Annotated in this window: 55 protein-coding genes and 6 tRNA genes (1 of these 61 only partly in view); 26 read left to right on the top strand and 35 right to left on the bottom strand. The window is 68.9% G+C overall.

What is annotated here, in order from left to right; all coding sequences use genetic code 11:
* The 3 genes in view from ACN8HC_RS04845 to ACN8HC_RS04835 are tightly spaced (each overlapping or abutting the next) and all read left to right on the top strand, a layout consistent with a single transcriptional unit that may run on beyond the window.
* Positions 1-484: the end of an AAA family ATPase gene (locus ACN8HC_RS04845; RefSeq protein ID WP_490073748.1), read on the top strand. 497 nt of this gene lie to the left of the window's left edge; the window shows 484 of its 981 coding nt (coding positions 498-981); its start codon lies off the left edge, out of view; it ends in the stop codon at positions 482-484.
* Positions 403-1800, top strand: coding sequence for a DUF58 domain-containing protein (locus ACN8HC_RS04840; protein WP_490073747.1), 1398 nt, complete (start codon positions 403-405; stop codon positions 1798-1800). Before ACN8HC_RS04845 ends, ACN8HC_RS04840 begins: the two co-directional genes overlap by 82 nt.
* Positions 1797-2405: a hypothetical protein gene (locus ACN8HC_RS04835; RefSeq protein ID WP_490073746.1), complete on the top strand. Its 609-nt coding sequence runs from the start codon at positions 1797-1799 to the stop codon at positions 2403-2405. Before ACN8HC_RS04840 ends, ACN8HC_RS04835 begins: the two co-directional genes overlap by 4 nt.
* Before the next feature lie 10 nt (positions 2406-2415).
* On the opposite strand, the gene clpX is transcribed toward ACN8HC_RS04835, so the two are convergent.
* The 5 genes from clpX to ACN8HC_RS04810 form a co-directional block, all read right to left on the bottom strand.
* Positions 2416-3702: an ATP-dependent Clp protease ATP-binding subunit ClpX gene (gene clpX / locus ACN8HC_RS04830; protein ID WP_490073745.1), complete on the bottom strand. Its 1287-nt coding sequence runs from the start codon at positions 3700-3702 to the stop codon at positions 2416-2418.
* 352 nt (positions 3703-4054) lie between these two features.
* A complete protein-coding gene (locus ACN8HC_RS04825) occupies positions 4055-4723 on the bottom strand; it encodes an ATP-dependent Clp protease proteolytic subunit (protein ID WP_490073744.1) in 669 nt (222 codons plus the stop codon).
* A complete protein-coding gene (locus tag ACN8HC_RS04820; RefSeq protein ID WP_490073986.1) occupies positions 4720-5310 on the bottom strand; it encodes an ATP-dependent Clp protease proteolytic subunit in 591 nt (196 codons plus the stop codon). Before ACN8HC_RS04820 ends, ACN8HC_RS04825 begins: the two co-directional genes overlap by 4 nt.
* 223 nt (positions 5311-5533) lie before the next feature.
* The gene (tig, locus tag ACN8HC_RS04815) at positions 5534-6910 is read right to left on the bottom strand and encodes a trigger factor (RefSeq protein WP_490073743.1); all 1377 of its coding nucleotides are present in this window, start codon (positions 6908-6910) and stop codon (positions 5534-5536) included.
* 95 nt (positions 6911-7005) lie between these two features.
* Positions 7006-7079: transfer RNA gene (locus ACN8HC_RS04810), tRNA-Pro, on the bottom strand.
* Between the two features lie 149 nt (positions 7080-7228).
* Here ACN8HC_RS04810 and ACN8HC_RS04805 point away from each other — a divergent pair.
* Positions 7229-7299 (top strand) — tRNA-Gly (locus ACN8HC_RS04805).
* Between the two features lie 206 nt (positions 7300-7505).
* On the opposite strand, the gene ACN8HC_RS04800 is transcribed toward ACN8HC_RS04805, so the two are convergent.
* From ACN8HC_RS04800 to ACN8HC_RS04790, 3 genes are all read right to left on the bottom strand, one after another.
* Positions 7506-8591 carry a PP2C family protein-serine/threonine phosphatase gene (locus tag ACN8HC_RS04800; RefSeq protein ID WP_490073742.1) on the bottom strand — a complete coding sequence of 362 codons (1086 nt, stop codon included), beginning with the start codon at positions 8589-8591 and terminating at the stop codon, positions 7506-7508.
* A 92-nt stretch (positions 8592-8683) separates the two neighbouring features.
* Entirely contained in the window at positions 8684-9151 is a 468-nt protein-coding gene (locus tag ACN8HC_RS04795) for a ribose-5-phosphate isomerase (protein WP_490073741.1), read from the bottom strand.
* Between the two features lie 12 nt (positions 9152-9163).
* The gene (locus tag ACN8HC_RS04790) at positions 9164-9802 is read right to left on the bottom strand and encodes a mycothiol-dependent nitroreductase Rv2466c family protein (RefSeq protein WP_490073740.1); all 639 of its coding nucleotides are present in this window, start codon (positions 9800-9802) and stop codon (positions 9164-9166) included.
* A 74-nt stretch (positions 9803-9876) separates the two neighbouring features.
* Between ACN8HC_RS04790 and pepN the strand changes: the two genes are divergently transcribed.
* Positions 9877-12483, top strand: a complete 2607-nt coding sequence (gene pepN, locus ACN8HC_RS04785) for an aminopeptidase N (protein ID WP_490073739.1) — start codon at positions 9877-9879, stop codon at positions 12481-12483.
* A 6-nt stretch (positions 12484-12489) separates the two neighbouring features.
* Here pepN and ACN8HC_RS04780 read toward each other — a convergent pair whose 3' ends face one another.
* On the bottom strand, positions 12490-13143 hold the full coding sequence (locus ACN8HC_RS04780) for a nitroreductase/quinone reductase family protein (RefSeq protein ID WP_490073738.1): 654 nt from the start codon (positions 13141-13143) through the stop codon (positions 12490-12492).
* Between the two features lie 20 nt (positions 13144-13163).
* On the opposite strand from ACN8HC_RS04780, the gene ACN8HC_RS04775 reads away from it, so the two are divergent.
* Positions 13164-13760: a TetR/AcrR family transcriptional regulator gene (locus ACN8HC_RS04775; protein ID WP_490073737.1), complete on the top strand. Its 597-nt coding sequence runs from the start codon at positions 13164-13166 to the stop codon at positions 13758-13760.
* A 33-nt stretch (positions 13761-13793) separates the two neighbouring features.
* On the opposite strand, the gene malQ is transcribed toward ACN8HC_RS04775, so the two are convergent.
* Positions 13794-15923: a 4-alpha-glucanotransferase gene (gene malQ / locus ACN8HC_RS04770; protein ID WP_490073736.1), complete on the bottom strand. Its 2130-nt coding sequence runs from the start codon at positions 15921-15923 to the stop codon at positions 13794-13796.
* Between the two features lie 60 nt (positions 15924-15983).
* Between malQ and ACN8HC_RS04765 the strand changes: the two genes are divergently transcribed.
* The 3 genes from ACN8HC_RS04765 to ACN8HC_RS04755 all read left to right on the top strand — a co-directional run bounded on the left by ACN8HC_RS04765 (position 15984) and on the right by ACN8HC_RS04755 (position 19111).
* Complete coding sequence (locus tag ACN8HC_RS04765; protein WP_490073735.1) at positions 15984-16889, top strand: mechanosensitive ion channel family protein; 906 nt, start codon at positions 15984-15986, stop codon at positions 16887-16889.
* A 12-nt stretch (positions 16890-16901) separates the two neighbouring features.
* Positions 16902-17297, top strand: a complete 396-nt coding sequence (locus tag ACN8HC_RS04760) for a globin (protein ID WP_490073734.1) — start codon at positions 16902-16904, stop codon at positions 17295-17297.
* A gap of 68 nt (positions 17298-17365) precedes the next feature.
* Positions 17366-19111: a glycoside hydrolase family 13 protein gene (locus ACN8HC_RS04755; RefSeq protein ID WP_490073733.1), complete on the top strand. Its 1746-nt coding sequence runs from the start codon at positions 17366-17368 to the stop codon at positions 19109-19111.
* On the opposite strand, the gene ACN8HC_RS04750 is transcribed toward ACN8HC_RS04755, so the two are convergent.
* Positions 19108-19740 carry a DUF8185 domain-containing protein gene (locus ACN8HC_RS04750; protein ID WP_490073732.1) on the bottom strand — a complete coding sequence of 211 codons (633 nt, stop codon included), beginning with the start codon at positions 19738-19740 and terminating at the stop codon, positions 19108-19110. The two genes, ACN8HC_RS04755 and ACN8HC_RS04750, sit on opposite strands and share 4 nt — an antisense overlap.
* Positions 19737-20201 (bottom strand): acyl-CoA thioesterase, encoded by a 465-nt coding sequence (locus ACN8HC_RS04745; protein ID WP_490073731.1) that lies wholly within the window; start codon positions 20199-20201, stop codon positions 19737-19739. The genes ACN8HC_RS04750 and ACN8HC_RS04745 overlap by 4 nt, the downstream gene beginning before the upstream one ends.
* A 38-nt stretch (positions 20202-20239) precedes the next feature.
* On the opposite strand from ACN8HC_RS04745, the gene ACN8HC_RS04740 reads away from it, so the two are divergent.
* Together ACN8HC_RS04740 and ACN8HC_RS04735 are read left to right on the top strand one after the other, a co-directional pair.
* Positions 20240-21193 carry an acyl-CoA thioesterase gene (locus ACN8HC_RS04740; RefSeq protein ID WP_490073730.1) on the top strand — a complete coding sequence of 318 codons (954 nt, stop codon included), beginning with the start codon at positions 20240-20242 and terminating at the stop codon, positions 21191-21193.
* Positions 21190-21978 carry a class I SAM-dependent methyltransferase gene (locus ACN8HC_RS04735; protein ID WP_490073729.1) on the top strand — a complete coding sequence of 263 codons (789 nt, stop codon included), beginning with the start codon at positions 21190-21192 and terminating at the stop codon, positions 21976-21978. The genes ACN8HC_RS04740 and ACN8HC_RS04735 overlap by 4 nt, the downstream gene beginning before the upstream one ends.
* Before the next feature lie 6 nt (positions 21979-21984).
* On the opposite strand, the gene ACN8HC_RS04730 is transcribed toward ACN8HC_RS04735, so the two are convergent.
* A complete protein-coding gene (locus tag ACN8HC_RS04730) occupies positions 21985-22914 on the bottom strand; it encodes an NADP-dependent oxidoreductase (RefSeq protein WP_490073728.1) in 930 nt (309 codons plus the stop codon).
* A gap of 158 nt (positions 22915-23072) precedes the next feature.
* On the opposite strand from ACN8HC_RS04730, the gene ACN8HC_RS04725 reads away from it, so the two are divergent.
* Genes ACN8HC_RS04725 through ACN8HC_RS04715 form a run of 3 tightly spaced genes read left to right on the top strand, consistent with a single transcriptional unit; the run spans position 23073 to position 25467 of the window.
* On the top strand, positions 23073-24380 hold the full coding sequence (locus ACN8HC_RS04725; RefSeq protein ID WP_490073727.1) for a YncE family protein: 1308 nt from the start codon (positions 23073-23075) through the stop codon (positions 24378-24380).
* A 33-nt stretch (positions 24381-24413) separates the two neighbouring features.
* Positions 24414-25028 carry a GNAT family N-acetyltransferase gene (locus ACN8HC_RS04720; RefSeq protein WP_490073726.1) on the top strand — a complete coding sequence of 205 codons (615 nt, stop codon included), beginning with the start codon at positions 24414-24416 and terminating at the stop codon, positions 25026-25028.
* Between the two features lie 40 nt (positions 25029-25068).
* Positions 25069-25467: a VOC family protein gene (locus tag ACN8HC_RS04715; RefSeq protein WP_490073725.1), complete on the top strand. Its 399-nt coding sequence runs from the start codon at positions 25069-25071 to the stop codon at positions 25465-25467.
* Between the two features lie 99 nt (positions 25468-25566).
* Here the strand turns inward: ACN8HC_RS04715 and ettA are convergent, their stop codons facing one another.
* The 7 genes from ettA to ACN8HC_RS04680 form a co-directional block, all read right to left on the bottom strand.
* Entirely contained in the window at positions 25567-27249 is a 1683-nt protein-coding gene (gene ettA, locus ACN8HC_RS04710) for an energy-dependent translational throttle protein EttA (RefSeq protein ID WP_490073724.1), read from the bottom strand.
* Positions 27250-27339: 90 nt separating this feature from the next.
* The gene (locus ACN8HC_RS04705) at positions 27340-27882 is read right to left on the bottom strand and encodes a single-stranded DNA-binding protein (RefSeq protein ID WP_490073723.1); all 543 of its coding nucleotides are present in this window, start codon (positions 27880-27882) and stop codon (positions 27340-27342) included.
* A 162-nt stretch (positions 27883-28044) separates the two neighbouring features.
* Positions 28045-29679, bottom strand: a complete 1635-nt coding sequence (locus tag ACN8HC_RS04700) for a YfjP family GTPase (protein ID WP_490073722.1) — start codon at positions 29677-29679, stop codon at positions 28045-28047.
* Positions 29676-31394, bottom strand: coding sequence for an ABC transporter (locus tag ACN8HC_RS04695; protein WP_490073985.1), 1719 nt, complete (start codon positions 31392-31394; stop codon positions 29676-29678). Before ACN8HC_RS04695 ends, ACN8HC_RS04700 begins: the two co-directional genes overlap by 4 nt.
* Before the next feature lie 190 nt (positions 31395-31584).
* A tRNA-Arg gene (locus ACN8HC_RS04690) sits at positions 31585-31658 on the bottom strand.
* A gap of 42 nt (positions 31659-31700) precedes the next feature.
* Positions 31701-32348 (bottom strand): phosphoribosyltransferase, encoded by a 648-nt coding sequence (locus ACN8HC_RS04685; protein WP_490073721.1) that lies wholly within the window; start codon positions 32346-32348, stop codon positions 31701-31703.
* Complete coding sequence (locus ACN8HC_RS04680) at positions 32345-32470, bottom strand: hypothetical protein (RefSeq protein ID WP_490073720.1); 126 nt, start codon at positions 32468-32470, stop codon at positions 32345-32347. The genes ACN8HC_RS04685 and ACN8HC_RS04680 overlap by 4 nt, the downstream gene beginning before the upstream one ends.
* A 73-nt stretch (positions 32471-32543) precedes the next feature.
* On the opposite strand from ACN8HC_RS04680, the gene orn reads away from it, so the two are divergent.
* On the top strand, positions 32544-33161 hold the full coding sequence (gene orn, locus ACN8HC_RS04675; protein ID WP_490073719.1) for an oligoribonuclease: 618 nt from the start codon (positions 32544-32546) through the stop codon (positions 33159-33161).
* 79 nt (positions 33162-33240) lie between these two features.
* Positions 33241-33316: transfer RNA gene (locus ACN8HC_RS04670), tRNA-His, on the top strand.
* A 57-nt stretch (positions 33317-33373) separates the two neighbouring features.
* Here the strand turns inward: ACN8HC_RS04670 and ACN8HC_RS04665 are convergent.
* The 3 genes from ACN8HC_RS04665 to ACN8HC_RS04655 form a co-directional block, all read right to left on the bottom strand.
* The gene (locus ACN8HC_RS04665; protein WP_490073718.1) at positions 33374-34579 is read right to left on the bottom strand and encodes a cupin domain-containing protein; all 1206 of its coding nucleotides are present in this window, start codon (positions 34577-34579) and stop codon (positions 33374-33376) included.
* A complete protein-coding gene (locus ACN8HC_RS04660; RefSeq protein ID WP_490073717.1) occupies positions 34576-34884 on the bottom strand; it encodes a BatC protein in 309 nt (102 codons plus the stop codon). Before ACN8HC_RS04660 ends, ACN8HC_RS04665 begins: the two co-directional genes overlap by 4 nt.
* 136 nt (positions 34885-35020) lie before the next feature.
* Complete coding sequence (locus tag ACN8HC_RS04655; protein WP_490073716.1) at positions 35021-36727, bottom strand: YihY/virulence factor BrkB family protein; 1707 nt, start codon at positions 36725-36727, stop codon at positions 35021-35023.
* A 114-nt stretch (positions 36728-36841) separates the two neighbouring features.
* Between ACN8HC_RS04655 and ACN8HC_RS04650 the strand changes: the two genes are divergently transcribed.
* From ACN8HC_RS04650 to ACN8HC_RS04640, 3 genes are all read left to right on the top strand, one after another.
* Positions 36842-36917, top strand: a tRNA-Lys gene (locus ACN8HC_RS04650).
* 117 nt (positions 36918-37034) lie between these two features.
* Positions 37035-38072, top strand: coding sequence for an L-threonine 3-dehydrogenase (gene tdh / locus ACN8HC_RS04645; protein ID WP_490073715.1), 1038 nt, complete (start codon positions 37035-37037; stop codon positions 38070-38072).
* Positions 38073-38077: 5 nt separating this feature from the next.
* Positions 38078-39271 (top strand): glycine C-acetyltransferase, encoded by a 1194-nt coding sequence (locus ACN8HC_RS04640; protein WP_490073714.1) that lies wholly within the window; start codon positions 38078-38080, stop codon positions 39269-39271.
* Here ACN8HC_RS04640 and ACN8HC_RS04635 read toward each other — a convergent pair whose 3' ends face one another.
* Complete coding sequence (locus ACN8HC_RS04635) at positions 39272-39568, bottom strand: GroES family chaperonin (RefSeq protein WP_490073984.1); 297 nt, start codon at positions 39566-39568, stop codon at positions 39272-39274.
* A 28-nt stretch (positions 39569-39596) separates the two neighbouring features.
* Positions 39597-39881 (bottom strand): DUF3618 domain-containing protein, encoded by a 285-nt coding sequence (locus tag ACN8HC_RS04630; RefSeq protein ID WP_490073713.1) that lies wholly within the window; start codon positions 39879-39881, stop codon positions 39597-39599.
* 127 nt (positions 39882-40008) lie between these two features.
* On the opposite strand from ACN8HC_RS04630, the gene bcp reads away from it, so the two are divergent.
* From bcp to ACN8HC_RS04615, 3 genes are all read left to right on the top strand, one after another.
* Positions 40009-40476, top strand: a complete 468-nt coding sequence (gene bcp / locus ACN8HC_RS04625; RefSeq protein WP_490073712.1) for a thioredoxin-dependent thiol peroxidase — start codon at positions 40009-40011, stop codon at positions 40474-40476.
* On the top strand, positions 40473-41084 hold the full coding sequence (locus ACN8HC_RS04620) for a class I SAM-dependent methyltransferase (RefSeq protein WP_490073711.1): 612 nt from the start codon (positions 40473-40475) through the stop codon (positions 41082-41084). The genes bcp and ACN8HC_RS04620 overlap by 4 nt, the downstream gene beginning before the upstream one ends.
* Before the next feature lie 149 nt (positions 41085-41233).
* Positions 41234-41316 (top strand) — tRNA-Leu (locus ACN8HC_RS04615).
* Between the two features lie 130 nt (positions 41317-41446).
* On the opposite strand, the gene ACN8HC_RS04610 is transcribed toward ACN8HC_RS04615, so the two are convergent.
* From ACN8HC_RS04610 to ACN8HC_RS04590, 5 genes are all read right to left on the bottom strand, one after another.
* Positions 41447-42316 (bottom strand): alpha/beta fold hydrolase, encoded by an 870-nt coding sequence (locus ACN8HC_RS04610; RefSeq protein ID WP_490073710.1) that lies wholly within the window; start codon positions 42314-42316, stop codon positions 41447-41449.
* Positions 42317-42362: 46 nt separating this feature from the next.
* Positions 42363-43955: a molybdopterin-dependent oxidoreductase gene (locus tag ACN8HC_RS04605; RefSeq protein ID WP_490073709.1), complete on the bottom strand. Its 1593-nt coding sequence runs from the start codon at positions 43953-43955 to the stop codon at positions 42363-42365.
* A gap of 31 nt (positions 43956-43986) precedes the next feature.
* Positions 43987-44601, bottom strand: a complete 615-nt coding sequence (rdgB, locus tag ACN8HC_RS04600; protein ID WP_490073708.1) for an RdgB/HAM1 family non-canonical purine NTP pyrophosphatase — start codon at positions 44599-44601, stop codon at positions 43987-43989.
* Positions 44601-45353, bottom strand: coding sequence for a ribonuclease PH (gene rph / locus ACN8HC_RS04595; protein ID WP_490073707.1), 753 nt, complete (start codon positions 45351-45353; stop codon positions 44601-44603). Before rph ends, rdgB begins: the two co-directional genes overlap by 1 nt.
* A 134-nt stretch (positions 45354-45487) precedes the next feature.
* The gene (locus ACN8HC_RS04590; RefSeq protein ID WP_490073706.1) at positions 45488-45994 is read right to left on the bottom strand and encodes a MarR family winged helix-turn-helix transcriptional regulator; all 507 of its coding nucleotides are present in this window, start codon (positions 45992-45994) and stop codon (positions 45488-45490) included.
* A gap of 68 nt (positions 45995-46062) precedes the next feature.
* Here ACN8HC_RS04590 and ACN8HC_RS04585 point away from each other — a divergent pair, with 68 nt between their 5' ends.
* From ACN8HC_RS04585 to ACN8HC_RS04575, 3 genes are all read left to right on the top strand, one after another.
* Positions 46063-47316, top strand: a complete 1254-nt coding sequence (locus ACN8HC_RS04585; protein WP_490073705.1) for an MFS transporter — start codon at positions 46063-46065, stop codon at positions 47314-47316.
* Positions 47276-48487, top strand: a complete 1212-nt coding sequence (locus ACN8HC_RS04580; RefSeq protein ID WP_490073704.1) for an SPFH domain-containing protein — start codon at positions 47276-47278, stop codon at positions 48485-48487. The genes ACN8HC_RS04585 and ACN8HC_RS04580 overlap by 41 nt, the downstream gene beginning before the upstream one ends.
* Positions 48488-48563: 76 nt before the next feature.
* Complete coding sequence (locus ACN8HC_RS04575; RefSeq protein WP_490073703.1) at positions 48564-49787, top strand: TFIIB-type zinc ribbon-containing protein; 1224 nt, start codon at positions 48564-48566, stop codon at positions 49785-49787.
* Between the two features lie 5 nt (positions 49788-49792).
* Here ACN8HC_RS04575 and ACN8HC_RS04570 read toward each other — a convergent pair whose 3' ends face one another.
* From ACN8HC_RS04570 to ACN8HC_RS04555, 4 genes are read right to left on the bottom strand one after another with little or no spacing between them, the layout of a single operon-like run.
* Positions 49793-50578: an MBL fold metallo-hydrolase gene (locus ACN8HC_RS04570; protein ID WP_490073702.1), complete on the bottom strand. Its 786-nt coding sequence runs from the start codon at positions 50576-50578 to the stop codon at positions 49793-49795.
* On the bottom strand, positions 50575-51405 hold the full coding sequence (murI, locus tag ACN8HC_RS04565; RefSeq protein ID WP_490073701.1) for a glutamate racemase: 831 nt from the start codon (positions 51403-51405) through the stop codon (positions 50575-50577). Before murI ends, ACN8HC_RS04570 begins: the two co-directional genes overlap by 4 nt.
* A gap of 46 nt (positions 51406-51451) precedes the next feature.
* The gene (locus tag ACN8HC_RS04560) at positions 51452-52225 is read right to left on the bottom strand and encodes a fumarylacetoacetate hydrolase family protein (RefSeq protein ID WP_490073700.1); all 774 of its coding nucleotides are present in this window, start codon (positions 52223-52225) and stop codon (positions 51452-51454) included.
* Positions 52226-52255: 30 nt separating this feature from the next.
* Positions 52256-53137 (bottom strand): SGNH/GDSL hydrolase family protein, encoded by an 882-nt coding sequence (locus ACN8HC_RS04555; protein ID WP_490073699.1) that lies wholly within the window; start codon positions 53135-53137, stop codon positions 52256-52258.
* Between the two features lie 97 nt (positions 53138-53234).
* Between ACN8HC_RS04555 and ACN8HC_RS04550 the strand changes: the two genes are divergently transcribed.
* Positions 53235-54128, top strand: a complete 894-nt coding sequence (locus tag ACN8HC_RS04550; protein ID WP_490073698.1) for a 3-methyladenine DNA glycosylase — start codon at positions 53235-53237, stop codon at positions 54126-54128.
* A gap of 92 nt (positions 54129-54220) precedes the next feature.
* On the opposite strand, the gene cimA is transcribed toward ACN8HC_RS04550, so the two are convergent.
* The gene (cimA, locus tag ACN8HC_RS04545) at positions 54221-55807 is read right to left on the bottom strand and encodes a citramalate synthase (RefSeq protein ID WP_490073697.1); all 1587 of its coding nucleotides are present in this window, start codon (positions 55805-55807) and stop codon (positions 54221-54223) included.
* Between the last annotated feature and the right edge of the window lie 140 nt (positions 55808-55947).

The following is a 55947-nucleotide window of genomic DNA, read 5'->3' as shown; positions in this document are numbered from 1 at the left end:
CCCACTGCCAGAGGCGCAGCTGGACCGCTTCCTCACCCGGGTCAGCTTCGGCTACCCGACCGTCGAGGAGGAGTCCGACGTGCTGCTGCGCCGGATCCGCCGCCAGCAGGAGGAGATCACCCTCGACCCGGTCACCGACGCCCAGGGACTGCTCGCCATGCAGGCCGCCGTCGAGCAAATCACCGTCGAGGACTCGGTCGTCGACTACTGCGTCCGGCTCGCCGCGGCGACGCGCAGCCACGCACAGGTGCTCATCGGTGCCTCGCCGCGTGGCTCGCTGGCGTTGTTGCTGGTCGGCCGGGCGCTCGCGGTGGTCCGCGGCCGCGACTTCGTCACCCCCGAGGACGTGAAGGCAGTCGCGCAGGCGGTGCTCACCCACCGGATCACCATCAAACCGGAGTTGTGGATGAGCGGCGTCACCGCGACGTCGGTGGTGCACGGGCTGCTGGGCAGCGTCCCGGCACCAGCGACAGCGAAGGGCTGACCGCCGGCATGGCGACCCGCACGGTTCGTCCGCTGCAGGACCCGGGATGGCGGATCACCCCGGCATTCCTCCGCGCCGCCATGCTGGCGGTGGTGCTCGTCGGCGCGGCAGTCGGTTTCGGACGGGCCGACCTGCTCGTGCTCGGCACCCCGCTGCTCATCGTGACCGTGTGGACGCTCGCGACGCGGCCGAGCGCGACGCCCGAGATCACCGGCACGATCTCGAGTGCGTCGCCGGTGGAGGGCACGACCCAGGCGTGGACGATCCGGGTCGCCGGCACCGACACTGCCGAGCAGTTCGCTGCGTATGTCGCAGACCGACGCATGCTGACGTTCACTCCCGATTCGGGTGCCGTGGCCGGCACCCTGGACGACGGCGGCGTCACGTGCACGATGCGCTGGCGACCCCAACGGTGGGGCACCCGCCAGATCCTGGCCACCCGGCTCGCGCTGTTCGGGCCGTGGGGTGGCTTCCGCTACGGCACGGTGCGGCTGCCGGCGCTCACCGTCACCACGCTCCCGGAGATCGCCGCCTTCGACTCCAAGCGCGCGCTGCCGCACCCGCAGGGTCTGATCGGTCTCAACCGCAGCAACACCAAGGCCGAGGGCACCGAATTCGCGGACATTCGCCAGTTCCAGGTCGGCGATCGGCTCCGGCACATCCACTGGCCGGTGTCGGCCCGCACCGGTGTGCTCCACGTGCGGACGTCGTTCGCCGAGCAGGACACCGAGATCCTGATCCTGCTCGACGCCTCGACCGACTACAGCAGCGGCGATCCGGACAGGGACGAAGCCAGCTCGCTGGACCTCGGGGTCCGGGCGTCCGCCGGCCTCGCAACCTACTTCCTCGGCCGCGGCGACCGGGTCGGGCTGGAGGTCGCCGGCGGCTTGCGCACCGTACGGGTGCCGGTCGCGATGGGGGCGTTGCACCAGCGGCGCATCATGGACTGCCTCAGCGGCATCGAACGCGGCCTCGGCACCGGCTTCCGGACCGCGGCGGTCCGCACCCGGCTGCGCCCGGGCGGCGTGTTGCTGCTCGTCAGCCCGCTGCTCAGCCCGATGCCGCTGACCCTGGCGGCGACCCTGGCCCAACGCGGCATGACGGTCCTGGTCATCGACTGCTTCCCCGGGGACGTCCCGGACGACGATCCGGCACTCGCGGTCGCCATCCGGCTGCGGCTGCTGGAGCGCGAACGCGAGATCCACGCGATCGAGCGGTTCGGAGTGCCGGTGACCCGGTGGCGCGGCCCGGGCAGCCTCGACCCCGTGCTGGCCCGCCTCTCCGCCCGGCCGCAACCGCGGGTGGTGCGTCGATGACGTTGTTGCCACGAATGGAGCGCATCGTCGAACTGCATCGCGACCGCGCGATCGCGCTGGCGGTCGCGATCGGCGCGGCGCTGCTGTTGCTCGTCATGACCGACATCGCCGGATCGATGACCTGGATCGGTCTGGTGCTCACGCTGGCCGCCGGCTCCATCGTGCTGGGCAACAGCGACAGTCTCGCGGGACTGATCCTGCTCGGCGCCATGGTCGTGCAGTGGCTGATGAGCGGCATGGCCGCGGGGTCGTGGTGGGTCCTGCCGGCCGCCTGGCTGCTTCTCCTGGCGCACGTCGCGGTCGCGCTCGTGGCGAGCGGCCCGGACCAGGCACCGATCCCCCGCGCCGTACTCGCCCGGTGGGTGCCGCGTACGGTGCTCGTCGGTCTGGCCACCACGGCCGCGGGAGTGCTGGCCTTGCTGATCGAGCCGACGAACGACGAATTGCTGCCGTATGGCGTGACGGCCGTCCTGCTCGCCCTCGTTGCAGCTGTGCTGGTGCTGATCCGACTCACCCGCGAACCGACCGAGGAGCGAGCCTCCGCGGCATACCACTCGATGAACGACCGGACGCGATCCACCAAAGATCCCTCTGGCGAGGGGTAAGGCCACGGGGTCAGGCGGATTCCTTGCGCGGCCGCTTGCGGCCCGACGCCGGCATCCGGCGCACGATCGTCGGGTTGACGTTGTCGAGCACCACCTCGCGGGTGACCACGACTCGGGCGATGTCGTCGTCGCTCGGCACGTCGAACATCACGGGCAACAGCACCTCTTCGAGGATCGCGCGCAGCCCTCGGGCGCCGGTGCCCCGGAGCATGGCCTGCTCGGCGACCGCCTCGACGGCATCCGCGGTGAACTCCAGCTCGACGTTGTCGATCTCGAACATCCGCTCGTACTGCTTGACCAGCGCGTTGCGGGGCTCGGTGAGGATCGACACGAGGCCTTCGCGGTCGAGCGGCTCCACCGTGGTGATGACCGGGAGCCGACCGATGAACTCGGGGATCAGCCCGAACTTCATGAGGTCCTCCGGCAGCACGTCGGAGAAGCTGGTCATCGGGTCCTTGGCGGTGCGCAGCTCCGAGCCGAAACCCAGGCCCTGACGCCCGGTCCGCGCCTCGATGATCTTCTCCAGGCCCGCGAAGGCCCCGCCCACGATGAACAGCACGTTGGTGGTGTCGATCTGGATGAACTCCTGGTGCGGGTGTTTGCGGCCACCCTGCGGCGGCACGCTCGCGGTGGTGCCCTCCAGGATCTTCAGCAGCGCCTGCTGCACACCCTCGCCCGACACGTCACGGGTGATCGACGGGTTCTCGCTCTTGCGGGCGACCTTGTCGATCTCGTCGATGTAGATGATCCCGGTCTCCGCCTTCTTCACGTCGAAGTCGGCGGCCTGGATCAGCTTGAGCAGGATGTTCTCGACATCCTCCCCGACATAGCCGGCCTCGGTCAGCGCGGTCGCATCGGCGATGGCGAACGGCACGTTGAGCATCCGCGCGAGGGTCTGGGCCAGGTAGGTCTTGCCGCAGCCGGTCGGACCGATCAGCAGGATGTTGGACTTGGCGATCTCGACCGCCGGCCCGTCCTTCTTGCTGGCCGCCGGCTGCTCGGCGGCCTGGATCCGCTTGTAGTGGTTGTAGACGGCCACCGACAGGGCCCGCTTGGCGGTCTCCTGGCCGATGACGTATTGCTCCAGGAAGTCGAAGATCTCCCGCGGCTTCGGCAGCTGGTCGAGCCCCAGCTCGGAGGTCTCGGCGAGCTCCTCCTCGATGATCTCGTTGCACAGATCGATGCACTCGTCACAGATGTAGACGCCCGGGCCCGCGATGAGCTTCTTGACCTGCTTCTGGCTCTTGCCGCAGAAAGAGCACTTCAGCAGGTCGCCGCCTTCTCCGATGCGTGCCACGTGCCCTCCAGTCGTATGCCGTGCCGCGTCACCCGAGTCCCGGGTGTCGATCCGTGTGCCCGGCCGACGCTACCGCGCGCCGAGCCGTCCAGGTTCCATTGAAACCCGGTGTCGCGCATCAAGTCACGCCTGTCCGCTGAGAGCGCAATCGGGGTCACCACCCGGAATGGGCGGTCACCCCGATTGCCCTGATCGAGTCAGGCGGTGCAGAAGTCGCGACGGTCGCGAGTTGCGCGCGCCCGGACGCGATTTCTCGTGCATAAGTCGCGACGGTCGCGAGTTGCGCGCGCCCGGACGCGATTTCTGGTGCAGAAGTCGCGACGGTCGCGAGTTGCGCGCGCCGCAGCGTCGACTACTGCGCGGACGCCTTGCGGCTGGACAGGACCTGGTCGATCAGGCCGTACTCCTTGGCCTCGTCGGCGGTCAAGATCTTGTCCCGCTCGATGTCCTGCTTGACCTGCTCCGGCGTGCGGCCGGTGTGCTTGGCCCAGGTGTGCTCCAGCCACTCGCGCATCCGGAACACCTCGTTGGCGGTGATCTCCAGGTCGGACGCGGTGCCGCCGGCACCCTCCATCGCGGGCTGGTGGATCAGGATCCGGGCGTTGGGCAGCGCGAACCGTTTGCCCGGCGCGCCGGCGCCCAGCAACACCGCGGCGGCGGACGCCGCCTGGCCGATGACGAACGTCTGCACGTCCGGCTGGATGTACTGCATGGTGTCGTAGATCGCGGTCAGCGCCGTGAACGAACCACCCGGAGAGTTGATGTACATCAGGATGTCCCGGTCGGGATCCTGGCTCTCCAGCACGATCAACTGGGCGATGATGTCGTCCGCGGACGCGTCGTCGACCTGCACGCCGAGGAAGATGATGCGGTCCTCGAAGAGCTTGTTGTAGGGGTCCGAGCGCTTCAGGCCGTAGGAGGTGCGCTCCTCGAACTGCGGCAGGATGTAGCGACTGCTCGGCTGCGGGGCACTCACCCCGGCATACGGCGAATTCATCTGTGCTCCAAAGCTGTTGGTCATGAGTTGTCCTGGCTCGGCGCGTCCGTGGAGCGCTCGAAGACGTGGTCGACGAAGCCGTATTCGAGCGCTTCCTGCGCGGAGAACCAGCGGTCGCGATCGGAGTCCTTCTCGATCTGCTCCACCGTCTGACCGGTGTGCTCGGCGATCAGCTCGGCCATCTGCCGCTTGATGAAGACCAGCTGCTCGGCCTGGATCTTGATGTCCGAGGCCGTGCCGCCGATGCCGCCGGACGGCTGGTGCATCATCACCCGGGCGTGCGGCGTGGCGTAGCGCTTGCCGTGCGTGCCGGCGGACAAAAGGAACTGGCCCATGCTGGCCGCCATACCCATCGCCACGGTGGCGACGTCGTTGGGGATCCAGTTCATGGTGTCGAAGATCGCCATCCCCGCGGAGATCGAACCGCCGGGGCTGTTGATGTAGAGCCAGATGTCCTTCTCGGGGTCCTCGGCCGCGAGGAGCAACAGCTGCGCGCAGATTGCGTTGGCGTTCTCGTCACGGACGTCGGAGCCGAGGAAGATGATTCGTTCCTTGAGCAGCCGGTTGTAGATCTGATCGTCCAGGCCCATCTGCTGTGCTTCGGTGGCCATGGACACCTCCTGTGCGTTGCTCACCGCGTCTCCGTCATCTCTCGTGGTGCTATCTCACTGGACCCTAACGCCCGCACCACCGAACTTCGTCCCCGGTGCGGTCGATGTTCGCCCACGGCGCAATTGTGGGCGAGCAGTGACGCGCGAAACCCCTCCCGTCGCTCGCGCGCGGAAGGGGTTTCGCGGTGTCGCCATCCAGCTGCGGTATGACGAGAGGCGTCTTTTAGACCGTGGCGTCCTCGGAGTCCTCACCCTGCGCCGACTCGTCCGACGCAACGTCCTGCTCCTCGGCCGGATCGGCGGTCCCCTCGACCGAGTTGTCGTCGTCGTCCTCGTCCTCGTCCAGGGCGGACAGGTCGACCTCGTGACCGTCGGTGTCGACGACCTTGATCTCGTCCAGGATCGAGGCGAGCGCCTTGCGGCGGGCGACCTCGCCCATGATCGCCGGCACCTGACCCTGCTGGTCCAGGGCCTGCGCGAACTGGTTGGGGTCCATGCCGTACTGCGAGGCCGACATGACGATGTATTCGATCAGCTCTTCCTGCGAGACCTGCACCTCGTCGCGCTCGACGAGCTTGTCGAGGATGAGCTGGGTCTTGAGCGCCTTGCGGGTCGACTCGTCGACCTCCGCGCGGTGCTCGTCGTCCTCCAGCCGGTCTTCGTTCTCCAGGTGCTGGTGCACCTCGTCCTCGATGACCTTGTCCGGAAGCGGCAGATCGAGGGTCTTCAGCAGGTGGTCGAGAGCCTTGTCACGCGCCTGCACGCCCTGCTCGAATCGCTTGCCGCGCTCCACCTGCTCGGTGACCTCGGCACGCATCTCCTCGAGGGTGTCGTGCTGCGACGCCATCTGGGCGAACTCGTCGTCCAGCTCCGGCAGCTGCCGCTCCTTCACCGCCTGCACGGTCACGGTGACCTCGGCGTCCTCGCCCTCGTGCTCACCGCCGGCCAGCGCCGTGGTGAAGGTCGCGCTCTCACCCGCCGACAAGCCGGTGACCGCCTCGTCCAGACCCTGCAGCATGTTGCCGGAACCGATGAGGTAGTTGACACCGGACACGTCGTCGATGTCCTCGTCGCCGATGGTGGCCTTGAGGTCGATCGTCACCGAGTCGCCGTCAGCGGCGGCGCGGTCGACGCTCGCCAGAGTGCCGAACCGCTCGCGCAGCGCCTCGAGCTCCTTCTCCACGTCCTCGTCGGACACCTGCAGCGGCTCCACCTCGACGGTGATCTGGGAGAAGTCGGGCAGCTCGAACTCCGGCGCAGTGTCCAGCTCGGCGTCGAACTTCAGCGGCTGCGCCTCATCGACGGGCACCTCGGTGACCTCGACCTCCGGCTGGCCCATCGGACGCAGGCTGTTCTCGGCCAGCGCCTGACCGTAGAACGTCGGCAGCGCGTCGTTGATCGCCTCCTGCAGCACCGCCGGACGGCCGATGCGCTGGTCGATGATGCGCGCCGGCACCTTGCCCTTGCGGAAACCCGGCACCTGGATCTGTGCACCGATCGCCTTGTACGCCTCGTCGACGCTCGGCTTCAGCTCCTCGTAGGGAACCTCCACGGACAGCTTGACCCGGGTGGGACCCAACTTCTCGACGGCACTCTTCACTGCAAGGACTCCAAAATGGTGGTGGTTCGGCTCCGCCACACGGAGCCCGTCATGATCGCGGCGTGATAGACCGCGCTAACTCAACATGCTAGCTGTCGGGGTAGCCGGATTCGAACCGGCGGCCTTCCGCTCCCAAAGCGGACGCGCTACCAAGCTGCGCCATACCCCGTCACACCGAAGCGCGCTCTCCGCGCCTTCGGTGCCCGTGCTCATCAACTTCACCGGCCGAAGCCGACGCCGGTTTGGTGCGTCCCCGGGCGGGCAGTAGGCTAGCGCCTCGGTTCGGCAGATCGCACATCGCGGTCGAGAGCCGACCACGCGGGCGTAGCTCAATGGTAGAGCCTCAGTCTTCCAAACTGATTACGCGAGTTCGATTCTCGTCGCCCGCTCGCTTCGTTCGGGAAGGGTGTCTGCGTTTCGCGCAGGCACCCTTCCGTTCGCTCGCTCGCCTGTGCTCTTTTGGCTGCGCGGTTGTCCTTCTTCCCGATATGCCGGGCGCGCGCCCCGCCGCGCGATCTGTCAAACGGGGATATGTCTCACCGGAAGGCGCGACAGGGTGCAGCCTCGGCCAACAGCCGCGACCCGTGCCGGGGCCTCAGTCGCGCCAGATGACGACGACCGCCCGGTCGTCGGACAGTCCGCCGTTGCCGGTGCTGCAGATCCGCATGGCGGCGCCTTTGGCACCGGCGGCGAACGCGCGGTCCGCGTGCCCGAGCATCCGGTCGACGCCCTGGGTCAGGTCCATACCGGGCTGCTCCACGACGCCGTCGGTGAAGAGCAACAAGGCGTCACCTCGCTCGAGGCGTCCGTGGGCACGCGGGAAATCGTCGGCGTCCTGCCGGCCGAGGATGCCCAGCGCCATACCGGATGCGCCGTCGATCGGCGCGAACCGGCCCGACCCCGCGTGGAAGTGCATCGCCGGCGGATGCCCGGCCGAGCCGACGCTGTAGTCGCCGGTCGCCAGGTCGACCGACGCGTGCACCGCGGTGGCGAACCCTTCGGACCAGCCCTGTCGCATCAAGTAGTCGTTGGCCGCCGGAAGGAAGCGCGCCGGCTCCATGGCCCCGAGCAGACCGGCGAAGGCGCCGCCCAGCAGCAGCGAACGGGTGCCCGCGGTCGTGCCCTTGCCCGACACATCGACCATGGCGAGCTCGAAGCGGTCCCCGGTGGGACAGTTGCCGACCACGAAGTCCCCGGAGAACGAGTCGCCGTATGCCGGCTGCACACTCGACTCGACATTCCAACCGGTGGGCAGGATCGGCAACCGGCCCTGCGCACGGAGCCGCTCGCGCAGATCCATCAGCATCGAGCCGCCGACCGCCGTGGTGACACCGGCGCGCGTGTGCGTGCGGTCGACCACCGTGACCAGCGCCATCGTCGCGGCGAGCACCAACCCCAGAGCACACGCCGTCGCGTGCCGCGTGTCGAGCACGCTCACGACATAGGCCACCGCGATGGCGCCGAAGACGAACAGTGTGCGCCGGGCCGGCAACACCATCCGGGCGGCGACGGCCAACGGAATGAACAATGCATACGCGACGTCGCTGGGCCAGGCGATCGTGACGATCCCGACAGCCAGGACGAGAACGACCAGCTCGGCCGTCGTGGTGTCCACTCCCTGCCCGGGCGCAGCCGACGGACGAGACAACCGCCGGGGCGCAAGCGACAGATCGATGGCCATGCACGCATCCTGACGCCCGGTCAGTCGCCGGTCGTCGCAATTTACTGACTTCTTACCGGCGCCTTGCCAAATCCATGCGCTATGGTTCGCGCTCACTCCTCGGCGGGGAGATCTCCGGACTGCTCGTAGTCGGAAACCATGTCCACCCGGCGCTGATGACGCTCCACGCCCGAGAACGGTGTCGCCAGGAAGACCTTGACCATCTCCTTGGCCTCGTCGATCGTGTTGAACCGCCCGCCGATGGAAATGATCTGCGCATCGTTGTGCTGGCGTGCCAGCTGGGCCAGCTCGGTGTTGTAGCAGAGGGCCGCACGAATGCCCTTCACTTTGTTGGCCGCGATCTGCTCGCCGTTGCCCGAGCCGCCGAGGACGACGCCGAGCGAGCCTTCGTCCGCCGCAACGCCCTCCGCCGCGCGCAGCACGAAGACCGGGTAGTCGTCGAGGTCGTCGTAGGTGGTCGCGCCGTGGTCGACGACGTCGTGGCCCTCCTCGGCGAGCCAGTCGACCAGGGCCCGCTGCATCTCGTAGGCCGCGTGGTCGCCACCGATGTGCACTCGCATCCGGCTGTCTCCTCAGCTGAAGTCGGGACCCTTGGTGCGGGTCCGCTTGATCTCGTAGAAACCGGGCGTGCCCGCGACCAGCAGACAACCGTCCCAGAGCTTGCCGGCCGCCTCACCCTTGGGGGCGGGCGTCACCACCGGACCGAAGAATGCGACATCGCCGAACGACACGACCGGCGTACCGACGTCCTCGCCGACCAGGCTGATACCGCGCTCGTGGGACGCACGCAGGAGCTCGTCGATCTCGTCCCCCGGCACGTTGTCGTAGTAGTCGATCAGCTCCGCCGGCAATCCGACCTCCGCGAGCGCCTCGGTCACCGCCTGCCGCTGGCCCTCCTCGGTGCCGCCCATCTCCCCCGGGTGCAGCCGGGTGCCGATGGCGTCATACAGCTTCTTCTTGTAGTCGTCGCCGTGGTCGCGCGCCGCGGCGATCACCACGCGCACCGGCCCCCACCCACGGTCGAGCAGCTCGCGATAGCTCTCGGACAGATCCTCGCGACCCTCGTTGAGCACCGATAGGCTCATGACACTCCAGGTCACGTCGATCGGCCGGACCTTCTCGACCTCCATGAGCCAGCGGGACGTCATCCAGGCCCACGGGCACAGCGGATCGAAGAACATTTCTGCGGACTGGCGCTTGTCTGTCGTCACGCGCCAATCCTGCCACTGGCGCTCGTGCGAGGATGACGCACATCCAATCCATGTCTTCGTGATGGAGCTACATAGTGCCTGGCACCAATCTCACGCGCGAGGAAGCGCAGCGTCGCGCTTCCTCGCTCACCGTCGAGTCGTATGACGTGACTCTGGACCTCACCACCGGTCCTGACACCTTCCGCACCACATCCACGGTGCGGTTCGACGCGACGGACACCGCAGGGACCTTCATCGACTTCATCGGCCCCTCCGTCGAGTCGATCACCCTCAACGGTGAATCAATAGACCCAGCAACCGCTTTCGACGGTGCGCGGATTGCGCTGCCTACGCTGTCGGCGACGAACGAGCTCACGGTCGAGGCGACCGGGGCCTACATGAACACCGGCGAGGGCCTGCACCGGTTCGTCGACCCGGCCGACGACGAGGTCTACCTCTACACGCAGTTCGAGGTCGCCGACAGTCGCCGCGTGTTCGCGGTCTTCGAGCAGCCGAGTCTCAAGGCGACGTTCGCCTTCACCGTCACGGCGCCGGCCCGCTGGCAGCTGATCTCCAACCAGCCCACCCCGGAGCCGATACCGGCGGAACAGACCTACACCGGTCCGAGCGGCGCCGCCGAGCCCGCCGCGACGTGGGCGTTCGAGCCGACGCCGCGCGTCTCGTCATACATCACGGCGCTCGTCGCCGGCCCGTATGACGTGGTCCGTGACGAGGTCGAGGCGGCGAACGGCCCGGTTCCGCTCGCTGTCTACTGCCGCAGGTCGCTGCGCGAATACCTCGACCCTGACAACATTTTCGCGGTCACCAAGAAGGGCTTCGCGTTCTTCGAGGAGCAGTTCGGGGAGCCGTACCCGTTTGCGAAGTACGACCAGATCTTCACCCCCGAATACAACGCCGGCGCGATGGAGAACGCCGGCTGCGTGACGATCACCGAGACCTACATCTTCCGGACCAAGGTGTCCGACGCTCTGGTCGAGCGGCGCGCCCTCACCATCCTGCACGAGCTGGCACACATGTGGTTCGGGGACCTGGTCACCATGCAGTGGTGGGACGACCTGTGGCTCAACGAGTCGTTCGCCGAGTGGGCATCGACCTGGTGCCAGGCCGAGGTCACCGAGTGGGACACGGCATGGACGACGTTCAGCAGCTCGGAGAAGACCTGGGCCTACAAGCAGGACCAGATGTCGTCGACGCATCCGGTCTACGCCAACATGCGTCATCTGGAGGACGTCGAGGCCAACTTCGACGGCATCACCTACGCCAAGGGCGCCTCGGTCCTCAAGCAGCTCGTCGCGTATGTCGGGATCGAACCCTTCGTCGCGGGATTGCGTTCCTACTTCAGCAAATTCAAGTGGGGCAACACCACCTTCGACGATCTGCTCGGGGAGCTGGAGCAGACGTCCGGACGCGACCTGACCACGTGGCGCGAGCTGTGGCTCAAGACCGCAGGCGTCAATGTGCTGCGTCCGCTGGTCGAGGTCGACGACGACGGCATCATCACCCGGCTGCAGATCGAGCAGACCGCACCGTCCGACCAGCCCACATTGCGGCCGCACCGGGTCGCGATCGGCAGCTACACGCTCGCCGACGGCGCCCTGACGGCGGATTCGTCGGTCGAGATCGACGTGGACGGCGCCCTCACCGAGGTGCCCAAGCTGGTCGGGCACCGTGTGCCGGACCTGCTGCTCGTCAACGACCACGACCTCGCCTACGCCAAGGTGCGTCTGGACCCGCGCTCGCTGGAAACCGTGCTCGCCAACCCGACGGCGATCTCGGACCCACTGGCGCGTGCGGTCGTCTTCGGCGCGTTGTGGGACATGGCTCGTGACGGCGAACTGCCGCCGCGTGCCTACATCAGGCACGCGCTCGACGCATTGCCCGCCGAGACGGACGCCAATCTGCGCCAGGGGCTGGTGATGCAGGTCACCGGCGCTGCGACGGCGTTCCTGACCTCGGGCGCAGTCGGCAACACCACGTCGTTCGTGCGCGCCGAGAACCGCGGTGCGATCGCGGACGAGGTGGCCACCGCGTTCCGCGCGATGATGGCCGGCGCCGAACCGGGCAGTGACGCCCAGTTGCAGTTCACCCAGGCCTTCGCGCGGTTCGCGCGCCGCGACGACGACGTTGCATATGTCCGCGGATTGCTCGACGGCACAACGGTTCTCGCCGGTCTGCCGCTCGACACCGACATGAAGTGGACGCTGTTGACCTCGCTCGCGGCGGCCGGCGCCGCCACCGATACGGAGATCGACGAGCAGCTCGCAGCGGACAACACCGCGACCGGGATCGCGCGGGCGGCGGGAGCACGCGCGGCATACCCGACGGCGGAGGCGAAGGCGAAGGCCTGGCACGAGCTGGTCGAGACCGACGTGCTGCCGAACGAGACCGGTCGCGCGGTCGCGCTCGGCTTCGGCCGGGTGCACGACACCGCGCTCCTGGAGCCGTATGTCGAGCGCTACCACGCGGCACTGCGCGACGTGTGGGAGTCACGCACCTACGCGGTGGCGGCGGGCATCGTCAGGCTGATGTATCCCATCGCGCTCGCCAGCCAGGAGCTGTTGGACGCGACCGAGGCGTGGCTCGCTGCCAACCAGGACGCACCCGCCGGCCTCGTGCGCCTGGTCGCGGAGAACCGCGATCTGGTGCGAGTGGCGCTCACCGCGCAGGCTCAGGACCAGTAGACCGGCTCAGGAGACCGACACCCGGCGGTGCATCGCTTCGTGCGGTGCACCGCCGTTCTGCTGCTCCAGGTCCACGCGTACCACCAGCAGGTCACTGCCCAACACCTGCACCTGCACGGCGTTGAACGCGCGCAACGGATGCCACGCCGAGAGGCGCCGTTGCAGCCGCAACGGATCCAGTTCGGGATGCAGTGACGCAACTCCGTCCACCCACCGGAACCGCCAGCCCACGCGCATCCGGATCCGGACCTTGTTGTCGCGCATGATGTTTCGCACGTATCCAGCTCGCATCCCGTGCTCGGCGACGATCCAGAACACCTCGCCTTGCCGGCCGTTGCCGACCGGCGTGCGTCGAGGTTTACCCGCTGTCCGGCCCCGCGTTTCCAACAGCGCATAACCGAGCGGCAGGACGCCGAGCTGCAGCAGCAGCCGCACCGGCGGATTGACCACCCATCGCTGCACGAGGCGCACGACCCGCGCCTTGCCGGCCGGAAACGCCATCGTGAGTGCGATGTTGATCGGCAGCGCGATCCCGTAGCACCAGGCTGTCGCGGCATCACTCCATCCGAGCCGAACCTGCCCGCACTGGATCGCGAGCAGCACCGTCGACGCCGCCCCCATCGCCACACCACGGCGTGCCATACGTTTGTATTGTCCCATACAGATGTATGGTATTCCTCATGCCAGCGACGTCAAGACTTTTGGGCCCGGCGGCGTCCCGACTCGCCGACACTGTCTGCTCGATCATCGCCACCGACGGACTCGACGCAGTCACCGTCCGCGAGGTCGCGTCTGGAGCCGGCGTCTCGATCGGCGCTGTCCAGCATCACTTCCGGAGCAAGGAAGACATGCTGCTGGCCGCGTTCCGACACGTCGTGGACAACACCGAACACCGCGTGGCAGCAGTTGAACTCGGCACTGAGGTACGGCAGAACCTGGCCGCCATCCTGCGTGAACTGCTGCCCCTGGACGAGGTTCGGCTGCGTGAGGCAAAGGTGTATGTCGCCTTCGCGGCCCGCGCCGCGACGTCGGCGCCGCTCGCCGAGGTGCAGCGCGGCATGCTCGCTCGCATCACGGCCGAGTTGGCCGATGCGTTCTCCTCAGGAGCAGAGCAGCGCGGCCGCACACTGTCGAAGGCCGGCGCACGGCGCGAAGCGGAGATGCTGCTCGCGCTCACCGACGGCCTCACCTTCGACGCCGTGACCAGCGGGCAGCAACCCGACAGCCACCGCCTGGGTGCACTGCTGGACGCCTACCTCCGACGTGCCATCGACTGAACCCTCGGCGGAGTCAGTCCGGCTGGCCGCCGGTCAACGGTCGCTGCGCCGAGTCACCGCACGTATCAACCGTTTTGCCCGACGCGACACCATCAGGTCGTCGAGCGTGGTCGGCTTCCGATCGGGACCGCTGACCGGCAACCGCCAGTTGGGATATTCCTCGTCCGTGCCCGGCTGGTTGATCGTGCGCACGTCGCCGGCCAGGTCGTTGACCGAGACACCCAGCAGCTTGCTGGGCGACCAGGTGAGGAACTTGTGGAGCGCGTCGACCTGGTCGTCGACCGACATACTCCCCCGCAGCAGGCCGCGTGAACGGAGCACGTCGAGCATCGCCTGGCGTTGTTCCTCGTCGAGCTTCTTCTCCTCCTCCAGCGGACGGGTGAGCAGCCCGAGCTGGTGCCGCACTCGAATGTGCTCACCCTGGAGGTAACCGGCGGTCGGCGGAAGGTCGTGCGTGGTGACGCTGGCGAGCGCGAGCGTGCGATAGGTCTCCGGAGGTTTCGGGCTGCCGTCACCGTTGCGCTCGAACCACAGCACCGACGTGCCGAGCACACCGCGATCGGCCAGGTAGTCGCGGACCCAATCCTCAGTCGTCCCGAGGTCTTCCCCGATCACCACGGCACGCGCGCGCTGCGCCTCGAGGGCGAGAATGCCGACCATGGCCTCGTGGTCGTACCGCACGTAGGTGCCGTCCAGTGGCTTCTTGCCCTCAGGCACCCACCACAGACGGAACAGGCCGAGGACATGGTCGACGCGCAACCCGCCGGCCATCCGCAGCACGGTGCGAAGCATGTCGCGGTAGGGCCGGTAGGCCGTCTCGGCCAGCCGGTCGGGCCGCCACGGCGGCTGGCTCCAGCTCTGGCCCAACTGGTTGTAGTCGTCCGGCGGCGCGCCGACGGACATGCCCTCGGCGAGGACGTCGTGCAGCGCCCACGCGTCGGCCCCCTGTGCGTGGGAGCCGACCGCGAGGTCGTGGATGACGCCGAGCGACATTCCCGCAGCACGCAATTCACGTTGCGCGTCCAGAAACTGACCCTGGACGACCCATTGCATCCAGCAGTAGAACTCGACGTCCTCGGCAAGCCGCACCCGCTCGGCGGCGACCGACTCGCTGCGCGCGTCGTGCAACTCCTGCGGCCAGGTCGTCCAGTCGGGGCCGCGTTCGGCGGCGATCGCGCACCAGGTCGCGAAGTCGATGAGCGCCTGCCCTTCGCGCTCGACGAAGCTCTCGAGGTCACGACGGCGCCGATGCGTGCTCTCCGTGCGGAAGATCATCCGCAGTGCCGCCTGCTTGGACTGCCAACTGCCGTCCCGGTCCAGGTGCTCCAGCTTGTTGAGCCGGCGGGCGTCGTCGCTGTGCCATTCGACGAGCTGGTGCTGCGCAGCCGACAAGTAGCCGAGCTCGGGCACCTCCTCGACGCGGATGTATGCCGGGTTGACGAACCGGCGTGAAGTCGGCAGGTATGGCGAGGGCTCCAACGGCGGCAGCGGCTCGGCGGCATGGACCGGGTTGATCAGCACGAAGTCCGCGCCCTGCCGCACCGCCCAGGTCCCGAGCTCGGCCAGGTCCGCGACGTCGCCGATCCCCCAGGACCGCTCGGACCGCACCGAGTAGAGCTGCGTCGTGAGCCCCCACGCCCGGTCGTGCTCGAGCGCGGCCGGCAGCTGGAGCCGCTCGGGGGTGACGATGACCGTGGTGCGGACGGTGCGGCCACCGTCATAGGTGACCTCCAGCTCGTGGTAACCGAGCGGCAGGTCACCGGGCAGCTCGACGGTGAACTCCACGGTCGGCACTCCGTCGACATCGCGTGTGCCGGACCGCTGGTCATGCAGGCCGAGCTCCCGAACCACACCGCCCTCCAAGGTGATTCGAGCGTCGAGGGATTCCTCGCCGTCCGGGACGTGAACCGGCACCCACGGCGTCCAGTGCTCGCGCATGACGATCACCGGTGGCAGCACTCGGCGCCACGACTCGAGTTCCTTGTCGGCGAGCGCGTGTTCGATCGCCGCCTCGTCCGCCGCGTCGATGTCGAGGGCGTCGAGCACGGACAGGATCGTGTCGGCAGCGACCACGACGTGATTGCCGCGCCAGTCCCAGTATTCGGTCGCGACGCCGTGTGCGCGGGCGAGCCGAGCGAGTGCTTCGGAGGGGGCATCGGGCATGGGAGCAGTCTGTCAGAGGCGATTTGCATCCCTGGGACGCATGCCCGTAATGATGGGCGCATGCCGTTGCGTTTCGTCGCCGCCGACCAGCAGTCGACCGTGGAATGGGCCATCGGTGCTCCGCTGATGATCCTGTGCATCGTCCTCGGCGCCATCGTGCTGCGCTGGCTCGTCGTGCGCGCGATCGCCCGGGCCGTCCACGCCATGGAGAACCGCGAGCGGCCGGGTCGGGAGAGCCGCGCCGGGCGCGTGCTGCGTCAGGCAGCGGGTCTGGACTCCGAACGCCGCAAACAGCGCGCCGCCACCATGGGTTCGATCCTGCGTTCGGTGTCCACGATCCTCATCTTCGGAGTCGCCGGCCTCACCGTGCTCGCCCGGGTCGGCGTGCCGCTCGCGCCGCTGCTCGCGTCGGCGGGCGTCGGCGGCGTCGCCCTCGGCTTCGGTGCGCAGAGCCTGGTCAAGGACTTCCTCTCCGGCATCTTCATGATCATGGAGGACCAGTACGGCGTCGGCGACGTCATCGACACCGGTCAGGCGATCGGCACGGTCGAGGAGGTCACCCTGCGGGTGACGCGGTTGCGGGATGGGCAGGGCGTCGTCTGGTACGTCCGTAACGGGGAGATCCTGCGGATCGGCAACAAGTCGCAGGGCTACGCGACGACCTTCATCGACATCCCGATCGGCAGCGACCAGTCGGTGGAGACGGCGCTGCAGGTCCTCCGGTCGGTCGTCTCCGGCGTGACCGACGAATCTCCTTGGACCGAAAAGCTGCTCGACGAGCCGGTGGTCGCCGGGGTCGAGTCGATGTCCGGTGGCACGGTGACGCTGCGCATCATCGCCACGTGCGTGCCGAACGAGCAGTATGCCGTCGCCCGCGAGATCCGCGAGCGCGCGAAGGTGTCCCTCGACCGGGCCGGCGTCCGGGGGCCGCAACTGCCGCCATACGGCAGCCCGAGCGGCACCTGAGAGGATCGCCGGGTGACGACGTTCTACGACGAGGTCGGCGGGCAGGAGACCTTCCGGAAGCTGGTGCACGAGTTCTATCGCGGCGTCGCGGCGGACCCGCCCCTGAAGGCGATCTACCCCGAGGAGGAGCTCGGCCCGGCCGAGGAGCGGTTGCGGATGTTCCTCGAGCAGTACTGGGGCGGCCCGACGACCTACAGCGAGCGGCGCGGCCATCCGCGGCTCCGGATGCGGCACGTTCCGTATGCCGTGACGCCTGCCCAGCGGGACCGCTGGTTGCTGCACATGATGAACGCCGTCGACACGCTCGACCTGGACGAGACGCACGACGGCCTGCTGCGCGACTACCTCACGCGGGCGGCCTATTCGCTAGTGAACGCTTGGGACGACGCCCCTCCCGGCGACGGCTGAGGAACCAGTGATCAGCGCCACCCGGACCGGATTCGCATGCGGCCTCACCGGTCGGCACACTTGACCGGGTGACCGTTTGGACCAACAGCTCCGCACAGCTCGTGCACCGCGCCCACCCGGACGGCGAGTGGTGGCGCAGTGCTGTGATCTACCAGATCTACCCGCGCTCCTGGGCGGACGCCGACGGCAACGGCGTCGGCGATCTGCCCGGCATCACCTCCCGACTGCCCTACCTGCGTGGCCTGGGAGTCGACGCGATCTGGCTGTCGCCGTTCTACACCTCCCCGCAGGCGGACGCCGGGTATGACGTCGCCGACTACCGCGACATCGACCGGCTCTTCGGCACACTGGCCGACGCGGACGAGCTGATCCGCGCCGCACACGACAACGATTTGCGCATCATCGTCGACCTGGTCCCCAACCACACCTCCGACGAGCACGCGTGGTTCCAGGCGGCGCTGGCCGCGGCGCCCGGTTCGCCGGAGCGTGACCGCTACATCTTCCGCGACGGCCGGGGCGCGAGCGGCGAGCAACCACCCAACGACTGGCAGAGCGTGTTCGGCGGCGACGCGTGGACCCGCATCGTCGAGCCCGACGGCACGCCCGGCCAGTGGTACCTGCACCTCTTCGACCGCAAACAGCCGGACCTCAACTGGGAAAACGCAGTAGTGCGAAGCGAATTCGAGGACATCCTGCGCTTCTGGCTGGACCGTGGCGTCGACGGCTTCCGCGTCGACGTCGCGCACGGACTCGTCAAGGCGCCCGGCCTGCCCAACTGGCGTGGGTCGATGAACATGCTCGACATGTCCGACGAACCGCGGGGTCACCCGCCGATGTGGGACCAGGACGGCGTGCACGAGATCTACCACGACTGGCGCAAGATTCTGGATTCCTACGACGGGCAGCGCGCGATGTGCGCCGAGGCCTGGGTGGAGCCGCCGGAGCGCGCCGCGCGCTATGTGCGGGCCGACGAGTTCCAGCAGGCGTTCAACTTCGACTTCCTCACCACGCCCTGGCGAGCGGCCGACCTGAGGGCGTCGATCGAACGCTCCTACCGCTCGAACGACGCCGTCGGCGCGCCGACGACGTGGGTACTGTCCAACCACGACGTGGTCCGGCACGCCACGCGGCTCGCGCTGCCGGTGGGCAGCCCGCGGTCGAACGGCATCTTCGCGACCGACCCGCAGCCCGACGCGGCGCTCGGCCGGCGGCGTGCCCGGGCCGCGACCACGCTCATGCTCGCTCTCCCGGGCAGCGCCTACCTCTACTACGGCGAGGAGCTGGGTCTGCCCGAGCACACGACGCTGCCGGACGACGTCCGCCAGGATCCGGCATACCAACGCACCGGCCACAAGGAGGCCGGCCGCGACGGCTGCCGCATCCCGATGCCGTGGGAAAAGGACGCTCCTTCTTACGGATTCGGGCTGGGAGGGGACTCTTGGCTGCCGCAGCCGGAGTCGTACGGCGAGCTGGCCGTCGACCAGCAGGACGGCGTCGCCGGCTCCACCCTCGAGCTCTACCGGCAGCTGCTGCGTCTGCGCCGTGAGCTCGACCTCGGCGAAGGCTCACTGACGCAGGTTGACCTCGGCACGGACGTCGTGGCCTATGACGTCACGAGTGGCGACAGCACCGTGCGCGTGATCCTCAACCTGGGCAGTGCGGACGTCGAACTGCCTTCGGGGAGTGAGGTTCTGGTGCGTAGCGGTGGCGACCTCGATACGGGCTCGCCTAGCGGCTCGCCCTACTCGGCCAGCCACACTGTGGGTGGCCGTATCGCGGTCCCCACGGACACGGCGGTGTGGGTGCGCGTCTAGCGCACCAGCACGTGGCCGACGGGCGTGGTGAGCCGGTGCCAGTTGCCCGCTGCGTAGACCCGAGCCGTTTGCCCAACCGCGAAGCCGAGCGTGTATGACGCGAAGGCCACCCCGGACGGCAGACCCACCGCACCGCCCGCGGCGGCCATGGGCCGGGACCACACCGCGCGGCGCAGCGCGTCGACGGCGTGAGCACCCGACCCCTCGGGCGCTCCCGCCGTGATTTCGGCGATGCCCTCGGCCGCGACCTGCTGCAGTGTCGGCACCGGGATGTCACCGACCGGCTGCCACCCGCCCTGGGGCGGCGAGATCGCGGCCCAACCGGCCCGCACCTCGGTCGGTGGCACCGCCAGCTCGGCGCCGCCCGGCTCGCGCGCGAACCGATCGGCGAGCCCGGCCAGCGGGACGACGACGTCCAGCCGGACCGGTTCCGCGAGCGGCAGCACCCGCAGGCCGAGCGTGGTCCCCTCCCGGGTCAGCCCGTGGCCGGACAACACGCCGACCCAGGCCGCGAGTGCCTGACCGACGGCCTGCAACCGCATCGCACCGTCGGCCTCCAGCTGCCGGGCGCGTGCGACATACGTCACCAGGTCGGCGCGGGTCTCGGCGTCGGCCAGCCGGAGGATCACGCGTGTCCCTTGGGCCGTCTCTTCATCCGGACGGGCGCGTCGACATACTTCTCCAGCACGGCGCGGTGCTCGGCGGCGATGCGCACCGGTCGCTGGGTGGCCATGTCGAAGACGACCTGGGTGGTCTCGGCGACGGCATACACCTCGGCGTCCGGCTCCCGTGACGCGCGAATCTCATAGCTGGTGTCGAACGACGCTCCGGACAACTGGGACACCCACATCCCGACCACGACGGGTTCCTTGCGCCAGTGCAGCTGGCGCAGGTAGTCGATCTCGGCGCGTGCGATGAGCAGCGGCGGCCGACCGTCCGGCCCGGTCTCGACGCCGGTGAACCAGTCGGCGAAGCCGACGACGCGCGCTTCCTCCAGCAGCCGGAGGAACTGCACGTTGTTGACATGGCCGAGCGCGTCCATGTCGGACCAGCGCACGGGGACGTCCACGTAATAGGGGCGGGCAGGCATGCCTGTCATCGTCCCAGGTCGATCGCTACGCTCGCCGGGTGACCTCCGACAACCCGACCCTTCAGCCATCGCCCGTCGAAGACCTGCTGTCCGTTCTCGACCTCCGCAACGTGGGCGAGGCACGCTCGAACTCGGTCATCGACGCCCCCGACGGCGCCCCCGAGATGGACCTCAGCGAGCGCACCCTGCAGTTGTTCACCGGCCGTAGCCAGCGCACGCCGCACGGGCGCGCGTTCGGCGGCCAGGTCCTCGCGCAGAGCGTCATCGCGGCCGGGCGCACCGTCGAGGCGGCCGGCCTGTCGACTCGGCCGATCCACTCGCTGCACGCCTACTTCATCCGGCCGGGCGACTCGGAGCACCCGATCGAGTTCGGGGTCGAGAACCTTCGCGACGGCAACTCCTTCTCGGTGCGGCGGGTCTACGCGATGCAGTACGGTCACACGCTCCTGTCCGCCACGCTCTCCTTCCAGGAGCCGGCGGAGGGCCTGGATCACCAGGCCGAGATGCCGTCGGTGCCCGACCCCGACCGGGTCCGCACCACCGCCGAAGAGCTGGCCGGCATCGACCATCCGGCGGTCGAGCACTGGAAGCGACGGGCACTGGACGTCCGCACCGTCGAAGGCGCGATCTACCTGGTGCCGGGGCGCCAGCATTCCGCACACCAGCACGTCTGGATGAAGGCCGTCGAAGCACTCCCCGACGACCCGTTGCTGCATGCCGCGGTGCTCGCCTACGCGTCGGACTACTCGCTGCTGGAGTCCGTGCTGCGCCGTCACGGACTGGTCTGGGCCGACCCCCGGCTGCGGCCGGCGAGCCTGGACCACGCCATGTGGTTTCATCGCCCGGGTCGCATCGACGACTGGGTGCTCTACGAGCAGGAGTCGCCCTCCGCGTCGGGCGGTCGCGGGCTCGGGCTGGGCAAGATCTTCTCGCTGGACGGCAAGCTGATCTGCTCGGTCGCCCAGGAAGGCATGGTCCGCGTCAAACAATGACCGGCGACGAGCACCTCCTCGCGGCCTGGCGCGCGGAGGAACGCGACCAGCCGGAGGGCTGGGACTTCAGCTCACTCGAGGGGCGGATGACGGAGGACTCCGAGCCGTGGGATCTGCCGGCCGTATGGCGGGCCGCCCTCGCGTCCGCCACGCGCGTGCTCGACATGGGCACCGGCGGAGGCGAGTTCCTGTCCCGCTTCTCCGCCGTGCTGCCGGAACACACCGTCGTCACGGAGGGCTGGCCGCTCAACGTGCGGGTCGCGCACGACCGGCTCGCGTCATACGGCGTCGGCGTGGTCGGGGCCGACAACGAGCCGGACGACTGCCTGCGGGAACGACTGCCGTTCGCGGACGCGAGCTTCGACTTGGTGCTCAACCGGCATGAGTCCTTCGCTCCGGCAGAGGTGTTCCGGGTGCTGTCGCCGGGCGGCAGCTTTCTCACCCAGCAGGTCGGAGGCGACGAATTCGCTGAGATACGAGAAGCTTTCGACATGCCGCCGACCGCGCCGCACGTGACCTACGAACGCTTTCGAATCGGCCTCACCGACGCCGGTTTCGACGTCGTCGACGGCGGCGAGACCTCTGGTCACTACGAATTCCGGGACGTGGCGGCGCTGGTCGCCTACGTGCAACTCGTGCCCTGGGACGTGCCGGACGACTTCACCGTCGAGCGGTATGCCGAGGCGCTGCTCGCCCTGCACGCGTCCGGCCCGGCAGCGGGGCAACCGTTGCGCGCGACGCGGAAACGCTTCTGGCTCCAGGCCATCAAGCCTTCCGGCAGCTGACCGTCCTCACGGCACGATGACCAGCTTGCCGCGGGTGTGGCCCTCCCGACTGAGGTCGAACGCCGTGCCGACTTCGTCCAGGCCGAAGGTTCCCGCGACGTCGACCGTGAGTTTGCCGGCATCGGCCAGTTCCGCCAGCGTCACGAGGCCGTCGTGGTCCGGTCGCACCCATACGTAGTCGCCGCCGTGCGCCGTCACCGTGGGGTCGGCCACAGATGCGTGCCGGCCACCGGGAGCGAGCACTGCCAGCGTGGTGTCCTCGACGTCGCCCACGAAATCGGCCGACGCGTCGACACCGTGCGGAGCGAGCGAACGGACCCGCTCGGCGAGGCCCTCGCCATACGTCACGGGTTCCGCGCCGAGAGAGCGCAGATAGGCGTGGTTGCGTTCGGACGCCGTGCCGATGACCCGCGCCCCGGCGGCGACCGCAAGTTGCACGGCGCAGCTACCGACCCCACCGGACGCACCATGGACGAGCACCGTCTTGTCGCTCCCGTCCGGCCAGATCCCGGTCGCCCGCAAGGTGCGGAGCGCGGTCAGTCCGGCGAGCGGCAGGCCGCCGGCCTGCTCGAAGGTGAGGGTGTCCGGCTTACGCGCGACGGCGACCGCGGAAACCGCGACGAGTTCGGCGAAAGTACCCGCATGCACGACGTCCTTACGTGCGTAGGCGTAGACCTCGTCACCGATTGCGAATTCGGGGGTGTCGGGACCCACTGCGCGCACAACACCGGCGACGTCCCAACCGGGGATCACCGGGAAGACGGCGTCCATCAACCCGTCGAGATAGCCGGCCATCACCTTCCAGTCGACCGGGTTGAGCCCGGCTGCCCGCACCTCGATGAGCACGGCACCGGGCGCGACCTTCGGGTCCGGTAGTTCACCGACCGTCAAGCTCGAATTATCTTGGCAATAGGACGAATAAGTGGCTGCACGCATCACTGACTCTCCGGTCGGGGACGGCTCACGTCGAGCCGCGTTCAGTGTAGGACCGCAGACCGTGCGACCTCCGGGCCGAGGGCTCGCAGGGCCGGCGACGGCTCGCCGGAACCTGAGGAATGACGCGAATCCGTGGGATCGCACCATATTCTGCAGGCATGGGTGAACGAACCCGCTGGCGCCAGGAGCGGGTCTACGTCCGCCGCAGACGGGTTGCGCTCGCAGTTGTGGCGATCATGTGTCTGGTCCTCGCGACCTCGGTGGTCGCACTGTGGCAGTCTTTCAGTCCCGGCGCGGCGGAAGCGCAAGGTGCTCCGACGTCCAATCGGGCCAGCACCAAAGCCGCTGCTGCCGTTGCGAGTTCGAGCGCACCGCGACAGCGACAACCCTCATCCGGCACCGCCTTGCAACAGATCGACCGGTTCACCGGTGGCATCACGCCCAAGTCCGTCGACGCGAGCGGACACGGGCTGGTGCTCGCCAACAACATGATCTACAGCCACTCGATCACGGTCTACGACAGCAAGAGTCACCAGTTGGTCAAGCGCCTGCCGGACTCGATCGACCTGTCGAAGTTCGGCTTCCCCGATCACCGCGGCGTCGCCAAGGGTGGACCGGTCGAAGCCGCGTGGACCAGCGACGCGAAATACGCCTACGTCTCCAACTACGTGATGTCCGGACCGGGCTTCAAGGGTTTTGCCAAGGACGAGTGCTCCCCCACGAGCGGCTTCGACCGCGGCTTCGTCTACCGCTTCAACGCCACGACGATGGACTGGGACCAGGCGATCGAGGTCGGCGCGGTGCCGAAGTTCGTCGCGATCACCCCCGACCAGCGGTCAGTAGTGGTCAGCAACTGGTGTGACTTCACGATCAGCATCATCGACCGCGCAACGGCCAAGCAGGTGAAGGTGATCAAACTCGCGGCCCAGCCGCGCGGCATCGTCATCATGCCGGACAACCGGACGGCATACGTCGCCGCGATGTATGGCAACAAGGTCTTCCGGGTCAACCTCGCGACCGGCGAACATCACGTGATCCTGGCCGTCAACCGGCCGCGGCACTTGGTGCTTTCCCCCGACAGCAGGTGGCTCTACCTCGCGGCGAGCGGCACCAACCGCGTCTACAAGATCGACACCAGCACGGACAAGGTGGTGTCCCAAGTGGTTTCGGGACCGGAGCCGCGCAGCATGACGATCTCGCAGGACGGCACCGCGCTGTATGTCGTCAACTACTTCGGCAAGTCCGCGAGCAAGATCCGCACTGCCGACATGAAAGTCGTGCAGCGGGTGCCGACCGATCCGTCCCCGATCGGCATCACCTACGACGACGCGACGCATCAGGTATGGGTCGCGTGCTACGGAGGCAGCATGCTCGTCTTCGACGACAGCAAACGGTTGGCGTCGGCATCGCCGCCTGCCGGCGCGGCACCCACCCCGGCAGGCACGGTCAGCGCGACGGCCGAATGAACCGCGCCGAGGTCGTGTGCTGAGATTCGACGTATGCCGATCCCGCTCCCTCTCACGCCGGTCACCCTGTCCGGGCGACTCGTCCGCCTCGAACCGCTCAGCCACGACCACCACGACGGCCTGGTCGAAGCGGCCGGCGACGGCACGATGTGGGATCGCTGGTACACCTGGGTGCCGCGGCCGGACGGGATGCGCGCGGAGATCGACCGCCGGCTGGCGCTGCAGGACGCCGGCACGATGCTGCCCTTCACAGCGGTCCGCGTGGCCGATGGAGCCGTGCTGGGCATGACGACCTTCATGGACATCGTGCCGTCTGTGCCGCGCGTGGAGATCGGCTCCACCTGGAACCGTGAGTCGACCCATGGCACCGGGACGAACGCGGAGAGCAAGCTGCTGCTGATGACGCATGCCTTCGAGACATGGCAGGTCGAAGCGGTGCGCTATCGCACCCACAAGATGAACCTGCAGTCCCGAGCCGCCATCGAACGGCTGGGCGCCGAACTGGAGGGCATCCTGCGCGCCGACTCGATCGACGAGCAGGGCGTCGTGCGGGACACCGCACAGTACAGCATCGTCGCGCGCAGCTGGCCGATGGTGAAGGCCAATCTTCAGCACCGCCTTCGGCACCGGTGGCCTGACCTGCCGTAACTCGGTTGCCGGTGTCAGCGGTCCCCGACACGATGGCCGGATGACTTCACGAGCCGCGAACTTCTGCATCGACGCTGCCGATCCCTGTGCCCAGACCCTGTGGTGGGCACAGGTTCTCGGCGACTACCGGATCGAGTGCGGCGACGAGCCGCAGCCGGGTGACGAGGAGGCCGGGTTGACCGGGCCGGACAACACCTATCTGTTGTTCCTCAAGGTGCCCGAGCCCAAGACGGTCAAGAACCGCATGCACATCTGCCTGCGGTCCACCGACCTCACCCGGGACGAGGAGGTCGAGCGCATCCTCGGCCTCGGAGCCACCATGGTCGACGACCTCCGGCAGCCCGACCGCGGCTGGGCGGTGCTGGCCGACCCGGAGGGCAACGAGTTCTGCGTCCTCCTTTCGGACAAGGAACTCGCCGCCCGCTCCTCGGTCGAGTAGCGCCCGCACGGCGCGGCGCAGAAGGGCCGGGCCCGAAATGGACCCGGCCCTTTGCGCGGACGGTGCGCCACATTCAGAGCGTTCGACTGGAGGCCGAACTCAATCGCGGGTGAGGCGGCGGTGGGTGACGCGGTGCGGGCGGGCGGCGTCGGCGCCGAGCCGCTCCACCTTGTTCTGCTCGTAGGAGTCGAAGTTGCCCTCGAACCAGTACCAACTGGCCGGGTCCTCGTCGGTGCCCTCATACGCGAGGATGTGCGTCGCGACCCGGTCGAGGAACCACCGGTCGTGGCTGATGACCACCGCGCAGCCGGGGAAGTCGAGCAGGGCGTTCTCCAGGGAGCCGAGGGTCTCGACGTCCAGGTCGTTGGTCGGCTCGTCGAGCAGCAGCAGGTTGCCGCCCTGCTTGAGGGTGAGCGCGAGATTGAGCCGGTTGCGTTCGCCACCGGACAGCACGCCTGCCTTCTTCTGCTGGTCCGGGCCCTTGAAGCCGAATTGGGACACGTAGGCACGGGAAGGGATCTCGACCTGGCCGACCCGGATGTGGTCCAACCCGTCGGAGACGACCTCCCACAGCGTCTTCTCCGAGTCGATGCCGGCTCGGGACTGGTCGACGTAGGAGATGTCGACGGTCTCGCCGACCTTGACCGAGCCCTCGTCCGGCTCTTCGAGACCGACGATGGTCTTGAAGAGCGTGGTCTTGCCGACGCCGTTCGGACCGATGACCCCGACGATGCCGTTGCGCGGCAGGGTGAACGACAGTCCGTCGATCAGCACCCGGTCGCCGAAGCCCTTCGTGAGGTCGGTGACCTCGATGACCTGCGAACCGAGCCGCGGTCCCGGCGGGATCTGGATCTCCTCGAAGTCCAGCTTCCGGGTGCGCTCGGCCTCGGCCGCCATTTCCTCGTAGCGCGCGAGGCGCGACTTGCTCTTGGTCTGGCGCGCCTTCGCGTTGGAGCGGACCCACTCCAGCTCCGACTTCAGTCGCTTCGCGAGCTTGGCGTCCTTCTTGCCCTGGATCTGCAGACGCTCCTGCTTCTTCTCCAGGTAGGTCGAGTAGTTGCCTTCGTAGGGGTAGAGCCGGCCCCGGTCGACCTCACAGATCCAGCCGGCCACGTGGTCGAGGAAATAGCGGTCGTGGGTCACGGCCAGCACGGCGCCGGCGTATGCCGCGAGGTGCTGCTCGAGCCAGTTGACCGACTCCGCGTCCAGGTGGTTGGTCGGCTCGTCGAGCAGCAGCAGGTCGGGCTTGGACAGCAGCAGCTTGCACAGAGCGACTCGGCGCCGCTCGCCACCGGAGAGCACCGTCACGTCGGCATCGCCCGGCGGGCACTGGAGTGCGTCCATCGCCTGCTCCAGCTGCGAGTCGAGGTCCCACGCGTCGGCCGCGTCGATCTTCTCCTGCAGCTGACCCATCTCGGCCATCAGCTTGTCGAAGTCGGCATCCGGCTGCGACATCTCCTCGGAGATCGCGTTGAACCGGTCGAGGTCGGCCTTGATCTGCCCGAGGCCTTCCTCGACGTTGCCGCGGACGTCCTTCTCCTCGTTGAGCGGCGGCTCCTGCAGCAGGATGCCGACGCTGTAGCCGGGCGAGAGCCGCGCCTCACCATTGGAGGGCTGGTCGAGGCCGGCCATGATCCTCAGGATCGTGGACTTACCGGCACCGTTGGGGCCCACGACGCCGATTTTCGCGCCGGGGTAGAAGGACATGCTGACGTCATCGAGGATCAGCTTGTCCCCGACAGCCTTGCGCGCCTTGGTCATGGTGTAGATGAACTCGGGCATGCCAATCAGGCTATCGGGGCGATGCCGCCCCGCCGAAATCGTGGCAGCCCGCCCGGTGCCGGGCGTGACGAACGTCTCCCGCCGGCTCGGTCAGCCCGCTTGCTCGACCAATGGACCGGTGGACGCGGTGGGCAGGTCGTCGTCCTCGACCGGCTGCCCGAAGGGGCCTTCCCCGTCGGCCTGCTCCGCGACGGCGCGCTCCGCCCAGGGGTCCGTCCGCCCGGCGGATCCGGCCTGGCGCCAGCTCGGCTGCTGCTCGCCGGACTGCCGCTGACTCGAGACCCGCTGGTAGGTGGCGATGCCGAAGCGCAGGTCCGGACCGACGCCGCGTGCCTCGATCTCCGGCGCGGAGCGGGTGTCTCCGGTTGCGGTCTCCCACTGGTCGATCCGCAGCGTCCCCTGGACCACCACCGCGTCGCCCTTGGACAGGGACTTGTAGACGTTGCTGCCGAGCTGCCGGAAGGCGACCACCTTGTAGAAGGAGCTGCGGCCGTCCACGTAGCCGCCCGTTGCCTGATCGCGGTGGAACTCGTTGACCGCGACCCGGAAGGTCGTGAAATCGCCTTTGGCGCTGGTGATCCGCTCCGGCTTGGCGACCAGGTTGCCGCGGATGGTCAGGGTTGTCTCGTTCATGTCGCATCCTTCGCACTGTTGCGGGCGGCGCGGCCGTCGGTCGCGCCGGCTGAGTGGTCTCAGCGTGGAAGGAATCGAGAAGGCTGTGCAGGGTCGCCGCGACATCCTGTGCACGAGACGCCCCGGCAGGTCCGGGATGTGCACAACCGCAGCGCGAACCGATCAGCCGGCAGCGACGGCGAGCGCCTCTCGCGTGTCGCGGTGCGCCTGCAGCACGTGCGCCACCGGATCGACGATCGCCTCGATCCCGACCACTGCGATCGACGCACGCAGGCGACCCTCCATCTGGGCGGCGCGACGTCGGGCCCCGCGAGCCGCCACCCACCGGGAGATCAGAGCCAGCAGCAGACCCGCGAGCAGGCCGAACACCAGCAGCAGCAACGGGATCGGCAGTCCCAGCCATTTCGGCGCGCTGGTGTCGATGTGGGCGAAACCGAGCACCGCCAGCACGACCAGCCAGCCCAGTCCCACCACGGCAACAGCAGCGAAGAACCATTGCAGCACGGAGCAGACGGTCCACCAGGCCGGCTTGCGGCCGTGCAGCTCGGTGCCGATCACCGCCTGGTCGAGGGCGTCGTGCAAGCGGTCGTCGCTCGGTGTCGCCGCTTCCTGAGCGGCATCCGCCCAGGGAGCCGGCAGTCCCTCGGCGGCTCGCCGGCCCAGCTTGCGACTCGCGACGTCGACCGCCGCACGGGTCGCCGGGCCGGGCGGCGGCAGCGACGTCCTGCCGAGCGCGAGCTTGGCGCCCGAACGATTCATCGCGTGGGCATCGTCCAGCCGCAGACGCCGCAACGGCTCGGGTCGCAGGCGGTGCACCCACCGGGTGAACGGCCAGCCACCGTGACGCTCCGCCTGCAGTTGGTAGTCACGGCGGACCGCGTCGACCACCGCCGGGACACCAGCGGCCCGGCACAACGCATCGGTCAGCTCGAACGCATCGTCGGCATGCAGCGTCGGCTCGTGCGGAGCGACACCGGCCTGCAAGCTCCGCGCCGACGCGCGCACGTCGGCGAGCAGCCGCTGCTCGGCGGCATTGCGCTGCTGGACCACCGACGCGATGGTGCCCGCGAGATCGTCCACGCCATACCCGCGGACGGCGGACGTGGGCAGGACCGGGACGTCCGCGAGGCCGTCGGCGGCGAGCAACCGCTGCAGGTCCTCGATGCACTCGGAGATCTCGGCACGGCCGAGGCGGTCGATCTGGTTGAGCACCACCAACGAGACGGCGCTGTGGCTCGCCATCCGTTTCACGTAGTCGTCGTGGAGCACCGCGTCGGCATACTTCTGCGGGTCGGTGACCCAGACGAACACGTCGGCCAGCTCGATCACCCGATCGGCTTCGGCACGGTGCTCCGCGACCCGTGAGTCGAAGTCGGGCAGGTCGAGCAGCACGAGCCCGTCCAGTGTCTCGGCGCGGCGGGCGGTGCGCGGCACCTGATGCCGGGTGCCGACCTGCAGCCAGTCGAGCAGCTCACCGCTCGGCTCGTCGCCCCACATCGCCGCCGTGGGCACCGACGTCGTCGGGCGGCGCGCACCGATTCGTGAAACCGGCTCTGCCACCAGGGCATTGAACAAACTCGACTTGCCGCTGCCGGTCGCGCCGGCCAGCACCACGACGGTGCGACCGCCCACGATCGACTGACGGGCGGGGACCTTGCGCAGCACGTGCTCGGCGTGCGCCACGGCGTCGGGCGGCAGCTTGTCACCACCCATGCGCAGCGCCTCGCGGAGCGCTTCGGCGTGTGCCGTGACCTCGTCCCAGCCGCTCTTCTTCTTCGGCTTCTTCTTCGCACTCATCGCGCCGCCCTGACCTGCTCCACGGCCGCTCGCAACTCGGTCGCGGACGTCGCACCCGTGCCCACTCCGGCCAGCACCTCATCGAAGCGGGCCCGCTCGGCGGCATACAGCTCCTCGCTGCGCGCGAGCAGCCGGGTGCGCGCCTTGCGCGCCAGGGTGCGGACCGCCTGGTCACCGAACACCGCTTCGAGCAGCCGTTGCGCCAGGACGGCCGAGCCGCCCGCGATCCCGACCTCGGCCCCGGTGAGGCCGGCGGTGGCGGAGAAGACGACCAGCATCAGCAGCACCGCGATCCCGTTGACGCCGAACGCCAGGAACCGCGCGGTGGTGCGTTTGCCGCCCGCCTCGTCCCGCACCATGGCGAGCACGTCGTCCTGCCAGGACCGCACCAATTTCTCCGTCTCTGCTTGGAAACCCTTGCTGACAGAGGCAAGTTCGGGATGTTGCCGGACGAGCTCCGCTCCCCCGGCGGTATGCCGCCACGACCGCGTCACGTCGATCGCCGCCGTCTCTCCGCGCGCCTGCAACAGCGCGGCGACACCGGTCTGCAGCGCGGCGCCCAGGTCGTTGGCGGGCTGCTGACGGCCTCGTCCGCGCAGCGCGGTGCCGACCCGATCGCGGATCCGGCTGACTCCTGCTTCGAGCTGCCGGAACACCTCGCCCGTGCCGACGAACTCCTGCCATCGCGCGAGCACCTCGCCGCGCAGCAGTGTGCCGTCCTCCATGCCGGCGGCGACGCCGGCCAACGCTGCGGCATACGCATCCCTTGCGGTGTCGCGCAGCTCGCCGATCGCGTCCGACTGCTCGATGAGCGCCAGCTCGAGTGCGGCAGCGCGGCTGTCGAGCGAGTCGAGCGCGCCCTGCAGCGTCCGCCGGATCACGATGCTGCGGGCGTGCTGATCAGCGGCCAGCGAGGACAGCCAGCCGTTGATCCGTGCGACCTCGACCTGCGGCAACAGGCCGACCCGGCTGAGGGTCGTCTCGGCGATCGCGAACACCGGTGACTGGCCGAGGCCCTGCTCCATGAGCATTGTCGCGAAGTCGGCGCGGACCTCCTCCATGGCATCCAGTGGCACCCGGTCGAGCACGACGGCCACCGACGTGCCCCGTTGGATCGCCTGGTGCAACAGGTCCCAGGGCACCGCATCGGCATACCGCATAGCCGTGGTGACGAAGAGCCAGAGGTCCGCCGCGGCGAGCAGCTGCCGCGCGAGGTCGCGGTTGGCCGCGACCACGGAGTCGATGTCGGGTGCGTCGAGCAGGGCCAGGCCCTGCGGCACGTTGCCCGGCACCAGACGCAGCGTGCCCGGGTCGCCGGCCTCCTCCACGTCGCCGGTCAGTCGGGCCAGCCCTGGCAACACCCTGCTGCCCGTGAACCAGCGCTCGTCGGCCGGGTTGTGGATCAACGTCGAGGCCCGGGTCGTGGGCCGCAGCACCCCGCTCTTGGTGACCACTTCTCCCACCAGCGAGTTGACCAGCGTGGACTTTCCGGCACCCGTCGAACCACCGACGACCGCCAGCAGCGGGGCATCGAGCGACGCAGCGCGCGGGAGGATGTAGTCGTCCAGCTGGCCGAGGAGTTCGGCCCGGTCCCGCCGCGCTCGCTCGACGGCGGTCAGCTGGAGCGGGAATGCCGTCGCGGCGACACCGCGGCGCAGGGTCTGCAACGCGGCCAGCAGTCGTTCACCATCGACGTCCCCGGACACACCGGTCATCATTTCGCGGCGGCGTGCGCGACTCAACTTGGCCCGCCGTGGACGGTCCGGAAAGCCGGCGATCCAGCGTCGGGTGAGAGCGGAGTCACCGTGCGCCCCCGTCGGCGGCTCGCCCGGCCTCGTACCTCGACCGCCCGAAGCCGCCTGTTACTTCTGCCGCGGTCGCAAACCAGCAGCAAGCTGCTGTGTGCGCCCCCGGCAGGACTCGAACCTGCGACCTAGACATTAGAAGTGACTTGCTCTATCCAGCTGAGCTACGGGGGCAAGGATCCGCAGATTACCGGACTTCGGCGTGGGCGCCCCGTGTCACCCGATCAGGCGGCGGACCTCGTCGTGCGAGGTCTGCGCGAAATCCCGATAGCCCGCGCCGACCGCCACGAACTGCGCCGGCATCCAAGGGCACACCAGCCGGTCGACCTCGGTGGCGAGCGCCCGGCACACGTCGGGCGGACCGATCGGCACGGCCGCCACGATGTATGCCGCCCCCTGCTGCTGTATGACGCGCAGCGCGACACGCATCGACGCACCCGTCGCGAGGCCGTCATCGACGACGAGCACCACGCGGTCGCGCAGCGGCAGCGGCGCGCGGGAGCCCCGGTAGCGCGACTCGCGGCGCCGCAGTTCGGCCGTCTCCTTCTGCAGCACCCGCTCGAAGGTCCGCTCCCGGACCCGGCCCTGCGCAATCACCTCGGGATTGCGCACCACGAGCAACCCAGAGGCGCCGGCGGCCACCGCGCCCATCGCCAGTTCCGAGTGGCGCGGGAGCCCGAGTTTGCGGACCACGAGCACGTCCAGCGGCAGCCGTAGTTCCCGCGCGACGACAGCAGCGACCGGCACGCCGCCGCGCGGCAGACCCAGCACGACGGCGTCCTCCCGGCCGGCGAACTCGCGGAGTGAATCAGCGAGCGCCAGCCCCGCCGCCACCCTGTCGGCATACGGCTCGCGGTTCGTCACGATCGCGCCGATCCTGTCCGCAGTGGGCGATCGTCGCCGGGCGCGAAGCGCATCGCGACCAGGGCGATCGTCAGCCGGCGGCGCAGTGCGGGGCGCCGGTCCGAGTAAGGCGGCAGCGTCACCGGGGCACTGTATGTCGCGCCGGCGCGTCATACCAGCGCAGGCTTCCGCGCCGGAGATCCCTAGAGTGATCGGGTGAGCGAAGACAAGGCACGCACCGACCGCATCGTCTGGATCGATTGCGAGATGACCGGCTTGAGCCTGACCGACGACGCGTTGATCGAGGTGGCCGTCCTGGTCACCGACTTCGAACTCAACCAGCTCGGTGACGGCGTCGACGTCCTCATCAAGCCGCCGCAGGAAGCGCTCGACCAGATGAACGACTTCGTCCGCGCCATGCACACCAAGAGCGGCCTGCTCGACGAACTCGCGAACGGCGTGACGATGGACGAGGCCCAGCGCCAGGTCATGGACTATGTGCGCCAGCACGCTTCGGAGGCGGGCAAGTGGCCGCTCGGCGGCAACACGGTGAGCACCGACCGCGGCTTCCTCGCCCGCGACATGCCGGAACTCGAGGCGCACCTGCACTACCGCATCATCGACGTGTCCTCGATCAAGGAGCTGTCCCGCCGCTGGTATCCGCGGGCCTACTTCAACGCACCGGTGAAGACCGGCGGCCACCGTGCGCTCGCGGATATCCGCGAGTCGATCGCCGAGTTGCGCTACTACCGGGAGGCCGTTTTCGTCGCGCAGCCCGGCCCGGACAGCGAGACCGCCAAGGCGATCGCAGCCAAGTTCACCCTCTCCGAGTGAGCAGGCCGGGGGTGGTCACGACCACCCCCCTGCGAGCAGGTACGATTGTCCGCGCTGCCTCCGATCGGATGCAGCCATGGTGGGTGTAGCTCAGCTGGTAGAGCGTCGCGTTGTGGTCGCGAATGTCGCGGGTTCAAGTCCCGTCACTCACCCCATTCCCACGAAGGGCCCGGCCGCTCGGCCGGGCCCTTCGTCTGTATGGCGGCAGGGGATCACCGCTCGCCGAGCAGCACGACCCCGGACCGGAGCAGCCGACGCGTGAGGTCCAGTCCGAGCCGCGATGCGGCGAGTGGTCGACCCTCCACCAGCTCCTGTATGGCGGGCAGCTGCTCCGCCTCGAAGTCGAGCCAGCCGACCCGCGTCTGCAGACGCGAGCGGTCCCACCAGGGTGCGAGCCCGCCGCGGAGGCAGATCACCGACTGCTCGGTGAGCTGGTCGAGCGCTGCCCGTTGGGCGAGCGGGCCGAGCGGGGCCGGCCGTTGCTGGCTGCGCCGGGCCCGCCGGAAGGCCGGTGCCGGGTCGGACTCGTCGAGCGCGGCGACGAGTTGTTTCCGCACCTGCGCCGCAACCGCGTCCGGGCTGTCGACGCCGACCGGCAACGACTCGCGTGCCGCGGGATCCTCGCGCAGCCGGGCGAGCGCTTCGTGGACGAGCTGCTCGGCCACGACATACCGCGTCCAGACATGCACGCCGAGCGTGAGATGGATGGAGAGTTCGCCCTGCGCCTCGGCGGCGTGCAGCCAACCACGCGGCAGGTAGAGGCAGTCGCCGGGGCGCAGCACGGTGTCGATGGCGGGCTCTTCGCGCGCCGCCGCCGCCACCGCCGCGCGATGATCGGTCCACGGCTGGTCGCGCAACGGGTCAGGATGCACCGGCCGGTGGATGATCCAGCGCTTGGTGCCTTCGACCTGCAGCACGAACACGTCGTGAACGTCGTAGTGGTCGTCGAAGCCGCGGTTCTGCGGCGGTGTGACGTAGGCGTTCGCCTGCACCGGATGCGCGAGCTCGCTCGCCAGTTGTGCGGTGAACTCCCCGATCGGCGCCCAGGTCCGGTGCAACGCCTGGAGCACGATCGTGGCGCCGTCGGCGAAGTGCCGCCATACGGCGGTGTCGTCGAGTTGGTCGGCAATCGTGGCGCCCACACCCGCCGGAGCGGTGAAACTGCTGTCCGGCACCGTCGCGCCGTTCTTCGCGAGCCGCAGGAACGGCGTGCGCAGGCCGCGGTGCGCGATGAGTTCGTCGACCGTGTCCGCCGAGAAGAGGTCAGCGTAGTCACCGGCGGCGCGTGTCAGCAGCGCGTGACGGCCCCAGAAGTCCCTGGCGAACTCCGCGACGGAGGTGCGCATGAGGCGCTGCTGGGCGGCCCCGGCGCCTGAGGTGGCATCGGGGCCGTCCGGCTCATGCTGCACCTGGCTCAACTGCTCAGGCTGGCACCGCCGTCGGCGCCGCCGTCCTCCACCCCCGACTCACCGGAGGCACCACCGTCGGCCGGGCCCTCCCCGCCCGCTCCGCCGGTTCCGGTGCCTGCACCGCCGTCCGCGCCGCCGTCGTGCACACCGGAGTTGCCGGAGGAAGCACCACCGTCGGCCGGACCCTCCGCGCCTGCACCGCCGTCCGCGCCACCGTCGTGCGCACCGGGCTGACCCATCGCCCCGCCGTCAGCGGGACCTTCGTGGCCCTCCTGGCCTTCCTCAGCGGGCGGGTACTGCGTGGAATCACTCATGCGTCCTCCTACGGGTCATGGCCCGCGGCCCGGGCCGTGAGGGATCGCGAACATCGTTCACGACGCAGCACGAATGGCTGCACCGTCGCTCTACCCCATCGGCACGGACTCGAAAAGGGACCGGACGTCCCTCTCGTCAGCGAGCGGTGCGCCTCGGGTGCGTGCCGAACCAGAGTTCGCGTCGGTTCTGCTGGTGGCGCTCCACCTGTGCCCGCAGCTCGCTGGGGGCCGGCTCGGTCCAATGGTGCTTCGGCTCGTGGTCTGCCGGCTGGGGCGGAGTGTGGGCGGCCTTGGCCGCCTTCTCCGCCTGCTCCGCGTCGTATGCCGCCCGCCGCGCCCGGCGCTCGGCGTAGATCTCGTCGCGTTCCGGTGTCTCCGGCGGGTCGTATTCGGCACGCACCCTGGCGACCGCCGCCCACCGCTCCTGACGGGTGATGGAGGACTGCTCGATCTTGCGCTTGCGCTCGACTTCCTGCTCGCGCTCCTTGCGTTTGCGTTCCGCCTTTGCGCGCTGCCGGTCGAGCCGGTCACGCACGATCCGGGCCTTCCCCGCCTTGAGCAGGAAGTCGTCGCGCCGGCGCAGCCGTGACTCCTCGATGGCGGCTGCTTCCGCTTCCAGGTCGTGTGCCACGGCGTGCTCTCCTCGGTTGTCGTCGGCGGGTCGCGGGACACTCGCGTCACGCGGCCCGACCAGACCAGTCTTACCCGATCGCCCGGCCGTGCTCGCGTCGCCCACCAGTTGCGCGGCATGTCCGGCCAGCAGCGCCGGGCGCCCGTAGATGTTGCGGTCTCCTGCGGCGTCCCGCATCGAATCGAGCCGCAGTTCGTGCGCGGTGTCGTATTCGTCGGCCGCCTTGAGATCCTGTTTGCGCCACGTCTGGTCGTCCTTGGGCGGCAGCAGGATCAGCTCCTCGGCGGGCAGGCCGGACTTCAGCTGCCTGGTGCGGATCAGCTCCGCGTCCACCTCGGCTCCGAACAGCATGGCCACGTTGGTGATCCACAACCAGAGCATGAACATCAGCGCGCCGGCGAAGGCGCCATACGTCTTCTGATAGCTGGCGCCGTGCGACAGCCCGAAGTAGATGACCAGCACCGCCGAGGCGACCACCCACACGGCGAAGCCGATCAGGGCGCCCCAGGTGAAGATGTTCCGCTTGGTCTTGCGGACGTTGGGCGTCGCCCAGTAGAGCATCCCGATGATGAACACCACGATGAGCACGACGAACGGCCATTTGGCGATGTCCCAGATCTGTGTCGCCTGGCTCGGGATCCCGACCTCGGCAGCGATCGAGTCCGCGACCTTGCCGGTGGTGACGAGCGCGAACATCACCAGGATGAGCAACACGATCTCGACGATCGTCACGAGGTAGAGCGCCGGCCGCAGCTTCCACACCGGACGGCCCTCGGGCACGTCGTAGATCGTGTTGAGTGCCCGGCTGAAACCGCCGACGTAGCCGGACGCCGACCAGATCGACAGCAGAATGCCGACGGCCAACGCGATCCCGCCACCGCCCTGGGTGTGGACGTGCTCGACGAAGGTGCGGATGTTCTCGATCGTCTTGTCGTGCGTGCTCTTGCCCAGGACGCTCGCCACGATGTCGATCACCTTCGTCGGCGTGTCCTTGCCGCCGAAGACGTTGATCAGCGACAGCACGGCTATGAGCCCCGGAAAGAGGGACTGCATCGAGAAGTAGGTGAGCGCCGCGGCCTTGTCGGTGCACTGGTCGGAGCCGAATTTGCTCACCGCCCGCTTCAGCGCCACCTTCCAGTCGGCCTTCGCGGTGACGTCCGGCGTCTCCTCGGGGCGCTCGACTTCTTCCTCGTCCAACAGCAGCATCGACATCCGAAGTCATCCTTCGATCGGGGCCAGAGGTGAGGGACCTCTTGGCAACCTAGCGCCTGGCACACTCGATTTCATGTCTGCAGCGCGTGCCTGCTATGTTTTTCCACGCACCGAGCGCCATTAGCTCAATTGGCAGAGCAGCTGACTCTTAATCAGCGGGTTCGGGGTTCGAGTCCCTGATGGCGCACCACCTGCAAAAGCTCCGAATCGTTCTGCGGTTCGGAGCTTTTCGATGTGTGCCGGGTGTCTCCGGTATGACGTGACCCCGCTCACCCGCTCGGCAGCACGTCGTAGCAGACTGTCCGACGTGCGTGCGCTGGCAAAGACAGGGGCCCGACCGGGTCTGGAGCTGATCGACGCCCCGGAGCCGTCACCCGGCCCGACGGACGTCAAGATCAAGGTATGGCGGGCCGGTCTCTGCGGCACCGACCTGCATCTGGAGGGCTGGGACGACTGGGCCGCCTCCACCGTGAATCCGCCGCTCATCACCGGGCACGAGTTCTTCGGCGAGGTCGTCGAGACCGGCGCCGACGTGACCAGCGTCGAGGTCGGCCAGAAGGTGTCCGGCGAGGGGCACGTGGTGTGCGGCGAGTGCCGCAACTGCCGTGCCGGACGACGGCACCTGTGCATCCGGACCAGCTCGGTGGGCGTCAACCGGGACGGTGCCTTCGCCGACTATGTCGTCATCCCCGCGTCCAACGTGTGGGTGCAACCGGACGACATGGACCCCGACGTCGGCGCGATCTTCGACCCGTTCGGCAACGCCACGCACACCGCGCTGTCCTTCCCGATCGCCGGCGAGGACGTGCTCGTGACCGGGGCGGGACCGATCGGTGTCATGGGCGCTGCGATCGCCAAGCACGTCGGGGCGCGGTATGTCGTCGTGACCGACGTCAGCGACTACCGGCTGGAGCTGGCCAGGGCCGCCGGCGCCGACCGGGTGGTCAACGTCTCGCGCGAGCGGATCGCCGACGCCCAGCGCGACCTGGGCATGCGCGAGGGCTTCGACATCGCCCTGGAGATGTCCGGGAACCCTTCTGCGGTCGCCGAACTCATGGACAACATGAACCACGGTGGCCGCATCGCCATGCTGGGGTTGCCGGGCGACCCGTTCGCCATCGATTGGGGCCGGGTCATCACCTACATGCTGACGATCAAGGGCATCTACGGCCGCGAGATGTACGACACCTGGTACGCCATGAGCGCGATGCTGCAGTCGTCGCCGGAGCTGGAGCGCGCGGTGCGCTCGGTCATCACCCACCGTTTCCCGGCCGAGCAGTGGCAGGACGCGTTCGCCGCCGCCCGCTCCGGCGACTGCGGCAAAGTCGTCATGGATTGGAGCTGAAAGCCATGTACACCAACAAGGACTCGCTCGTCGCCACCCTGCGGGAGATCGACGACGCCGGGCTGACCAAGCACGAGCGCGAGCTCTCCGGTCCCCAGTCGGCACATGTGAAGACCGCCGGTGCGCAGGCGCTGAACTTCTGTGCCAACAACTATCTGGGGCTCGCCGATCACCCGGACGTGGTCGCCGCGGCCCGAGATGCGTTGGACGAGTGGGGTTTCGGTATGGCGAGCGTGCGCTTCATCTGTGGCACGCAGACCCAGCACCGGGAGCTCGAACGGCGGATCGCCGACTTCCTCGGCACCGATGACGCGATCCTCTATTCGTCGTGTTTCGACGCCAACGGCGGCATCTTCGAGGTGCTGTTCGGTGCGGACGACGCGATCATCTCCGACGAGCTCAACCATGCATCGCTGATCGACGGCATCCGGTTGTCCAAGGCGAAGCGGTTCCGCTACAAGAACGCCGACATGACCGATCTGCGCGGTCAACTGGAAGCCGCGAAGGCGGCGGGGGCGCGGCATACCGTGATCGTGACGGACGGCGTCTTCTCGATGGACGGCTACTACGCCCCGCTCGCCGAGATCTGCGACCTAGCAGAGGAATTCGGCGCCCTGGTGATGGTCGACGACTCCCACGCGGTCGGGTTCGTCGGCGAGAACGGCGGCGGCACGCCGGAATACTGCGGCGTCGTGGACCGGGTCGACATCGTCACCGGCACCCTGGGGAAGGCACTCGGCGGTGCGTCCGGCGGGTATGTCGCGGCTCATCAGGAGATCGTCGATCTGCTCCGGCAGCGGTCGCGGCCCTACCTCTTCTCGAACGCCGTCGCGCCCTCGGTTGTCGCGGGGTCGATGAAAGCCCTTGAGATCGCGGGCAATTCCCGTGAGCAGCGCGAGAAGCTCGCGGCCAACACCCAGCTCTTCCGGACGCTGATGACCGAGGCCGGCTTCGAGGTGCTTCCGGGCAGCCACCCGATCACGCCGATCATGTTCCCCGGTGAGGACGGCGCGCGGCAGGCCGCGCAGATCGCCGACGCCATGCTGCGGCGTGGGGTCTACGTGATCGCGTTCTCTTATCCGGTGGTCCCGCGGGGCAAGGCCCGCATCCGGGTGCAGTTGTCGGCGGCGCACAGCGAGGAGGACGTGCGCGCGTGTGTGCGGGCCTTCGAGGAGGCCCGCGCCGAGGTGCAGCCGTAACTACAAGTACAACCCGGTCGAGCCGGTATCGACGCGCTGTGCCGCGACGGCGTGCAGGTCGCGCTCGCGCAGCAACAGGTAGGTGCGGCTCTGCAACTCGACCTCGGCACGGTCCTCGGGGTCGAAGAGCACGCGGTCGCCGATCTTGACCTGGCGCACGTGCTGCCCGATGGCGACGACCTCCGCCCAGGCGAGCCGCTTCCCCACCGATGCCGTTGCGGGTATGACGATGCCGCCACCGGACTTGCGCTCGCCGCCGTCACCGTCGGCAGACACCAACACGCGGTCGTGCAGCATCTTGATGGGCAGGTTGCCCGGGGTGGTCTCAACCACGTGCGCGCCGCACCAGGCCGATCGTCAGCAGCAGCGCCGCCACCCCGCCCAGCACCATGGCGAGCTTCTGGGTGTCGAGTTCACCGTCCGGGGTGTGGGTGAAGCCGCCGACCTTCAGCTTGGCGTCCTCCACACCGCGCTTGGCCAGCTCCTTGGGCTGCGCACGGAAGGCCAGCTCGTCGATGGTCCCGGCCAGGCGCTCACGCGTCGCCGCAAGATCCGCCTCGATCTCCTTGGCGGAACGCGTGGCTGGTGTCGCGGGGGCCTTGTCAGCCATGGGATTCTCCTCGGCTCGAAGTTCGTTCGGTACGGGACGCACGACCCGGGCATCGTGTGTCGGACTCGCCTGAGACGATAACGCAGTAATGCTCACACGTAACCGGTAGCTCCCAGGAGGATCAAGCATGTCGCGACTCGAGATCGGCGATCAGGCTCCGGCGTTCACGCTTACCTCGGACACCGGCAAGCAGGTGTCGCTGGCCGACTTCGCCGGCAAGCACGTGGTCATCTTCTTCTACCCCGCGGCGATGACACCCGGTTGCACCAAGGAGGCCTGCGACTTCCGTGACTCGCTCACGACCCTGCAAAGCGCGGGCTACGAAGTCATCGGCATCTCGCCGGACAAGCCCGAGAAGCTGGCCAAGTTCGTCGACAAGGAGTCGCTCACCTACCCGCTGCTCGCCGACCCCGACAAGCAGGTGCTCGAGGCCTACGGTGCCTATGGCGAGAAGAAGCTCTACGGCAAGGCCGTCGTCGGCGTCATCCGGTCCACGATCGTGGTGGACCCCGACGGCAAGGTGGAGCTGGCGAAATACAACGTGAAGGCGACCGGCCACGTCGCTTCACTCGCCAAGGCGCTGAAGCTCGCATGAGCAACCTGTCCCGATGGGAGCAGGGGCACCGCGGTTACGGCGCACGGTTCGCACAACTGCTGCGCGACGGGGTCGACATCACCGGTGAGGCACGCCTCGCGGACGTCCTGCTGCCGCGTGGCAGCCGGGTGCTCGACGCCGGCTGCGGCATGGGGCGGATCGCCGCCGCGCTGGAGGCCACCGGTCACGACGCCTATGGCGTGGACCTGGACGCGGAGCTGTTGGCGATGGCCGGCCGCACCTATCCCGCGCTGCCCGTTGCCCAGATCCGGTTGGAAGATGTCAGCCCCGAATCACTTGCCGCGCAGGAGTTTCCGACGTCGTACGACCTCGTCGTCTGCGTCGGCGACGTCATGGTGTTCCTCGCCGAGGACTCCGAGCGCGACGTGCTGGCGGCCTTGCGCACGGTCGTCACGGACAACGGCCGCCTGCTGGTCGGCTTCCACCAGGACGACTCCACGTCCGGCAAGCGCGCCTACCCGGCAGACGAGTTCATCGCCGATGCCGAGGCGAGCGGCTGGCAGCTGGAGTCGCGCTTCGCGACATACGACCTGCGGCCGGAGCCGGGCGACGACCTGTTCTTCGTGGGGATCCTCCGCGCCGTCTGATCCCCCACTCTGACGGCGCTGCCCCACTCTGACGGCGCTTCCCGCCACTCTGACGGTCGTGTCGCTTGGTTGACGGCCGAATTCGACCGTCACCCATGAACATGACCGTCAGGGTCTCCCGACACGCCACGCCGTACACTCGTGCTCGCGCGCGAGTGGCGGAATCAGGTAGACGCGCCAGATTTAGGTTCTGGTGCCTTCGGGTGTGCGGGTTCGAGTCCCGCCTCGCGCACCCAGAAGATCGATCCGGCTTCCCACCACTGACGGTCGAAACAGCCGCTGACGCTCGGACCGGTCGCTGACGGCGCAGCGGAGGCGTCACCGGCCGTTTCCGGCGTCACCCGCACCGTCGCCACCTGCCGTCAGTACGTCGCGCGTAGCTCATCGAGCATCTGCGGCATCGCGCCGATGCCGATCGACAAATGCCCCTCACCTTCGAGCAGGTGTGCCATGGCGCCCGGAACATTGGCGGCCAGCCAGTGGCCGTGCGCGAAAGGCACCATCAGGTCGGCACTCCCCTGCCAGACGAAGGTGGGCACGGACATCTTCGCGAGGTCGAATCCCCACGGCACGGTGAACGCGATGTCGTCGTCGGCCCAGCCGTCGACGCCGTTCTTCAGGGCCTCCCGGAAATTCGCGGCCATCTCCTCTCCGGCCTCGTCGGTGATCTCCTTGCGGTCGACTTCGGGCAGCAAGGTGTTGAGTTCGCTGAGGATCGCTTCCGGCGTGGCGTCCTTGAGCTCCTCGCGCATGCCGTCCAGCAACGGTCGCAGCTCGCCCTCGCCCTTCAGTGCAGCCCCGAACTCGTCGATGTTGCCCTCACCCATGCCGGCGAGGAAGTCCAGTCCGTCGGCTGCGTATGGCGCCACGCCGGCGATGCAGAGCACCCCGGTGATGCGGTCCGGGAGCAGGGCACCGGTGGCCAGCGTGTGCGGTCCACCGCCGGACCAGCCTGCGGTCATGGCCTTTTCGGCTCCGAGGTGATCGAGGATCGCGACGACGTCGTCCACGACGTCGGCGACCTTGCGGCCCTCGCGCCGCGTCGAGTCGCCATACCCGGCACGCGAATACGTCACCAGCCGGATGCCCCGCTCCGCGGCCTGCTCGGACATCACCCGGCGGGGCAGCACCGATCCGGGCGTGCCGTGGTGGAAGAGGAGCACCGGTCCCTCGTCGGCGCCGGTGATGCGGATGTCGAGGTCGCGGCCGTCGGGCAGGGAGATCAGTGTCATGTAGCACAGCCTGCCATTCGCGGCTCGCGATGTAGCGCGTCGGGGCTCAGCGCACCATCACCGAGATCGAGTGATATCCGGTGGAACCGTCAGGCGCAGGCGGTGCTTGCGCGGCGATCTGGACCGCGCCGGTCGCGTCGATGGCCCGCACCGTGAGGGTGTGGTGGCCGGGCGGTGCGTCCCACTCGTAGACCCACTGCCGCCACGCGTCCGCCGTGACGTCCGCGCCCAGGCGCGCGTCGCGCCATACGCCGTCGTCCACCCGCACCTGCACCCTCGCGATCCCGACGTGCTGGTGCCAGGCGACGCCGGCGACCGCGACCCTGCCCGCCGCGACCTTCGCCCCGGCCTGCGGCACGTCGATCCGGGACGAGGTCTTGACCGGGCCGCGCGCCGACCAGCCGCGTGGCGTCCAGTAGCCGGCGTCCCGCGCGAACGTGGTGACCTTCAACTCGGTCAGCCACTTGGTCGCAGAGACGTATCCGTAAAGCCCCGGCACCACCAGCCGGGCGGGGAAACCGTGCTCGGCCGGCAACGCCTGACCGTTCATCGCGATCGCGACCAGTGCGTTACGGCCGTCGGTCAGTGCGTTCAGCGGCGTGCCGGCGGTGAAACCGTCGACGCTGCGGGACAGCACCATGTCCGCCCCGGACTGCACGCCGGCTTGCGCGAGCAGCTCACGCACCGGCCAGCCGGTCCAGATGGCGTTGCCGTTGAGGTTGCCGCCCACTTCGTTCGACACGCACATGAGCGTGATCATCGCCTGCTGCATCGGCATGGAAAGCAGGTCGTTCCAGCCGATTTCGACCTCGTGGTCCACCATGCCGGTGACCCGCAGCTGCCAGGACGCAGGGTCCACCTGCGGGACGACCAGCGCGGTGTCGATGCGATAGAACTCGCGGTTGGGCACGATGTATGGCGTCACTCCCCCCACTCCGACGGATGCGCCGGGCGGGACGGTCACCGGGTGCGCGACGTGCGGCGGCACGAACGCATCCCGTGCCGCCTGCACCGCGCGTGATCCGCTGCTCCAGGCTCGACCGGCCAGCCCCAGGACCGCGGCGCCGACGATCGCCCCCACACCGAGCAGCGCCGCGCGCCGGGTGGTCGCCGCCGCGGACGTCGGCTCGGCGGCCGGGAGCAGGATCCGGTCACGCCACCGGTGCAACGCCGTGAGCCCGAGGGCGGCTCCGGCCAGCAACGGCAACAGATCGACGAAACCGGCGTGCGGCCGGGACGTGACCGCCGCCGCGGCGATCGCCACGAGCACCACGAAAACGACGAGTGCGGCGGTGTAGCGCCGCGAGGACAACCGGCCGATCAGCAGGCTCAGCAGGATCAGCACCGCGGCGATGCCACCGAGCAGGACGTGCTTGTCGTTGGTCCCGAAGTTGTCGACGGCGAAGGTCTTCAGCCAGGGCGGCGTCCGGTCGATGAACGCGGCACCGACCGCCAGCACCGGCGACGGCGTGCCGGTGCTCCACCCGAGACGCAGGACGACGCCGGCGAGCAACTCGGCGACCCCGATGGTGACCGCACCGGCTACGACCCCACCGGCGGCTGCGAGCAGTCGGGGCGCCCGAGGACCAGGCGACCCCGGCTCCAGGTGCTGGGCCCGATCGGCGTGCTGGGTGACCATCCGCTCATGGTCGCACTCGAGGCTGAGACTTCTACTGTTCGAGTAGTTCCGCCAGATCCTGTCGGAGCGCCCGCACCGCGATGCCGCGGTGCGAGATCGCGTTCTTCTCCTCGGCGTCCAGCTCCGCGAGCGAACGACCATCGGGCAGCTCGAAGATCGGGTCGTAGCCGAAACCGTTGTCGCCGCGCTGATTCCGCGTCAGCACGCCGTGCACCTCGCCGAAGCGGGATCGCTCCGTGCCGTCCGGGAGGGCGAGGACGACACAACACACGAACTTCGCGGTGAGCCGTTCGGCCGGCACGTCCGCGGTCTGTGCCAGGAGCAGGTCGATGTTCGCCTGATCCGCACCGTGCGTGCCGGACCAGCGCGCCGAGAACACACCGGGGCAGCCGCCGAGCACATCGACAGCCAAGCCCGAATCGTCAGCGACAGCAGGTAAGCCCGTGGCTTGCGCCACCGCCTGCGCCTTGAGGGAGGAGTTCTCGAGGAAGGTCACGCCGGTCTCGACGACATCGTCCACGCCCGGGAACGAGCCGACCGACACGACCGAAACCTCGGCGAGTGCCGGCACCTCGGCGACCAGCTGCTGCATCTCGCGGAGCTTGCCGGCGTTGCGGGTGGCGAGGACGAGGGTGCGGCCCGCCATCAGACGCGCTCCCTGGCCGGTGCCTCCAGCGCCGCCTGCTGCAGTGCGGTGAGGTCGCCGATTCCCTTCTCCGCCAACGCGAGCATCGCGTCCAGCTCGCGACGGTCGAAGGGCGCGCCCTCCGCGGTGCCCTGGACTTCGACGAATCCGCCGGCGCCGGTCATCACGACGTTCATGTCGGTCTCCGCTGTGGAGTCCTCCGGGTAGTCCAGGTCGAGCACCGGGGTGCCCTTGACGATGCCCACACTCACCGCGGCGATCGACCCGGTCAACGGCTGCGCCTTGGCCGCGATCAGGCCGCGCTGCCGGGCGTCGGCGATGGCGTCGGCGAGCGCGACATACGCGCCGGTGATCGACGCGGTGCGGGTGCCGCCGTCGGCCTGCAGCACGTCGCAGTCGAGAACGATGGTGTTCTCGCCGAGCGCCTTGGTGTCGATGATCGCGCGCAGGGACCGCCCGATCAACCGGGAGATCTCGTGGGTGCGTCCGCCGACCTTGCCCGTGCGCGACTCGCGGCTCGAGCGGGTGTTGGTCGCGCGCGGCAACATCTCGTATTCGGCGGTGACCCAGCCGGTGCCCTGCCCGGCCAGCCACCGCGGCACGCCCGCGGTGAACGATGCCGCGACGAGCACTCGCGTCTTGCCGAACTCCACCAGCACGCTGCCCTCCGCGTGGTCCAGCCAGTTGCGGGTGATGCGCACCTCCCGCAACTTGTCGGGAGCACGGCCGTCATGTCGGGTCAGGTCAGTCATGGTCGCCAGCGTAGGAGAGCGGCCCTGGGCTCCGATCGACCGGCACAGCGCTGCATCGAGCGGCATACCGAATCGGGCCGGATCGGTATGCCGCTCGTGACAGAGGTATGCCGCTCGATCAGAACGGGCCCGCGCTACTCCAAGCCCTGAACTGCCTTGCGCAGCAAGGCGTTCAGCTGCACCAGCTCTTTACCGCTCAGCGGACTGAGCAGTTCCTGCTCCCGGCGCATCCCGGCATGGACGTACTTGTCCCACGCGTCCCGGCCGGCCTGCGTCGGCCGCACCAGCACCCGGCGCCGGTTGGAGCTGTCGGTCTCCCGAGTGATCAGTCCCGCGCGCTCGAGCCGGTCCAGCCGCCCGGTCATCGAGGCCTTCGTGACGCCGACCGCTTCCGCGAGCTGAGTGGGTGTCGCCTCCGTCGGGTGGGGCTGCACCATCAGGTGGTGCAGTGTGTCGTAGTCCTCCCGGGTGAAATCCTGCTCGTCGAGGAACGCCGCCACGTCCCGGCGCTGCTTGACGCGCAGCAGAAACTGCATGCGGGTGATCGCACCCTCCACCTCCGGGTCGAAGGCCGGATTGTCCGCCCACAACGCCGCCCATCGTGCGACATGGAGATCCACCGAGTCCTGCGCGCTGGCCATGAGCGTAGATTAGTACGTCGATGAATTGTTCGTTGACTAACAATTCGGCACCAAACTAGTCTCGAGCTGTGACCACTAAACGTGCCGAACCGCTCCCCCGGGACTTCCGGCTGATCGCCGCCGGCCAGGGCCTGTCCTGGTTCGGCAGCATGTTTCAGCCGGTGGCGCTGTCGGTGGGCATCCTGCTGCACGGCGGCTCGGTCGGAGAGCTCGGCGCGCTGATGGCCGTCCTCGTGGTGACGAGCACGATCTTCACGCTCGCCGGCGGTGTGTGGAGCGATCGACTCTCGCCGCGACTGGTGATGATCTGGACCGATCTGATCCGCGCCGCCGACGCGGTCGCGATCGGGTTGCTCTTCGCGAGCGGTCACGCCGGATTCGCAACGCTCGCACCGCTCATCGCCGTCTTCGGGGCGGCGAGCGCCTTCTTCCGGCCGGCCATGCAGTCGTTGAAGCCGATTCTGGTCGCGCCGGCTCAGCGCCAGCGGGCGAATGCCGTGCTCAGCGTGCTGCAGGGCAGCACCCAGGTCGCCGGACCGGCCCTGGCCGGTGTGATCGTCGGCTTCGCGGGGGCGCCGGCAGGTTTCTACATCAACGCAGTCAGCTTCCTCGCATCGTGCGCGTCGGTGTGGCTCGCCCGACCGAACATCCTCCGCGGCGAACGCGGCGCGAGCTTTGTGACCGACCTGCGCGACGGCTGGCAGGCGGTCCGTGAACGTGACTGGCTGGTGGTCGGCATCGGTGCGGCCGGCGTCTATCACATCGCGAACGGAGTGCTGCTCGTCCTCGTCCAGGTCGTCGCCCTGCGGGACCTCGGGGGCGCGCACGCCTACGGCTACATCGCGGCCGCAGAAGGCGCCGGCGGCCTGATCGGCAGCGCCGTCGCGCTGCGAGCTCGGCTGCGCTACCCGCTGCGCGCGGGCTGGTTCACCTGCGCGCTGATGGGAGTGTGGGCGGCCGGCTATGTGTGGCCGGGCCGTCTCGACACGGTCATCGGCACCGGCTTGATCGGCTTCGCCGGGTTGATGTTCTTCAGCGTCATGTGGGAGACGGCGGTCCAGGACGGAGTGCCGCATCACCTGCTCGCCAGGGTCGCCTCCTGGGACATGCTGGTGTCGTTCGTCGGTATGCCGCTCGGCAATGCTCTCGCCGGCCCACTCGCCACGTGGTACGGCGTCAAGCCGGTCATCGGGAGCTGCGCGGTCGTGCTCAGCTGCTCGGCGCTGGCACCGCTGCTGTGGCGCAGCAGCCGCAATCTGCAGCACGCGGAACCCGCGGCCGATGACGGCGTCCTCGCTGCGGACGGCCCTCGCCATACCTAAGCTGATCGCCATGGGACTCATGGACAAGATCCGCGGAGAGCTCGTCGACATCATCGAGTGGATCGACGACTCGCACTCGGCACTGGCGTGGCGCTTCCCGCGCTACAACAACGAGATCAAGAACGGCGCGAAGCTGATCGTCCGTGAGGGCCAGGAGGCCGTCTTCGTGCACACCGGCAAGCTGGCCGACCGCTTCGGTCCCGGCATGTACGAGCTGACGACTGAGAACCTGCCCGTCATGGCGACGCTGCAGGGCTGGCAGCACGGCTTCAACTCCCCCTTCCGCAGCGAGGTCTACTTCATCAACACTCGCCCGGTCACCGATTTCCGCTGGGGCACCGCCAATCCGGTGACCGTGCGAGACCCCGACTTCAAGATGGTGCAGCTGCGGGCCAACGGTCTGTGCGTGGTGCGGGTCGTCGACCCGGCGATCTTCCTGCGCCAGGTCATCGGCACCGACTCCCAGGTGCAGATCGATGAGATCGGCGAGCTGCTGCGCCGCGTCATCACCCTCGCGTTCTCCGACCTGGTGATGGAGACCAAGCTCGGCGTGATCGACCTCCAGGGCAAGCAGGTCGAGCTGTCGGCGAAGCTGCGCGATTTCGTCGCCGAGCGCGTCGACGACGAATATGGCCTGGGCATCGACTCGATCACGATGAACATCTCGCTGCCCGACGAGATCACCAACGCCATGACGCGCGGTGTCGCCAAGGGCGTCGAGGCGGCGGGCTGGACCGGCAACCTGGGCGACATGCAGCGCTACCAGCAGGCGATGGCCGCCGAGGCGATGGTCAACGCGGCCGGCAACCCGGGGGGTGGTGCGATGGGGCAGATGATGGCGGCCGGGATGGGCGCCGCGATGGGTGCCCAGCTGGCCGGCCAGGCCGCCGGCTCGCTCGGCGGACAACCGGCCGGGTCTCCCCCGCCGCTGCCCGGCGGGACCTTCTACGTCGGGGTCAACGGTCAGCAGCAGGGGCCCTTCACCATCGAACAGCTTCGCAGCTCCGGGCAGTTGAAGCCCGACACGCTGGTCTGGACCGCCGGTATGCCGCCGTGGGCGCCCGCCTCCGGCATACCGGAGCTCGCGACGTTGTTCGCTCCCACCCCGCCGCCGCTGCCGAACGCCGCGCCGCCGGCTCCGCCGGCGGCTCCGGCTGCGCCGGCGGAGTGACGTCATACCGATGACGGACGACCAGCCCGAACCGCCACCCCTGCCCACACCGCCACCACTGCCCCAGCCTCCTCGCTTGCCCGACCCCGGTGCATTGCGCGACCCGGCGCAAACGCGAGGCGACGACCAGCGCTTCGACGGCTCGCCGCGAGCTCGCGAGCAAGAGCCGACGAAGGGCTGCGAGGAGCCGAGCCAAGGGCAATTGCAGCAGTCGGAGCAGACGCGGACCTACCCGTGTCCGCAGTGCGGCGCCAACCTCGTCTACGACCCCGGGCACGACCAGCTGCTGTGCCTGTCCTGCGGGCACGCGGAGGCGATCACGGCGCCGCAGGGCACGGTGGCCAAGCGCGACCTGGGCACCGCGATGCAGCAGCTCGCCGAGCGGGTCGCCGCGAACGAGCCGCAGTCGCTCACCCGCGAGGTCGTCTGCCAGAACTGTGGTGGCACAACGTCGTTCAACGGAACGCTGACCGCGACGCGGTGCCCCTACTGCGCCACGCCGATCCAGCGCAACGACCTGCAGCGCGCGCCCGAGCGCCTGCCGATCGACGGCGTGCTGCCCTTCCAGATCGACGAGCGGACCGCGCACGACAACGTCCAGCAGTGGATCAACAGCCGCTGGCTCGCGCCGCGCGAGTTCAAGACCTATCGCCAGGTCGGCTCGTTCACCAGCATCTACCTGAGCTACTTCTCGTATGACGCGCAGACCGTCACCGACTACACCGGGCAGCGCGGCGAGAACTACACCGTCGAGGTCGGCGAGGGTGACAACCGGCACACCGAGACGCGCACCAACTGGTGGCCGGTGTCGGGCCGCGTCAGCAACGACTTCCGGGACGTCCTGGAGCCGGCGAACACCCGGCTGGACCACAAGAAGCTCGTGGCGCTGGAGCCGTGGCCGGTCCCGGCGGCCCGGCCCTATTCGGCGCAGTATGTCGCGGGCCACCTCAGCCGGACCTATGACGAGGACGCCGGGCAACGCTTCGAGAACGGAGCGCGGCAGCAGATCGACGCGGAGATCCGCAGCACCGTCCAGCGTGACATCGGTGGCGACGAGCAGCGGATCGACCAGGTCCGCACGAGCTACGCCTCGCTCACCTTCGCGCAATTGCTGCTGCCCGTCTGGCTGCTGACGGTGACCTTCGAGGGCAGGCCGTTCCAGGTCTTCATCAACGGGGTGACCGGGGAGGTGCAGGGCCGGCGGCCGTGGAGCAAGGTCAAGATCGCCGCCGCCGTCGTCGCCGCGCTGATCGTGATCGCCATCGTGCTGGTGCTGGTGAAGGCGACGCGGGGCAGCTGAGCGCCTCAGAGGTCGTATGACGCGAACGGCTCGGCGAGTTCGACGTCGCCCGGCCAGACCGCCGCAGCCTGCACGCGACACGTCTCGCGGTCGTTCCACGCCGGGATGTGGGTCAGCATCAGCCGTTTGACGCCGCCCGCGTCGACCGCCGCCCGCGCGGCGCGCGAGCCGGACAGGTGGATTCCCTCGACGTCGTCGTCGCGGCCGTCGCAGAACGCCGAATCGGTGAGGGCCAGGTCGGCACCGGTCAGCAGCGGGCCGAGGGCCGGCGTGCTGTCGGTGTCACCCGTGTAGGCGAGCACGCAGCCGTCGGCCTCGACGCGCAGTCCGTAGGCCTCGACCGGGTGATTGACGCGATGCGGCGTGATGGTGAACGGCCCGACGCGGAAGGACTGCTGGTCGACCAGCTGCCGGAAGTCGTACTCCGGCTCCAGCAGACCCGGGTCGGTCGCTTCCTCGTCGGTCACGGCCGCCGCGCGCGCCACCCGCAGGGCGGTGCCCGCCGGACCCCACACCGGCACGGTGACGGCCGCCGGCTGTCCCGGGTGGTAACGCAGCACGACGTGCAGCCCGGACAGGTCAGCGCAGTGGTCCGGATGCAGGTGCGAGAGCACGATGGCGTCGATGGCGAGCGGGTCGATGAAGCGCTGCAGGGAGCCGAGGGCACCGTTGCCGAGGTCGAGCAGCAGGTTCCAGGTGCGCCCGTCGTGCTCGGCCTGGACCAGGTAGCACGAAGCAGGCGAATCGGGCCCGGCATACGATCCGGCACACCCCACGACGGTCAGCTTCACGAGACTCCAATCTCCTTCTCGCCGCGCGGGATGTTGCCGGTGAAGACATGATCGAACTCCGGGCCCAGGCCGAGGAACCTCCTTGCCAGCCTTCGGAATTCGTCGGGGTCGCCCGTGGTCGTGAAGGAGTGCCCCGGCTCGGTGGTCTCCGCCCGCAACAGATCTGCGTCGGCCAGCACACGGTACAGGTCCTTCGCCGTTTCCTCAGCCGATGAGACCAATGTCACGCCGTCGCCCATGACGTAGGAGATCACCCCGGTGAGCAGCGGATAGTGGGTGCATCCGAGCACCACGGTGTCGACGTCGTCCTGCTTCAGCGGCTCCAGATAGGCGCGGGCGCATTCCAGCAACTCCGGCCCGCCGGTCACGCCGGCCTCGACGAATTCGACGAAACGCGGGCACGGCACGCTCGCGATGTGCAGGTCGGGAGCCGCGGCGAACGCGTCCGGGTAGGCCCGTGACTGGTGCGTGCCGCGGGTGGAGATCACGCCGACGCGGCCGTTGGAGGTGGCCCGCACGGCTCGGCGGACGGCCGGCCGGATCACCTCGACCAGGGGGACGTCATACCGCTCCCGCGCGTCGTGCAGCACGGCGGCCGACGCAGTGTTGCAGGCGATGACGAGCGCCTTCACGCCGTGGTCGACCAGCCGGTCGAGGCACTCCAGCGCGTAGGCGCGCACCTCGCCGATCGGCCTGGGTCCGTATGGCGCACGCGCGGTGTCGCCGAGATAGGCGATCGACTCGTGGGGCAGCTGGTCGAGCACCGCCCGGGCGACGGTCAATCCGCCGTACCCGCTGTCGAAGATTCCGATCGGTGCGTCAACCACCGTTAAAGGGTAGGGCGTGGGTCCGGGGTACTCGTCGTCCGTGGGGTTACTCGTGCCGCACGAACGGGTTGTCCAGCACGCCGATGTCACCGATCTCGACCGAGACCCGCTGCCCCGGCTGCACCGGCCCCACGCCTTCCGGAGTGCCGGTGAGGATGACGTCGCCGGGCAGCAGGGTGAACGCCTTCGACACGTACGAGACCAGCGTCGCGACGTCGAAGATCATGTCCTGGGTGGTGCCCTCCTGGACGGCGGCACCGTCGACCCGGGTGATCACGCGCTGTTGCGTCGGATCCAGATCGGTCTCGATCCACGGCCCGAGCGGGCAGGAGGTGTCGAAGCCCTTGGCCCGGGCCCACTGCCTGTCGGACTTCTGCAGATCGCGGGCGGTCACGTCGTTGGCGCAGGTGTAGCCGAAGATCACCGACCGCGCGTCCTCGGGCTCCACGTCCTTGCACATGCGGCCGATCACGACGGCCAGCTCGCCCTCGTAGTCCACCCGCTGCGACTGCGACGGCATGACGACCGGGTCACCCGGGCCGACGACCGCAGTGTTGGGGACGAGGAACATCAGCGGGCGCTCAGGCACCTCGTTGCCCAGCTCGGCCGCGTGATCGGCGTAATTGCGGCCGATGCCAACGATTTTGGAGCGCGGGATCACCGGGGCGAGCAGCCGCACCTCCTCGACCGTCGTGGTGACACCGGTCAGCTCGATCTTGGTGTAGAGCGGGTCGCCGGAGATCTCGGCGATCTTCTCACCGGCTCCGTCGACCAGTCCGAACGTGGGGTCCTCACCGGTCGTGTATCTCGCAATGCGCACCGGCTCACCCTATCGACGCGGGCGCTTCCCTCAGTTGCTGAGGTATGGCGCCAGCGACGACGCCATCACCGCGTATCCCGTGTCGTTGGGGTGGATGTTCTGCTTGGTGCACATCCAGGTCCATTCGCAGATGCGCGCGACGTTGGTCGGCAGCTCGCCGAGCCCCGGCACGCTGGTCGGTGTCCAGTCGTCGCTCTGGAACGCGGTGGCGACGTCGGCGACCGGCGCGTTGACGGTGGCCGCGGCAGCTGCGATCTCGCCGTTGAAGATTGTCGCGAGGCCGGCCGACTGCTTGGCGACCGCCTGGCCGGGCGCACCGAGCAGGTAGGCGGCGAGGAACGGGTTGTAGTAGTTGAGCACGATGAGCTCGGCGTTGGGCGCGGCGGCGTGCAGCTTCTGCAGGATCGGCGGCAGGTTGGCGGCGACCGATCGCAGCCCACCGGCGATGCACGTCTGGTCGATGGCGCCGTTCTGGACACAACTGTCGACGTCGTTGGAGCCGAGGTCGATCGTGATGACGCCGGACTGGTTGCGATGCCCCGTGAGGAAGTGCAACGCCTGAGCCTGCTGGCTGCGCTCGGCGGGGCAGCGCGTCCCCGTGACGAACGTGGTCGTGGTCTCACCGGAGCACGCGAGGTTCGTGAGCTTGACGCTCTTGTTCTGCTGCTCGAGCATGGCCAGCGCCCCGCCGACGTAGCCACCGGTCTTGTCGTCCCCGGTGCCCGGTTGGTAGCCGGCGGCGAGCGAGTCGCCGAGAGCGAGATACCACTTCGGCGACGGTGCGTCGCCGTGCGCCGTGCGGACCGGCATCGCGTGCGCCGTGCGGACCGGCATCGCGTTCGCCGAAGCCGGCAGCGCGACGGTGGTGGCCGCCGCGACGGCAACGACGGCGAGGGAGAGCAGACGACGCATGAGATGCGGCTCCTTGAAGTTGACCGGGCCCCGATCCGATCACTGTAACCACCGGTGACCTGGCTCACCGACGTTTGCCGGTAGTTAGGATCACCCGGTGCCGCAGGATCTTTCGTATGCCGAGTGGGCGCCGCTCGCTGCTGCGCACGCCCTCCGGGTGGACGAGCTGACACGAGGGCACCGCGAGCGCCGAGCGAGCGGACGCGGGCACCCTGTCGAGGACTTCCTCTTCACCTATTACTCGCACCGGCCGGCGCTGCTGCGCCGCTGGCACCCCGGGCTCGATGTGCGGTTGTATGACGCCCCGCAGCATGCCGGCTGGCGGTTCTACCGGTCGGAGTCCGGCATGACGTCGGTCGACGTGGAATCCTTTGCTCGCGAACGCGGTTCGACGGTGCAGTTCGTGCGGTCCCTGCTGGGCGCCACGGCCGGCCGGGCACCGTCGCTCGGGTGCTTCGGCCTCCACGAGTGGGCGATGGTCTACCGCTCCGGCGACGTCCGGCACGAAGCCTGGCCGCTCCGCCTCGGTCGTGCGGGCACCGACGAGGTGGTTGAGCGGCATACCATCCGGTGCTCGCACTACGACGCCTTCCGGTTCTTCACCGACGACGCGCGGCCGCGCAACGCCCTGCAACCCACCCGCGAGCGGCAGGTCGCCATGGAGCAGCCCGGCTGCCTGCACGCGGGGATGGATCTGTACAAGTGGGCCTACAAACTGACGCCGGCCGTGCCGAGCAGTCTGCTGCTCGACTGCTTCGAGTTGGCCCGTGACATCCGCGTGCTCGACATGCAGGCCTCGCCCTACGACCTGCGCGAGCTCGGCTACCGGCCGGTGCCGATCGAGACACCGGAGGGCAAGGCCGAATACGTGCGCCGTCAACGGGAGTTTGCCGAGCGTAGCCAGGCGCTGCGCCGGCGCCTCGTCACGACCTGCGACCAGCTCCTCGCGCCCTTGCCGAGAGGCTCAGAAACACACCGAGAGGCCCAGTAAAACTGCGCCGAATCCGCGGATTTACTGAGCCCCTCGAGACGTTTGTGAGCCTCTCGGCACAAGGGTGCGCGGGCGGGAGCCGCGCCGGGAGATCACTGACGGGGCGTGACACCCCGCTTGAGCAGTCCATAGGTGAACGAGTCGACCAGCGCGGTCCAGCTCGCGTGCACGATGTTGGGAGCGACGCCGACCGTCTGCCAGCTGCCGTTCTCGTCGCTGGTCTCGATCAGCACACGCGTGGTGGCATCGGTCCCGTGCGATGCGTCGAGGATGCGGACGCGGAAGTCGGTCAGCTCGAACGCCGTCAACTCCGGGTAGGCGTCCGCGAGCGCCTCCCGGAGCGCATGGTCGAGGGCGTTGACCGGGCCGTTGCCCTCGCCGGTGGCGACGACGCGCTTGCCGGCCGCTCTGAGCTTGACCGTCGCCTCGGACAGTGACGGTTGGTCGGCACCGCTGGAGTCGGTGATGATCCGCCAGGACTCGGTCTCGAAGTAGTGGAGCGACTCCCCGGTGACCTCCTCGCGCAGCAGCAGCTCGAAGGACGCATCGGCCGCGTCGAAGGTCCAGCCCTGCTGCTCGAGGTCCTTGACCCGTTTGACGGTTCGCGCGGCGAGGTCGGGATCGTGGGTCAGGTCGTAGCCGAGTTCCTTGGCCTTCAGCTCGATGCTGGCGCGGCCGGCCATGTCGGAGACGAGCGTGCGCATCGAGTTGCCGACGAGTGCCGGATCGGTGTGCTGGTAGAGGTCGGGGTCGACCTTGAGCGCCGAGGCGTGCAATCCGGCCTTGTGCGCGAACGCACTCGCCCCGACATACGGCTGACGCCCGTAGGGCACCACGTTGGTGACCTCGCTGATGGCGTGGGAGAGGTGCAGTGCCTGGCGCAGGCGTTCCGGCGGCACCACTTGCCGGCCGAGTTTGAGCTGCAGATTGCTGACGACGGTCACCAGGTCGGCGTTGCCGGTGCGCTCGCCGTACCCGTTGATGGTGCCCTGCACGTGGGTGGCGCCGGCCGCCACCGCGGCCAGCGAGTTGGCGACCGCGCAGCCGGTGTCGTTGTGGCAATGGATGCCGAGCCGGGCCTGGGTGCCGGCGAGCACCTCACCCACGACGTCGGTGACCTGCGGCGGCAGCATGCCGCCGTTGGTGTCGCACAGCGCGATCACCGAGGCGCCCGCGGCGGCCGCGGTGCGCACCACTTCGAGCGCGTATGCCGCGTCGGTGCGGTAGCCGTCGAAGAAGTGCTCGGCGTCCAGGAAGACCGAACGCCCCTCGCCGACAAGGAAACTCACGGTGTCCTCGATCATCGCGAGGTTCTCGCGGGGCGTGGTGCGCAGCGCCTCGGCGACGTGCCGGGAATGCGACTTCGCGACCAGCGTGATCACGTCGGTCCGGGCATCGAGGAGCGCACGCACCTGCGGGTCGTCGGCCGCCACCGCGCCCGCTCGGCGCGTCGAACCGAACGCGGCGAGGGTGGCGTTCTGCAACTCCAGCTCGGCGCGCGCCCGTGCGAAGAACTCGGTGTCCTTGGGGTTCGCGCCCGGCCAGCCGCCCTCGATGAAGCCGACTCCGAGCTGGTCCAGGTAGGCCGCGATCGCCAACTTGTCGGTGACCGACAGATTGAGACCCTCCTGCTGGGCGCCGTCACGCAGCGTCGTGTCGTAGACGTGAAAGTCGGTCATGTTGGGGACCTTTCGAGGCAGTGCCCTGCGGTGTGCTTTCGGTGGCCGCGCCGGGCCGATCCTTCGCTCGCTCCGGCGTGGGTGGGCCGGACACGAAAAAACCTCCCGGGGTAACGGGAGGTTGCGCGTCGGACCGGGTC

This window comes from Flexivirga sp. YIM B11880 (assembly GCF_058148645.1).
Note: the sequence above shows the minus strand (reverse complement) of the source record. Positions and strands in the feature narration are given on the sequence as shown.

Excerpts from the sequence above, each read along its gene's own strand:
- ACN8HC_RS04835 (WP_490073746.1), top strand. The coding sequence starts at position 1,797 with ATGACGTTGTTGCCACGAATGGAGCGCATCGTCGAACTGCATCGCGAC.
- ACN8HC_RS04825 (WP_490073744.1), bottom strand. The coding sequence starts at position 4,723 with ATGACCAACAGCTTTGGAGCACAGATGAATTCGCCGTATGCCGGGGTG.
- ACN8HC_RS04820 (WP_490073986.1), bottom strand. The coding sequence starts at position 5,310 with ATGGCCACCGAAGCACAGCAGATGGGCCTGGACGATCAGATCTACAAC.
- ACN8HC_RS04800 (WP_490073742.1), bottom strand. The coding sequence starts at position 8,591 with ATGGCCATCGATCTGTCGCTTGCGCCCCGGCGGTTGTCTCGTCCGTCG.
- ACN8HC_RS04795 (WP_490073741.1), bottom strand. The coding sequence starts at position 9,151 with ATGCGAGTGCACATCGGTGGCGACCACGCGGCCTACGAGATGCAGCGG.
- ACN8HC_RS04780 (WP_490073738.1), bottom strand. The coding sequence starts at position 13,143 with ATGGGACAATACAAACGTATGGCACGCCGTGGTGTGGCGATGGGGGCG.
- ACN8HC_RS04775 (WP_490073737.1), top strand. The coding sequence starts at position 13,164 with ATGCCAGCGACGTCAAGACTTTTGGGCCCGGCGGCGTCCCGACTCGCC.
- malQ (WP_490073736.1), bottom strand. The coding sequence starts at position 15,923 with ATGCCCGATGCCCCCTCCGAAGCACTCGCTCGGCTCGCCCGCGCACAC.
- ACN8HC_RS04765 (WP_490073735.1), top strand. The coding sequence starts at position 15,984 with ATGCCGTTGCGTTTCGTCGCCGCCGACCAGCAGTCGACCGTGGAATGG.
- ACN8HC_RS04745 (WP_490073731.1), bottom strand. The coding sequence starts at position 20,201 with ATGCCTGCCCGCCCCTATTACGTGGACGTCCCCGTGCGCTGGTCCGAC.
- ACN8HC_RS04735 (WP_490073729.1), top strand. The coding sequence starts at position 21,190 with ATGACCGGCGACGAGCACCTCCTCGCGGCCTGGCGCGCGGAGGAACGC.
- ACN8HC_RS04730 (WP_490073728.1), bottom strand. The coding sequence starts at position 22,914 with ATGCGTGCAGCCACTTATTCGTCCTATTGCCAAGATAATTCGAGCTTG.
- ACN8HC_RS04725 (WP_490073727.1), top strand. The coding sequence starts at position 23,073 with ATGGGTGAACGAACCCGCTGGCGCCAGGAGCGGGTCTACGTCCGCCGC.
- ACN8HC_RS04720 (WP_490073726.1), top strand. The coding sequence starts at position 24,414 with ATGCCGATCCCGCTCCCTCTCACGCCGGTCACCCTGTCCGGGCGACTC.
- ACN8HC_RS04715 (WP_490073725.1), top strand. The coding sequence starts at position 25,069 with ATGACTTCACGAGCCGCGAACTTCTGCATCGACGCTGCCGATCCCTGT.
- ettA (WP_490073724.1), bottom strand. The coding sequence starts at position 27,249 with ATGCCCGAGTTCATCTACACCATGACCAAGGCGCGCAAGGCTGTCGGG.
- ACN8HC_RS04705 (WP_490073723.1), bottom strand. The coding sequence starts at position 27,882 with ATGAACGAGACAACCCTGACCATCCGCGGCAACCTGGTCGCCAAGCCG.
- ACN8HC_RS04700 (WP_490073722.1), bottom strand. The coding sequence starts at position 29,679 with ATGAGTGCGAAGAAGAAGCCGAAGAAGAAGAGCGGCTGGGACGAGGTC.
- ACN8HC_RS04695 (WP_490073985.1), bottom strand. The coding sequence starts at position 31,394 with ATGACCGGTGTGTCCGGGGACGTCGATGGTGAACGACTGCTGGCCGCG.
- ACN8HC_RS04660 (WP_490073717.1), bottom strand. The coding sequence starts at position 34,884 with ATGAGTGATTCCACGCAGTACCCGCCCGCTGAGGAAGGCCAGGAGGGC.
- ACN8HC_RS04655 (WP_490073716.1), bottom strand. The coding sequence starts at position 36,727 with ATGTCGATGCTGCTGTTGGACGAGGAAGAAGTCGAGCGCCCCGAGGAG.
- ACN8HC_RS04640 (WP_490073714.1), top strand. The coding sequence starts at position 38,078 with ATGTACACCAACAAGGACTCGCTCGTCGCCACCCTGCGGGAGATCGAC.
- ACN8HC_RS04635 (WP_490073984.1), bottom strand. The coding sequence starts at position 39,568 with ATGCTGCACGACCGCGTGTTGGTGTCTGCCGACGGTGACGGCGGCGAG.
- ACN8HC_RS04630 (WP_490073713.1), bottom strand. The coding sequence starts at position 39,881 with ATGGCTGACAAGGCCCCCGCGACACCAGCCACGCGTTCCGCCAAGGAG.
- bcp (WP_490073712.1), top strand. The coding sequence starts at position 40,009 with ATGTCGCGACTCGAGATCGGCGATCAGGCTCCGGCGTTCACGCTTACC.
- ACN8HC_RS04620 (WP_490073711.1), top strand. The coding sequence starts at position 40,473 with ATGAGCAACCTGTCCCGATGGGAGCAGGGGCACCGCGGTTACGGCGCA.
- ACN8HC_RS04610 (WP_490073710.1), bottom strand. The coding sequence starts at position 42,316 with ATGACACTGATCTCCCTGCCCGACGGCCGCGACCTCGACATCCGCATC.
- ACN8HC_RS04605 (WP_490073709.1), bottom strand. The coding sequence starts at position 43,955 with ATGGTCACCCAGCACGCCGATCGGGCCCAGCACCTGGAGCCGGGGTCG.
- rdgB (WP_490073708.1), bottom strand. The coding sequence starts at position 44,601 with ATGGCGGGCCGCACCCTCGTCCTCGCCACCCGCAACGCCGGCAAGCTC.
- rph (WP_490073707.1), bottom strand. The coding sequence starts at position 45,353 with ATGACTGACCTGACCCGACATGACGGCCGTGCTCCCGACAAGTTGCGG.
- ACN8HC_RS04590 (WP_490073706.1), bottom strand. The coding sequence starts at position 45,994 with ATGGCCAGCGCGCAGGACTCGGTGGATCTCCATGTCGCACGATGGGCG.
- ACN8HC_RS04580 (WP_490073704.1), top strand. The coding sequence starts at position 47,276 with ATGACGGCGTCCTCGCTGCGGACGGCCCTCGCCATACCTAAGCTGATC.
- ACN8HC_RS04555 (WP_490073699.1), bottom strand. The coding sequence starts at position 53,137 with ATGCGTCGTCTGCTCTCCCTCGCCGTCGTTGCCGTCGCGGCGGCCACC.
- cimA (WP_490073697.1), bottom strand. The coding sequence starts at position 55,807 with ATGACCGACTTTCACGTCTACGACACGACGCTGCGTGACGGCGCCCAG.